The sequence below is a fragment of the Ewingella americana genome (assembly GCF_006438725.1).
Lineage (GTDB): Bacteria > Pseudomonadota > Gammaproteobacteria > Enterobacterales > Enterobacteriaceae > Ewingella > Ewingella americana_A.
Window position 1 is genome coordinate 1 of record NZ_RCZD01000006.1, and the last position, 57,671, is coordinate 57,671.

The following is a 57,671-nucleotide window of genomic DNA, read 5'->3' on the forward strand; positions in this document are numbered from 1 at the left end:
AGCGGGAGTACAGGAATAGCCCGGCTGAATGTCCTGTGCCTCCTGTCAATGATAGCGTCAGTCATGACATGGTTCATTGGATATCTTATTGAACTGACAGGGAAACATCATTCATACCAGGCAAATACAATAAAGACTCGCAGGGTCCTTTCATTCCAGACATTAGCAAGAAACGTGCTGCGCCATGAATCCGATTTAATCACAGCAGCCAACATATTGAACGCCTTCAATATCTGGCAAAAAAACTACGACTCAGTGTCTCATTGGTGAGAAGAGTAATTTGTGGGGATCCCTCATCACGCAGGGGCTGGCGCTCGGTGGTATTGGCGCGGATATCGCCGTCGGCCATTGGGGAACCTTCAGCCTGTCAGGCAGCCAGAGTCAGGCCAACCATGCGCCGGTGACCAGCGGCGAATTCGATACCAATGGCAACAACGTTTTTGCGAATAATTCAACCCAGGGTATTCCCGATACCATGGGTCAGAACAGCACTCAGTCAGCGACCGGCAGCGATACCAAAGCAAAGAACGGCAATCAGTACACGGTCGGCTATTCCTACTACTCCACCCGTTTCAGCCTCTCGGCGCTGCGTTCGTCGCGCACGCCGGGTTATCAGGATTTAACCTCCTACACCAGCGACACCCGCCTCAGCCGTCAGGCCGATCAGGTGACTTTCAGTACGTCGCCGTTTGGGCAGTCGAACGGCACCGTCGGCATCGGCTATTACGATGTCGAAGCCTACGACCAGAGCCACACCCGGCTGGTGAATCTCTCCTACAGCCGCTCGTTGTGGGGCCAGAGCAGCATGTTTTTGTCACTGAATAAAACACTGAGCGAAAACGGCTACAGCGCACAGCTGCAATTTATCATTCCGCTGGACGGCGGCGTCAGCGTCAACGCTGGCGCACAGCGTAACAGCGCCGGTAGTTATCAGGAGCAGATTGGGGCCAGCAAAACCACGCCAACCGACGGCGGGCTGGGCTGGAATCTGGCCTATACCGGCGGCAGCGACCCGTATCAGCAGGCCGATGCCACCTGGAAATCGCGCTATAGCACGATTCAGGGCGGGATATACGGGCAGACCGGCGAGTACACCCACTGGGCCGATCTCAGCGGTTCGGTGGTGTTTATGGCCAATGATTTTTTCCTGTCGGACAAGATCAACGATGCTTTCATCGTGGTCGATACCGGCAACTACGCCGGGGTGCCCGTGATGTATGAAAACCAGAAGCTCGGCAAAACCGATAAGAACGGCCATCTGCTGATCTCAAACGTCAGCTCCTATTACCCGGCCAAAGTGGATATCGATACCCTGCCGCTGCCCGCCGACGTGGTAGCCAACCGGGTGTCCGACAATGTGTCAGTGCGCGAAGGCAGTGGCGTGGTGGTGGAGTTCCCGGTCAGAAAAGTGCTTTCCGCCAGCATCAAACTCCATGATACCCACGGCCAGCCGCTGAAACTCGGCACGCTGGTCACCGAACAGAACAGTCAGCAAACCACCGTGGTGGGCTACGACGGGCTGGTGTACTTCACCAATCTGCAACCACACAACCGGTTGAGTATCCGTCAGGAGGACAATTCGGTGTGCCGGATTGGTTTTGACCTGAATAACAATCATCACAGCATTGAGCAGGTAGGCCCGCTGGTTTGCCAGCCGAACGCGGCGTCAGGAGAGAGAAAATGAAACTGTTAAGAATGGCGTCACGCGGGCTGATGGCGGTGCTGCTGTTTTGGGCCGGATCACAGAGCGCTCAGGCAGCCTGTGCCAGTACCTCCGGGGCGGGAAGTTTTGGGTCGCCCACGTCGTTTACCGTCGCCAGTACCCCTCAACTGGTCACTGCCACCAGCGGTTTTACCTGTAGCGGAAGTCTGCTGGCGTTGGCGGCCACCAATACCATCACCGCGAAACTGGCCTCGACATCTAATGCCTCCGGCACCACGGCGCAGTTGTTTAATGCCACCAACAATCAATATCTGCCTTATATCATCTGCCAGGACAGCGCCTGCGCCACCCCGGTTAACGTCGGCGCCACCACCACCTGGAGCAGCACCTCGCTGCTTGGCCTGCTGGGGTTATTCAATGCCAGCGACGGCAGTATGCCGCTGTATCTGAAAACGGCGACCGGGGCCAACCTGAAGGCTGGGCTCTATACCGATAACATCACGCTTAACTGGACCTACCATATCTGTTTCGTCGGTGCGTTTGGGCTGTGCGTGTACACCGACGGAACGGCGACCACCGTGATTGCCGTCAGCCTGACGGTGACTAATTATTGTTATATCGATAACGCGCCGGATGTCAGCTTTGGCTCGGCAGCCTTCCCGAGCGGCTTTGCCTCTGTGACCTCAAACTCGCTGAGCGTGCGCTGCACTCTGGGTGCAACTTACGGCGTTAACCTGACCAGCAGTAACCCCAGCAGCGGGCAGTTCCGTCAGATGTCCGCCACCATGAACAGCGTGACCAGCTATTTGCAATATCAGATCTTTAAGGGAGATGCCTCGGTGTGGACAGCGACAACGGACACATCGATGACCGGTACCGGCGCGTCGCAATCGATTGGCTATACCGCCACGGTTAACGCCAGCCAGGCCAATCCGCCGGCCGGAAGCTACAGCGATACGGTACTGGTCACCGTGACGTATTAATCAGGAAGGAAACAGACCGGTGCGGCGCAGTCAGGGGAAAACGTCGCACCGGCAGAAATACAGCAGAGTGAATATTCGCTTAAATATTCAGACGATCAATAATTAATAATGGAACAATCAGAAAATCCTATATTAGACAGGCCTGATGAATATCGAATTCATGGAAAGAAACAGAGTATTAATATGATGAACACAATCAATCAGCAGTGAATGAAATCGAACATGTCATAAAAATGGCGTTGATGCGCAGGTAAGCGCATACGATCATAATTAGCAGAATAGAGCGTACCGCCAACCAGATTTAATGCGGAGCCTGCCGCATTGATCATCGCCATACCAAAATTGCCTCTCCTCATGGAATTAACCGCGTCGCGGGCAAAAAACATTGTTTCGACTAAAGAGGCCGTGGTTTCTGAACGCTGGCCCTGCTTTACCATTTGGATGTTATTCACAATGCTGTCAAATGATGCCTGACTTAATCCCAGGCGACCTTTTTGTAGAACATAATTAACGCAATAGACTGCTGGAATATACACCGAATTTTTATTGTCGTTTTGCAACGCAATTTTCCCTAACTCTACACGACGTTCTAAATCAACTCTTCCTATCTCTACGCGATGGTTTAAATACGGGTTGGGCATCGACTCATCCTCTGTCAGCTAACTAATGAATAATATTGAGCCAACGTAGATTAATCGGTCTGAACAAAAACCACCTTTTATATCGTTCTACTTTGTGATGCTGTTTATATTTTTATAAATGAGATCAGTTAAATATTTCCGTCATGAAATATTCACCGCAGAAAATGAAACCGGTGCGACACAATGCGCACCGGTGGACGCGCAGGTTACAGCGCTTTAAGGATCTTCATGGTGTCATCGACGTCAATTTCGTCTTCGGAGAAGATGAAGGTGGTGTTCTGGAAGGTGGTGACCGCCAGCTTTTTCAGCGTGCGCGTCTCCGCTTTCTTCTCTTCTTCTTCCTTCGGACGGATGCGGTTCATCAGCAGGCCCACCGACAGCACGGCGTTCTCTTTATTGACCTGAGATTCCGCAGGCACTTCCTCGCTGTATGCCAGGAAAGACTTGATGCTGGTGATTTTGATGCGCTCACCAGCAATGAAAATGTAGCGGCTCTCTGGTTCGACTTTTACTGCAAACGCCGACAGGCCTTTGTTGTTGGTGGTCGGCTCGAAAGTCACCACGGCATCTTTCTTGATAAGCTCAGGGTTGGCGACTTTAATCACGTGGAAATAACGGTTATCGCCGTTTTCATCTTTGATAAAACCGAAACCTTTATCTTCAAACCAGGTTGTGATTGTCCCGTTCATCGCTATTACCGCCTAATTAATCGTTCAACATGTCAATTTTTGCAGCGCGCAGTTTAATGCAGTTCGCGCCTAAAGTCGTGCGCTTTACCGCAGTTCAGGCCTGACTACCCGCCGTTCTAAAGGTGAGATTGAAGCGATATTGCCCCGTCAGCGGATGTTCGCCCGCTTTGAGCGGCAAAATCCCATGATATCGCAGGCGAGACGGGCCGCCCCACACCACGATGTCACCGTGGGTCAGCGCGACACGTTGGGTTTTATCACTACGCTCCATGCCGCCAAACTGAAATATCGCTGGCAGCCCAAGGGAAACCGAGACAATCGGCGCAGCGAAGTCATGCTCGTCTTTGTCCTGATGCAGCGACATTTTTGCTCCCGGCTGATACCGGTTGATGAGGCACGCGTCCGGCTGAAAATCAGGGAAACCGGCCTGATCGGCGGCGTCCACCGCCAGCGAGCGAAACAACGCAGGCATCGCGGGCCACGGCTGTTGATTCTCAGGCGAGGTGGCCTGATAGCGATAGCCCTGCCGGTCCGTTACCCAGCCGACATCGCCGCAGTTGGTCATGGCGACCGACATGGCATAGCCACCCGGCGTGGCGCGGTACTGAAACGGCACCAGACCGGCAATGCGGTTGATTTCAGCCAGCAGCGCGGTGTCGTCTTTTAGCGCCCCGCCACGCAGCACCACTGCGCCGGGGGCCAGCTCTTCGCGCCAGTGCGGATGAAAATCAGGGTGATCGAAAAGGTCTAAATTCATGTCCACCTCCTGAAGGTGTGATCCTTTAAGTATAACAGCTCAATTAAGGCTGGCAGGAGCATGATCGTTTCAGCTAAGGTTTGGTTAATACGTCCTATCTAAAATTAACGCATACCTTCTCAAGGAGGCACCATGAGCCGCGAAATCAACAAAGACACCCAACTGTGTATGTCACTGTCTGGGCGTCCGGGTAACTTCGGCACCCGTTTTCACAACTATCTGTATCAGGCACTGGATCTGAATTTCGTCTACAAAGCCTTTACCACCAAAGACATTGAAGCGGCCGTCAAAGGCGTGCGGGCGTTGGGTATTCGTGGCTGTGCGGTATCGATGCCATTCAAAGAAGCCTGCATTCCGTTCCTCGATGAACTCGACCCTTCCGCCACCGCCATCCAGTCGGTCAACACCATCGTGAACGACGACGGTGTGTTGCGCGCCTACAACACCGATTACATCGCCGTAGCCAACCTGCTGAACCAATATAAGGTCCCACGCGATGCGGTATTCGCCCTGCGCGGCAGCGGCGGTATGGGTAAAGCGGTGGTAGCGGCGATTCGTGATGCCGGTTTCAAGAAAGGTTATATCATTGCCCGTAACGAGCAAAATGGCCGCGCACTGGCGGCGGAATATGGCTATGAGTGGAAAAGTGAAATCGGTGATTTAGCCGTGGATATGCTGGTGAACGTTACCCCTATCGGCATGGCCGGCGGCCCGGAAGCCGATTCCCTGGCCTTCGAACCGACGGTGATTGATCGCGCCTCTGTCGTTTTTGACGTGGTCGCCCTGCCGGTTGAAACCCCGCTTATCCGCTACGGCCGCGAGCACAACAAACAAGTGATCACCGGTGCCGAAGTGGCAGCGATTCAGGCGGTTGAACAGTTCGTGTTGTATACGGGCCAGCGCCCTTCAGATGAACTGATTGAGAAAGCAGCCGCGCACGCACGCGGTTGATGAGAAGCGTGACACCCATAAAAACGGCCCGGATTTTCATCACGGGCCGTTTTTATTGAATTTCGATAAAGAAATACTCTTATTGTGTCGAGGTGCCGGTCTGCTCCGCCCCCACCAACCCGACTTTCAGATAACCGGCTCGGCGCAGGGTATCCATCACACTCATCAGCGTTTCATAATCGACTGACTTGTCCGCCTGGAAGAAAATAGTGCTCTGCTTGTTGCCCTGCGTGCGCTGATCAAGCTGCGCGGTGAGGTTATCGCGGTTTACAACGCTGTCGCCCAGATAAAGCTGTTTGTCGGCTTTCACCGTCAAAAACACCGGTTTTTCCGGTCGCGGCTGCGGTTTGGCGGTCGAGGCGGGTAAATCTACCCGCACATCAACGGTCGCCAGTGGCGCGGCCACCATGAAGATGATCAGCAGCACCAACATCACGTCGATAAAAGGCGTGACGTTGATGTCATGCATTTCACCGCTTTCGTCGAGATCGTCGTTGAAACGTATGGCCATGGTTTATTACCCTACGCGCAGCTGGCGGTCTGCCTGCGGACGCGGCGTTTCGCCTGCGCTGGCAGCTAAGTCCAGATCGCGGCCCTGCAACAGTAAAATCTGTGCGGCCACATCACCCACCTGGTGGCGGTAAGAGGCGATGGTACGGGCGAAGATATTGTAAATGACGACTGCCGGGATGGCGGCCACCAGGCCCACTGCGGTTGCCAGCAGCGCTTCAGCGATACCCGGCGCGACGACAGCTAAGTTAGTGGTTTGCGTCTGAGCAATACCGATGAAGCTGTTCATGATGCCCCAGACGGTCCCGAACAGACCGACGAACGGGGAGATCGCACCGATGGTAGCGAGAATACCGTTACCGCGGCCCATATGGCGTCCGGCGGCACTGACGCGGCGTTCCAAACGGAAGCCGGTACGATCCTTGATGCCACCGTTATCGGTAGATCCGGCGGACAGCTCGAGTTCATTTTGTGCATCGCGCAGCATCTGGCTGCTGATGCTGTTGACGTCAAAGCTTTCAGCCTGCTCGGCGGCTTCGTCCAGCGTGCGCACGGTTTCCAGCGCGGCGAACTCACGGCGCAGGCGACGTTTTCCCCCCCACACTTCAGCACCTTTACTGAACAGCAAAGTCCAGGTGACAACAGAAGCCAGCAACAGGCCAATCATCACGGTTTTCACCACCACGTCAGCGTGATGGTACATCCCGAGAACAGAGAGATCTTTAGGGATCACCGGCAACGCTGCCGTCTCTTCAACCGGGGCAGCATTGGCGCTGACCGGCGTGATGGCCGCTGGGGTTTCGTTGGGGCTGGATACCGGTTGGGCGGTTTGCGTTACAGCATCAGCTGCCGGTGAGGAAGGGGCTGCGTAGGCGTTACCGACGAGACCTGCCACCAAAACTAATGGCATCATCAATGACGCCATCTTTTTCATCTTATTGCGAGCCGTTTTCACGCGTCGCCTCCGCCTGAATCAATACATTGGATGTGTAAATAGCGCCAAATCATATCAAACAAAAAGCTCGAATTGATAGTGGTTCTCATTATTATTTACATTATCCCGTCTGCGCGACGCCCTGTCATTGACCCGCAACAAGCTTTTTCGGGTTTATCCTCAAATGCGTTCAACCGCACACACATCACATTTTTAGAAAAAAATCATACGCCAGCCAACCCACTGCTACGTTATTTTGGAATTAAAACATCGTTTTAAATATTAAGTAATATCATTTCATAACTGTTATCAGTTTGTGATAACGCTCAAATAACCAGCAAGCCTGATCGGGTATGTTGCTGGGGTGGGCAAAGACCGGACACCGGCAGCCTTCTTACATGTCATTCATTTCCCGTGTTTTATTTTCCTTACTGACTGAATACCCTGGAGACAAACCGATGAAAATGCAGCAAGCACTTTTCAGCCTTTGCCTGAGTTCCGCGACCCTTCTCTTCAGCTACAGCCTGCTGGCGCAAACGATCAAAGCCGCCGATGTTCACCCGCAGGGTTACCCCAACGTGGTGGCTGTGCAGCACATGGGTGAAAAACTGAAACAGCAAACCGACGGCAGGCTGGAGATAAAAACCTTCCCCGGCGGCGTGCTGGGTGATGAAAAACAGGAAATCGAGCAGGCTCAGCTCGGAGCGCTGGACATTATCCGTGTGTCCATGACGCCGGTGGCGTCGATTCTGCCGGAGATCAACGTCTTCACCCTGCCCTACGTCTTTCGTGATGAAGACCATATGCATAAGGTACTCGACGGCAGTATCGGCAAAGAGATCGGCGATAAGATCACTAATGACCCGAAATCCCGTCTGGTGTTTCTCGGCTGGATGGATGGTGGTACACGCAACCTGATCACCAAACAACCGGTGGTCAAACCTGACGACTTGCAAGGGATGAAAATCCGCGTGCAGGGCAGCCCGATCGCGCTGGCGACACTCAAAGCCATGGGAGCCAACCCGGTGGCGATGGGGGTCAGTGAAGTGTTCAGCGGGATGCAAACCGGGGTCATCGACGGCACGGAAAACAATCCGCCGACCTTCGTCGCCCACAACTATCTGCCGGTGGTGAAAAACTACACCTACAGCCGTCACTTCATCATTCCCGAACTGTTCCTCTATTCAAAAGTGAAGTGGGACAAGCTGTCGAAAGACGATCAGCAACGGATGCTGAAATTGGCGAAAGAAGCGCAGGACGAGCAGCGCGAACTGTGGAAAACCTATAACGATAAATCGCTCGCCACCATGAAAGCGGGCGGCGTGAAATTTTATGAGATTGACCGCGAGGTCTATTTCAAAGCCACCCAGCCAGTGCGCGATGAATTCGGTAAAGGTCACGAGGACCTGATGCAACAAATTGCCGACGTTCAATAACCTGATGTGAGGCAGCCTGCAACGCTACCTCACGTTTCACGCACTTTCGGGGGTTTCATGCTGAATGGTTACCAACGTTTGATGGACATGCTGTACCTCTTCGCCATGTGGCTGGCGGGGATCGCCCTGCTGCTGATGGTGGCCGTGATCCCGGTTGGGATCTTCGCCCGCTACATCATGAACAGCGCCCTCTCCTGGCCGGAACCGGTCGCCATCTTGTGCATGGTGACCTTTACTTTTACCGGTGCTGCCGTGGCCTATCGCGCCGGTTCGCACATCATCGTGGCGATGGTCACCGATCGCCTGCCACCGCTGCTGAAAAAAATCTCCGCATTGCTTTCTGACCTGATGATGCTGGCCATCAGCCTGTTTATCTTCTGGTACAGCCTGATACTGTGCCGCGAACTGTGGCAGCAGCCGGTAGCGGAGTTTCCGCTGCTGACCGCCGGGCAGACTTATCTGCCGCTGCCGCTGGGCTCGGCGCTAACCGTGCTGTTTATCCTTGAGCAAATTCTTGCCGGCCCGCAGGCCCACCGCCCGGTGGTCCAGCTGGGTAATTCAGACGCCTGACGGCCCCTTTATGGAGCATAAGTGATGGATGCCTTAATTTTACTGTTAACGCTGGGAGTGATGCTTGCTATCGGCGTGCCGGTGGCGTACGCCGTTGGCCTGAGCGCCGTGGCCGGCGCCTTGTGGATCGATCTGCCGCTGGAAGCGCTGATGATCCAACTGACCAACGGCGTGAACAAATTTTCACTGCTGGCTATTCCGTTCTTTATTCTGGCCGGAGCCATCATGGCCGAAGGGGGGATCGCCCGGCGATTGGTGAGTTTTGCCTATATCTTTGTTGGCTTTATTCGCGGTGGCCTGTCGCTGGTGAACATCGTGGCCTCAACGTTTTTTGGCGCGATCTCCGGCTCGTCAGTGGCGGATACTGCGTCAATCGGTTCAGTGATGATCCCGGAGATGGAGAAGAAAGGTTACCCGCGTGATTTCGCGGCAGCGGTGACGGCCAGCGGCTCGGTGCAGGCTATTCTGACCCCACCCAGCCACAACTCAGTGATCTACTCGCTGGCGACCGGCGGTACGGTGTCTATTGCGGCGCTGTTCATCGCCGGGATCCTGCCAGGCCTGCTGCTCAGCCTGACCTTAATGGTGATGTGCGTGGTGTTCGCTCATCAACGCGGCTATCCGAAGGGCGAACGTGTGCCCTTCAAACAAGCGCTGAAAATCTTCGTCGATACCCTGTGGGGGCTGATGACGGTGGTGATCATCATGGGTGGCATTCTCAGCGGCATCTTCACCGCCACCGAATCCGCCGCTATCGCCTGCCTGTGGTCATTCTTCGTCACCATGTTTATCTACCGGGACTATAAATGGTCGGAGCTGCCTAAATTGATGTACCGCACGGTGAAAACCGTCAGCATCGTGATGATCCTGATCGGCTTCGCAGCCAGCTTTGGCGCGGTAATGACCTACATGCAGTTGCCGATGCGCATCACCGAGTTCTTCACTTCGATCTCCGACAACAAGTACGTGATCCTGATGTTGATCAACATCATGCTGCTGCTGATCGGCACGCTGATGGACATGGCGCCGATCATTTTGATCCTCACCCCGGTACTGCTGCCAGTGACCCTTTCCCTCGGTATTGATCCGGTGCATTTCGGCATGATCATGCTGGTCAACCTGGGCATTGGGCTGATCACCCCACCCGTCGGTTCGGTGCTGTTTGTCGCCAGCGCGGTCAGTAAACAGAGCATTGAAAAAGTGGTGAAAGCCATGCTGCCGTTCTATTGCGTGCTGTTCGCAGTGCTAATGCTGGTGACCTATATTCCGGCGATTTCACTCACTCTGCCCAAACTGTTCGGCGTCTATACCGGATAAATGCCTGAAATTTTCTCATCCAGGTAGCAAAACCTGCCCCGCCCCGAACCATCATGTTAAGTTAAAGAAAAGCCCGTGCCGAAAGGCGCGGGTGCACATTCATTAACGGGGTGAAACGGGCACGATGTCTGCAAAAAAAAATCTTTCTGCAAAAAATATAGAAACCACATTGGTCAGCGCCGGACGTGATAAAAAATTCACCCTCGGTTCGGTGAATGCCGTGATTCAACGTGCGTCTTCACTGGTGTTCAACACCGTCGCGGAGAAAAAACACGCCACCCAAAACCGCGCCAATGGCGAGCTGTTTTATGGCCGTCGCGGCACACTGACCCATTTCTCTTTTCAGGAGGCGATGGTTGAGCTGGAAGGTGGCGCGGGTTGCGCCCTTTACCCATGCGGCGCAGCAGCGGTCAGTAATGCTATTTTGTCGTTTGTCTCCTGCGGTGACCACATTCTGGTGGCGGGTTCAGCCTATGAGCCCACGCAGGATTTCGCCGAAAAAGTGCTGCGCAAACTCGGCGTCAACACCACCTATTTCCCGGCGTCCATTGGCGAAAATCTCGGTTCACTGATGCAGCCCAACACCAAAGTGGTGTTTCTTGAAGCGCCGGGTTCCATCACCATGGAGATGCCGGACATTCCGGCGATGGTACGCGCAGTGCGGGCGGTTTCGCCTGACGTGGTTATCATGATCGACAACACCTGGGCGGCGGGCATTTTGTTTAAAGCGCTGGAGTTTGACATCGATATTTCGATTCAGGCGGGAACCAAGTACATCATCGGCCACTCCGACGCGATGATCGGTACCGCCGTCAGCAACGCACGTTGCTGGGAGCAACTGCGCGAACACTCTTATTTGATGGGCCAGATGGTGGATGCCGACACCGCGTACGTCGCCAGCCGTGGTTTGCGCACGCTGGGCATCCGCCTGCGTCAGCATGAAGAGAGCAGCATCCGCGTTGCGCAGTGGCTGGAAACGCGCCCGGAAGTGGCGGTGGTTAATCACCCGGCGTTACCTGGCAGTAAAGGCCATGCCTTCTGGAAGCGTGATTTTACCGGCAGTTGCGGCCTCTTCTCCTTCGTGCTGAAGCAGCGTCTGACCTCCGCGCAGATGGCAGATTATCTCGACCACTTCGAACATTTCAGCATGGCGTATTCGTGGGGCGGGTTTGAGTCGCTGGTGCTGGCAAACCAACCGGAAGAGATTCAGGCGATCCGCCCGGCAGAAACCGTCGACTTTAGCGGCACACTGGTGCGGTTACATATCGGGCTGGAACATTGCGAGGATCTGATCGCCGATCTTGAATTGGCGTTCGGCAGAATCACTGCGAAGCCGTAATGATTGCGACGTACTGCGCAGTTTTGCGCAGTACGTGTCGATATTTCGTCAGAACAGTGCAAATAATCCGTCAGAATAAAATATAGCCTCGTCGCATAGACGATGAGGTACTTATAACAAAACTGAATACTTCTGCCCTGGTTCACCGGGCCCAGATCATCCCTCAACGTAAGGATCTGGGTTACAATGAGCAAGCGACAGTTTTTCACAGCACCCTGACAGGACAGTTTATGGCAGTTCTTACCGATATTCTTCATGCACTTTGGCAGCATGACTTCAGCGTCCTCGCCGACCCTAAAGTTCTTTGGGTGGTGTATGCCGTGTTGTTTATCACCTTGTTCCTCGAAAACGGTCTGCTTCCCGCGTCTTTCCTGCCGGGCGACAGCCTGCTGTTACTCACCGGCGCATTGATTGCCAAAGGGGTGATGAGTTTTATCCCGACGCTGATCATTCTGGTGATCGCCGCCAGCCTCGGCTGCTGGCTGAGCTACATTCAGGGCCGCTGGTTAGGCCATACCAAGTTGGTGAAAGGCTGGCTGTTACAGCTTCCGGCGCACTACCATCAGCGCGCCCATCAGATGTTTATTCAGCACGGTTTAATGGCGCTGCTGGTTGGCCGTTTTCTGGCCTTTGTGCGTACGTTGCTGCCGACCATGGCCGGTATTTCAGGGCTGAGTAATGCCCGCTTCCAGCTGTTTAACTGGCTGAGCGCCCTGTTGTGGGTCAGCGTAGTGATTTCATTGGGCTTCGCCCTCAGCCATATTCCGATCGTCAAACGCCATGAAGATCAGGTGATGGCCGGGCTGATGATCCTGCCGGTATTCCTGCTCGTGATGGGGCTGGCAGGCACGCTGCTGGTGGTCTGGAAGAAACGGAAATGCCGTTCCACAGCCTGCGCCAGTAAAATAAAAATCAAACCCGCTGAATAGCGGGTTTTTTGTATCTATTACCTGATTAACGTATCCGCCAGCGTCAGTGAGTGGCCCTCACGTGCCCGCGCCATCTCATCACTTGGCGTCACACCGAAGTAGCGCTTGAATTCACGGCTGAACTGCGACGCACTCTCATAGCCTACCCGCAATGCCGCTGAACTGGCTTTCAGCCCGTCGTACATCATCATGCGCGCTTTATGCAACCGGTAAGTTTTCAGGTATTGCAGCGGCGAAGTGCTGGTGACCGCTTTGAAATTATGATGAAACGCCGAAACACTCATGTTCACTTCGCTGGCCAGCAATTCCACGCTGAGATTGTCAGCGTACTGGCTTTCGATGCGGCGCAGCGCTTTGGCGATCTGGCTAAAGTGGGTGTGGCGGTTGACCAGCGCCTGCAACGCGCCGCCGTTGTCGCTGGTAAGCACCAGAAACAGGATCTCACGGATGATCTGCGGCCCGAGCACCTTAGCACGCAACGGTTTTTCCATGACGTCGAGCAAACGCTCCGCGGCGCACAGGATGTCTTCGTCCAGCACGCCCGAACTGATGCCGGAGGACTGATCTTTTTGCCCGGCAAACCCCGCCTCTTCCATGTCCAGCAGCAGATCCTGCAACATCACAGTGTTGATGCTGATCTGGATCCCAGCCAGCGGCTGTTCGGCGCTGGCGAAGGTTTCGCACTCAAACGGCAGCGGCACGGTAAGCATCAGATAGTTTTTCGGGTCATAGGAGAATGAGCGCTTACCCAGATAGCCGATTTTGCTGCCCTGAAACAGGATCACCAGGCCAGGGTTATAAAGCACTGGCGTACGTGGATGGTGGCGCGTGGTGTACATCAATGACACCTGCGGCACGATGGATTGGCTGAGTAATTTATCCCCACTCAACCGCGCAACCTGCGCCGCCAGGTTGACGCAAAGCCCCTCGACACTTTCCATCTTGCACTTCCTCTCATATCAATGATTCAGCATTAATTCTGTCATAAAACCGCCACTTCCTACAGTGCCAAGCAGAAACAGGCAAATTTTAGGCAGGAATGAGCATCATTGCTGCTTAAGAATATTGTTAGGGTGGTAATCATTGTCGAGCGTAGCATAAATCAGCATAAATGCTGTTAGCTGCTAGGCTTGAGGAAGCACGTGAGGTTTTGCGAAACCTTCATCCGATTACATCTGATTAAAATCACCGGTTAAACAGGAGAGACTCATGGCAACGCAACCCATCATCAAGCTTCACGATGGCAACAAGATGCCTCAGTTAGGACTCGGCGTATGGAAGGCCAGCAACGAAGAGGCCAGCAATGCCGTTACCACGGCAATCGATACCGGTTACCGTCACATCGATACCGCCGCCATTTATGAAAATGAGGAAGGCGTAGGCGAAGCACTGAGCACCATCAGTGTTCCACGTGAAGAGTTGTTTATCACCACTAAATTGTGGAATGACGATCAGTTGCATGCGCAGGACGCGCTGGAAACCAGCCTGAAGAAACTACGCCTCGACTATGTTGATCTTTACCTGATCCACTGGCCGAAAGCCGATCAGGGCAATTTTGTAGCCGCCTGGAAGCAACTGCAGAAACTGAAAGAGCAAGGTCTGGCGAAAAGCGTCGGCGTGTGTAATTTCCATATTCCGCATCTGCAAAAACTTAAAGATGAAACCGGAATTTTCCCGGTGGTGAATCAGATTGAGCTGCACCCGCTACTGCAACAGCGTCAGCTGCATGCCTGGAACGCCACACATAACATTGCTACCGAAGCCTGGAGCCCGCTGGCACAGGGCGGCGATGGCGTCTTCGACCAGCCGCTGATCCAAAAGCTGGCGCAGAAGTATGGCAAAACCCCGGCGCAGGTGGTGATCCGCTGGCATCTGGACAGCGGCCTGATCGTTATTCCTAAATCCGTGACGCCAAAACGCATCCGCGAAAACTTCGAGGTGTTTGATTTCAAACTGGAGAAGGAAGAGCTGGCAGAAGTGGCTAAACTGGATGCCGGTAAGCGCTTAGGACCGGATCCTGATACGTTTTGATGCCGTCAGTAAATGCAAAAACCCGCCTTGGCGGGTTTTTTTATGCCGATCGAGGGCTAACCGACGTTACATCGACGGCGTGATGATCATCTGGCCGGTGGTGCCACGGTCGGCCATCTCCAGTGCACCGCTGTAGTAGAGGAACGGGAAATGCTCGTACGAGGGCTGGTTGAAATAGACCAGCAGTTCGACATCGCCATCGACCCACACCGTGTCTTTGAACCCGGCATCTTCCACCAGCGGTGCAGCACCGTTGACGCTTTTCACCAGGAAGGAGACGCCCTGCACATGGAACGGCTGCGGCATGTCAGCATGCACATTCCAGCGCTCCCACGTGCCTTGCTGAGCGGTAACGTCAATACGATTAATGTCCCACAGAGCACCATTAATGCCCGGCTGGCTGTCGCCCAGACGGAATTCCCGGGTACGGCCCACGCTGCCGCTGAGGATTTGGTCGGCCAGCAGACGCATCGGCAGATTGTCGGTCACCAGCGGCAACAGGCCGGTTGGTTTTAGCGTCAGCACCAGGGTAGAAACCAGAATGCTGGACGGTTCGAACAGGCCACGGATGCGGTCCATCACGCTCGCGGCTTCACCGGCGGTGATCGACACTTCGTCGCCCTGCGACATGTCAATCAGCACTTCGCGACGCTCGCCGGGCGCCAGTGATAACCGCTGAACGCTGACCGGCGCAGGTAAGAAACCCAGATCAGAGCCCACCACGTGGAAAGCACGGTTGTCAGTGAGGCTCAGTTGATAACGGCGGGCGTTGGAAGCATTGAGCAGACGCAGGCGCACCCAGCCACGTGACACCTCCACAAACGGCCCCTGTACGCCGTTGACCAACATAGTGTCACCAAAAAAACCGCCGGACGCCGGCGTGTCGTACTGTGGCACGCCGAAGTTGTCGAGGCGCTTATCCTGAATGATCACCGGGAAGTCATCCACACCGTAGTGGTTGGGTAGCGGTAAGTTTTTGCTGATTTCATCTTCGACCAGCCACATGCCTGCCAGCCCATTATAGACATGAGGTCCCATGCGGTTTGGGGTGTTGGCGTGGTACCAGCAGGTCGCGGCAGGCTGACGAATAGGCAGCACTGGCGACCAGTCAACACCGGGAGAAATCATGCGAGCACCGCCACCGGCGAGCGTACCCGGTACCTGCAGGCCGCTGACGGTCATCGAGACCGGTTCAGACAAGCGGTTACTGTAAATCAGTTTGACGTCATCGCCGTTGTAAACCCGAACCGTTGGGCCGAGATACATGCCGTTGAACCCCCATACCGGGGCCTTGTTACCGCCCAAAAACGCCCAGTGAGCAGACTGCATCGTCAGAAATAGCGGCTGACCACGGCGGGATTCAATCAGGGGTGGAACAGGTAATGCCGGTTGCGATCCGCTCGCTTGTGCCCTCAGTGGCAATGCACCCGCGACCAAAGCCAGGCCGGATGCTTGCAGAAACGAGCGACGACTGAGTGACATATTTTCTCCATGAAAACAAAATCAAAGCTGTGTTAATTGCCCATGGCCATCATTGGCGGCAGGCGGAAATAAGGATTATTTTTTGCCTTTCGCTGCGGCTTCGCGCTCAGCAACTTCGGCGTCCAGCTCGGCAATCTTGTCGGCCATAATCTGATGGCAATGATTAGACAGTTCACGCAGCCGCTCTTTGCCGTACTGCGCAGTATCAATCGGCGGCAGCATCTCAATGATCACCAGCCCGTTGGACCAGCGGTTGAGTTTGATTTTGTCATTGGTATTGGACACGCAGATCGGCACGATAGGCACGCCTGCGGAAATCGCCGCATGGAATGCGCCGGTTTTAAACGGCATCAGACCACGGCCACGGCTGCGCGTACCTTCCGGGAACATCCAGATGGAGATATTTCTCTTATTGATGTGATTGACCACCTGAGAGATGGTGCCGTGCGCTTTAGTGCGGTTATCACGGTCAATCAGCAGGTTGCCGGTCAGCCAGTAGAGCTGGCCAAAGAACGGGATCCACGCCAGGCTTTTTTTGCCGACGGTCACCGTTCTTGGCTGAACCATTGAGGACACGGTCACCATGTCATAATTGTTCTGATGGTTGGCAATGTAGATACAGTTGCCGTAGTGCGCCGCTTCAGGCGGAATACGCTTTTCCACGGTAATACCCAGAACCGGTGCCAGACGTCCGAACATATGGCCGAAAGTCGCCACGTGTTTGGGATTTCGCGGACTAAACAGGCAATACACACAGCCCAGAATGGACAGCAGAATTGAATAAATAACGACGATGATCAGACGCAAAATAAATAACATAACATCCTCTTAAGCATACCGCCGGAGCCAGCAGGAAACCTCGCAGCCACCTTCCCTCCGCGCTGGGCTATTCTCAGGCCTCAGCCAGCGCTATACAACGGTTTTGTTTATACATTTGTAAAATTTTTGCGCTCTGTTACAACGTCGAAACAGCCTCGCGTTAACAAAGCATTCAGGGCACAAATGTGCCCTGAATCATCCGGCCAGGCCGGTTACCTGATGGCGTTACTCTTCGCTGTCGCCCCCAGACTTACGCAACGGCGAGTCAACTTCAACACGATCGATACGTTGCAGGCCACGTGGCAACAGCGTTCCTTTGCGGCCACGTTCAGCGCGGAATTTCTGTAGCTCTTCCGGTCGCAGCGTCAGCTTACGTTTGCCGACGTACAAGGTCAGTGACGTCTGTGGTGCCAGCACCAGCAGCCAGACCAGTTTGTCTTCACCGGATGCCGCCTGCGCCGAAGGAATGGAAACAATTTTGTTGCCCTTTCCTTTTGACAGTTGTGGCAAATCGGCGACGGGGAACAGCAACATGCGGCCTGCAGCAGTGATTGACAGCAACATGTCATCGTCACCGTGCAGTTCGATTGGCGGCAGCACTTTAGCGTTATCCGGCAAGGTGATCATCGCTTTACCGGCACGGTTACGCGCCACTAAATCGTTGAAGGTACAGACGAAACCGTAACCGGCATCCGATGCCATCAACAGTTTTTGATCGTCCGCTGCCATCAGCACCTGTTCAATTGTCGCGCCCGGCGGTGGCGTCAGTTTACCCGTCAGTGGCTCGCCCTGCCCGCGCGCTGAAGGCAGCGTCATCGGGTCCAGCGCGTAACTGCGCCCGGTGGAGTCAATAAAGACCACCGGCTGATTGCTCTTGCCTTTGGCAGCAGCGCGGAAGCTGTCACCGGCTTTATAGCTCAGGCCCGTGGCATCAATGTCGTGGCCTTTGGCACTGCGCACCCAGCCCATTTCAGACAGCACAATGGTCACCGGCTCAGACGGCACAAAGTCGTGCTCGCTCATGGCTTTGGCTTCTTCGCGCTCGGTGATGGGTGAACGGCGATCGTCGCCATAGGCTTCAACGTCGGCCTGAATTTCTTTGCGGATCAAGGTACTGAGTTTGCGTTCAGACCCCAGCAGTGCCTGAAGCTGATCACGCTCTTTGGCCAATTCAGCCTGCTCGCCGCGGATTTTGACCTCTTCGAGTTTGGCCAAATGGCGCAATTTCAACTCGAGGATGGCTTCGGCCTGCGTTTCACTCAGTGCAAAGCGCGCCATCAAAACCGGTTTCGGTTCATCTTCAGTACGAATGATATGAATGACTTCGTCAATACTCAGGAAGGCAATCAGTAAACCTTCGAGGATATGCAGTCGTTTCATTACCTTATCGAGACGGAAGTTAAGGCGGCGGCGCACGGTATCGCGACGGTAGGCCAGCCATTCAGTCAGGATTTCCACCAGCCCTTTCACCGACGGGCGGTTATCCAGGCCGATCATGTTCATGTTGATGCGATAACTGCGTTCCAGATCGGTGGTCACAAACAGGTGGTTCATTACCTGATCGAGATCGACACGATTGGAGCGCGGCACCACCACCAGACGGGTAGGATTTTCGTGATCGGATTCATCACGCAAGTCTTCCACCATCGGCAGCTTTTTATTGCGCATCTGGCTGGCGATTTGCTCCAGCACTTTGGCGCCGGACACCTGATGCGGCAAGGCGGTGATCACCGCGCTGCCGTCTTCTTTGTGCCACACGGCGCGCATACGCACCGAGCCTTTACCAGACTCGTAAATTTTACGGATTTCGTTACGTGGGGTAATGATTTCGGCTTCGGTCGGGAAGTCAGGTCCCTGCACGAATTCCAGTAAATCTTCCAGCGTACTGCCCGGTTTTTCCAGCAAGGCAATGGCGGCGTTGGCCACTTCGCGGATGTTGTGCGGCGGAATGTCCGTCGCCATCCCCACGGCAATCCCGGTGGTGCCGTTCAGCAAAATATTGGGCAGGCGCGCAGGCAGGGTTTTGGGCTCCTGCATGGTGCCGTCAAAGTTAGGCACATAGTTAACCGTGCCCTGGCCCAGTTCGCGCAGCAACACGTCAGCGTATTTCGACAGACGCGATTCGGTATAGCGCATAGCGGCGAAGGATTTCGGGTCATCCGGCGCCCCCCAGTTTCCCTGACCGTCCACCAGCGGGTAACGGTAAGAGAACGGTTGCGCCATCAGCACCATGGCTTCATAACAGGCGCTGTCACCGTGCGGATGGTATTTACCCAGCACATCACCGACGGTACGGGCAGATTTTTTGAATTTGGCGTTGTTACTCAGGCCCAGCTCGGACATCGCATAAATAATGCGGCGTTGCACCGGTTTAAGGCCGTCACCGATAAACGGCAGCGCGCGGTCCATGATCACATACATGGAATAGTTGAGATAGGCGTTCTCAGTAAACGTGTGCAGCGCTAAACGCTCTGTACCGTCATGAGTTATTTCGCTCATTGGTTAATCCTCAGACCCGTGGCGTTATCGTTTTTGGAAAATCAGGAACTTCACACTCGCAGGGGTAGCGAGGCTATGATGCCCGCGATAGTACATCATCTGCCTTATTCCTGTCACAGTTGCTGTGCACCTGCCCGCTCCCGCCGTCATGAACTGTTAAAAAATGGCTCAAAAATGTTCCTGCTGCGTCATTGAACGGCGCTTTATTGCATCTGAGTCAATAGTCTTGTGCGCAATATCACATTTTTCCGCAAAGCGGTTTTGAGTAAACTGTTAGACAACAGTTTATCAACGAGGCCCTTCAGCATGAGCAATATCCTGATTATTAACGCCGGTAAAACCTTCGCCCACTCAAAAGGCGCACTGAACAACAGTCTGACTGAGGTCGGCTCAAGCTTCCTGCGCGACGCCGGTCACGACGTGCGTGTGACAGTGCTTGAAGAGGGTTATGACATTCAGACCGAAATCGAAAGTTATCTCTGGGCAGACGCCATTATTTATCAGCAACCAGGCTGGTGGATGGGGATGCCGTGGACACTGAAAAAATATATCGACGAAGTCTTCACCGAAGGTCACGGCAAGCTGTATGCCAGTGATGGCCGTACCCGTGCTGACGCTGCACATAAATATGGTTCAGGCGGCCTGTTGCAGGGCAAGAGCTATATGCTGTCCGTCACCTGGAATGCCCCGCTGGAAGCTTTTGAAGATAAGGAGCAATTCTTCCACGGCGTTGGCGTTGACGGCGTATACCTGCCGCAACACAAAGCCAACCAGTTTATTGGCCTGGATACCCTGCCTACTTTCATGTGTAACGACGTGATGAAGCAGCCAGATATCGAAGGTGATTTTGCCCGTTACCGCGCGCACCTTGAATATGTATTTGGTCAGGCTTAAGTTTACTCTTCGCATCAACATTTTCTGACAGGCACCAAGAGGATTTTATGATCACTGTTATTGCCGAAATCAAAGTAAAACCGGGCCGCCGCGACGCGGTACTGGAGAAAATCATCGCGCTGTTGCCAAGCGTTCTCGCAGAGAAAGGCTGTCACCGCTATGAGCCCTACGTTGATTTCAACGGTCAGATCCCATGGCGCAAAACCGTGCCAGACTCCATCTTCATGCTGGAAGATTGGGAAAGCCTGGCGCACCTTGAAGCGCATCAGCAGGCCGCGCATATGGACAAGCACCGCGAAAACATCAAAGCCGACGTGCTCGATGTGGTGATTCATATTATTGAGAAAGCATGATTTTTGGGATGTGAGACTGAGATACACGGGGCGACCGTCGCGTGAAGCCTCCCTCCGGGAGCTTCTTCGCAACGTTTCCCCTAAAATCTGACATTTTATAAAACAGAAACAAAAACGCCGGAGCGGTAAAGCGTCCGGCGTTTTTTATGGCAGAAACCAACCGGTTTACACGTCCAGTTCGGCGGTATCGCCTTTTTCCTGTAACCAGTTACGGCGGTCTTCAGAACGTTTCTTCGCCAGCAGCATGTCCATCATGCGCAGGGTCTGATCGATGTTCTCTTCATCGATGGTCAACTGCACCAGACGACGGGTATTCGGATCCAGCGTCGTTTCGCGCAGCTGTAATGGGTTCATCTCACCCAGACCTTTGAAGCGCTGGACGTTAGGTTTGCCCTTCTTGCGTTTCAGTTGATCCAGCACGCCCTCTTTTTCCTGCTCATCCAGGGCATAAAATACTTCTTTGCCCAGATCGATACGGTATAACGGCGGCATGGCGACATAAACGTGTCCACCGCGCACCAAGGATCGGAAGTGACGGACAAACAGCGCGCACAGCAGCGTGGCGATGTGTAAGCCGTCAGAGTCCGCATCCGCAAGGATACAAACCTTACCGTAACGCAGCTGGGTCAAATCTTCGCTGTCAGGATCGATACCGATCGCCACAGAAATGTCGTGCACTTCCTGCGAGGCCAACACTTCATCCGAAGAGACTTCCCAGGTATTGAGGATCTTACCCTTGAGCGGCATGATCGCCTGATATTCACGATCGCGCGCCTGTTTGGCGGATCCGCCTGCCGAGTCCCCTTCCACCAGGAAGAGTTCGGTCATGTTCAGATCTTGCGAGGTGCAGTCGGCCAATTTACCCGGCAGCGCAGGGCCGCTGGTCAGCTTTTTACGCACCACTTTCTTCGCGGCGCGCAGACGACGCTGCGCGCTGGAAATGCACAGTTCGGCCAGCTGTTCCGCAGCCTGCACGTTCTGATTCAGCCACAGGCTGAAAGCATCTTTCACCACGCCGGACACAAAGGCCGCGCACTGGCGTGAAGAGAGACGCTCTTTGGTCTGACCGGCGAATTGCGGATCCTGCATTTTCACCGACAGCACATAGGCACAACGTTCCCAGATATCTTCCGCCGAGAGCTTCACACCGCGCGGTAAAATATTGCGGAATTCACAGAACTCACGCATGGCATCGAGCAGCCCCTGACGCAGGCCGTTGACGTGCGTACCGCCCTGCATGGTCGGGATCAGGTTGACGTAGCTTTCGGTCAGCAATTCACCGCCTTCTGGCAGCCACAGTAAAGCCCAGTCTACCGCTTCGGTATCACTGGCGAATGTGCCGACAAAGGCCTTTTCCGGCAAGGTGATCAGACCGTTGACCGCTTCCATCAGGTAGTCAGTCAGGCCATCTTCATAGCACCAACGCTGCTCGGTGTTGTTTACCTTGTCTTTGAAAACGATTTCAACGCCGGGGCACAATACCGCTTTGGCTTTCAGCAAATGGCTGAGGCGGCTGACCGAGAAACGCGGGCTGTCAAAGAAGCTGACGTCTGGCCAGAAGTGAACACTGGTACCGGTATTGCGTTTACCGCAGGTGCCGGTAACGTGCAAATCCTCAACCTTGTCACCGTTCTCAAACGCCATTTCATACACTTCGCCACCGCGTTTCACCGCCACTTCAACCCGGGTTGACAGGGCGTTGACCACGGAAATCCCCACGCCGTGCAGGCCGCCGGAGAACTGGTAACTTTTGTTGGAGAATTTACCGCCCGCATGCAGGCGACAAAAAATCAGTTCTATTGCCGGGACACCCTCTTCCAGGTGAATATCCACCGGCATACCGCGACCGTCATCGGTGACTTCCAGTGACTGGTCGGCGTGCAGGATCACTTCAATACGTTTCGCGTGACCGGCTAAGGCCTCATCGACGCTGTTATCAATGACTTCCTGACCAAGGTGGTTTGGTCGTGTGGTGTCGGTGTACATACCGGGGCGACGACGCACCGGCTCAAGACCGCTAAGGACCTCTATGGAATCCGCGTTATAAGTTGATTGGCTCATCGTTGAATATTCGTGGCTCATAGGTTGGGAAACATTCGTTGGGCGGGCGCTGCGGGGTCTGCGGGTCGGAAAGTCCTCCGGGAGAAACTCACCCTGACGATTCAGTCCGATGCCAGACCCAGGAAATCAATAATCGGCGAAAAATAGCGTTCGAAGCCGACAAAAGTATGATTTCCCTCAGGTTCAATCGTCTGTCGGCAAGTGGTGTAATACGCCACGGCCTGACGGTAATCGAGGATTTCATCGCCCGTTTGCTGAAGTAACCACAGTAAATCCGGTGACTCCAGCGGTTCGACCTGCATCACTTTCAGATCGTAAACGTGGCGTGACTCTAACACATATTGCTGCCCGGTGTAGGGGTTCTCGTTCTGCCCGAGGTAGTCGATCAGCAGCTCAAAAGGCCGCACGGCAGGGTTGACCACTACCGCTGGCACCATAAAGCACTGAGACAACCAGGTGGCGTAATAACCGCCCAGCGAGGAGCCGACAATGCCCAGTTTCTGCCCGGATTTTTGCATCACCAGCGATTCGAGCTGCTCCGCCGCATCGGACGGAAAAGGCGGCAATTGCGGCACCACCATGTCAATGTGCGGATGCTTTTCCGCCAGCCACTGTTTCAGCAGCGTGGCCTTGGCCGACTGTGGCGAACTATTGAAACCGTGAAGATAGAGTAAGGAGCTCATTCGTAACCGTCCGCATCCGTGTCCGGGCTGAACTCATCCGTGTCCAGACGGAATACCTGCGTTTCTACCCGCCCATCAGGACAGAGGTCAAGATAGCGCCAGCCGGGGGCGGCCGTATCGATGGTGAAATTGGTGCAGTGCGGTTTGAACTGTACACAGGTCGATGGCGTGGCATACAGACGCTTGCCGTACCAGTCGAGATCCAGCTCCTGATGAATATGGCCGCAGAGCAAGGTGTTGACCTTCGGATAGCGCGCCAGCACGTTGGCCAGCATGTGCGCATTACGCAAACTGTGCTGATCCAGCCAGGTACAACCTGAAGGCAATGGATGGTGATGTAACATAATCAGGGTGTAACGGTCAGGGTAAGCATCCAGACAGCGTTCCATCCATTCGAGCTGATATTCACTGACATGACCATGCGGTACGCCGAACACCTGCGTATCGAGCAGCAGCACCTGCCAGAGATCGCCGAGCAGCACTTGCTTGGACGGATGAATACCGGCGGCTTGCAGCGCATCGACCATGGCGGGCTGGAAATCATGATTACCAGGCAGCCAGACACAAGGCGCAGGCAGTTCATTAATGCCATGGGCAAAGTGATGATAGGCCTCCAGGGATTGATCCTGAGCCAAATCGCCAGTCGCTGCGATGATATCGACCTCGCGGTTCTGTGCTTTTATAGCGTCCAGCACAGCGCGATAGCTGCGGAAGGTGTTCACCCCCAACAACGTTTCGTTCTCACCGGCAAAGAGATGAGTATCTGTAATTTGCAGAATTCTGACTTTGGCGCCATTCACCAAAGGCAGTTTAAACAGGCTTTCCAAGTAGTGTCCTTTGTTATGAAGTCTGTCTAACAAACCGGAACGGCCATCGCTCCATGCGCAAGGCAATAACGCAACCAGTCCGCAAGGAACTGGTTGATTTGATGCTTTTCATCACGCTGATGCAACTTTTTATTAGGATAATCATAGCGTGCTTTGAAGCGAAAGATCTGCTGACTTGCACACACTTCGGCAACCATCGCATCGTGATAAAGACGCACGGTCAATGAAGGCAGGCTCCAGTAGCTGACCGCCGGAGCGGTCTGTTTTATCTCAACCAGGGTGGTATAACGCGTAGACTCAATCACGGTCAGACGGTAGGTTGCGCTACTCACCTGATAAGTTGCCATTTCGCCGACTTCATCATTACGCGGCATTAAACGGCGCAGTTGTGCGAAATTGGTTTCGCACAGTCTCATCATTTCAGGGAAATCAGGGGTATAGCGCTTAATCATCAGTGGGACCACTCTTTTCTCAGGGATTCATGGTGCAGAGCCAGCCACTGCAAAGCAATCACTGACGCTGCATTATCAATTACGCCGTCCTCCACCCAGCGGTAAGCCTGTTCACGGCTCACCACATGCACGCGGATGTCCTCATTTTCAGCCGCCAGGCCGTGAATTCCCTGTGCCGTTGTTGCGTCGACTTCACCTACCATAATTGACAGGCGCTCACTGGTGCCGCCAGGGCTGGCAAGATAGCTCAGCGCGGGTTTACAGCGCCCAACAACGATATTAGCTTCTTCCAGTGCTTCGCGCCGGGCAACGTCTTCTACCGTTTCGCCCTCTTCAATAATACCGGCGACCATTTCCAGAAGCCATGGGGTATCACTGGAATCAATAGATGGAATGCGAATTTGTTCGATCAGCACCACTTCATCGCGCTGTGGGTCATACGGCAATAACACCGCGGCGTGCCCGCGTTCAAAAACTTCCCGCAACACTTCTCCGCTCATTTCGCCGCTGAACAAGCGATGACGAAAACGATAGGCGATAATTGAAAAAAAACCTTTATATCGCGTCTCACGTGCAATAATTTCTACATCATTCTGGCCGAAAGTAACCGGTGAACCTTTTAATGAACTCATCTCGCTTCTCCCTTATTTCCTCACACCGACAGATTATCGTCATTTGAGGTCAATTTGATGAAAATGCGCTAATAATAATCAAGCACGTTTGTGGTAGATTGAAACTAATTTGGGCGGTAAGGCACGTAAAGCCACTCAGTCCTTCCGCCAGTCTCTGATAGAATCCGCGTCTATTGGTATTTTGACAGCGTCACCATAACAACATTGCTGCACAACAAGGAATGCAAATGAAGAAACTGCTCCCCCTTCTAATCGGACTAAGCCTGGGCGGCTTTAGTGCGATGAGCCAGGCTGAAAACCTGATGCAGGTCTACCAGCAAGCCAGGGAAAGTAACCCGGATCTGCGCAAATCTGCCGCCGACCGTGATGCTGCATTCGAAAAAATCAACGAATCGCGCAGCCCTTTATTACCGCAACTCGGCTTGGGTGCGGATTACGATTATACCAACGGCTACCGCGATGCGAATGGTGTTAACAGCAACGTGACCAGCGCGTCCCTGCAATTGACCCAGACCATTTTTGATATGTCGAAATGGCGCGCACTGACCTTGCAGGAAAAAACAGCCGGTATTCAGGACGTCACTTTCCAGACGGCTCAGCAATCCTTGATCCTGAATTCAGCGACAGCCTATTTCAACGTGTTAAGCGCGATTGACTCCCTGTCTTACACTGAAGCTCAGAAGCAGGCGATCTACCGTCAGTTAGACCAGACGACTCAGCGTTTTAACGTGGGTCTGGTGGCCATTACCGACGTACAAAACGCCCGTTCGCAATACGACACGGTATTGGCTAACGAAGTGACTGCCCGTAATAACCTCGACAACGCACTGGAATCTTTGCGCCAGGTCACCGGGGTTTACTACCCGCAACTCTCTTCGCTGAACATCGACAGCTTCAACACCCAGCGCCCACAGCCGGTCGCCAGCCTGTTGAAAGAAGCCGAAAGCCGCAACCTGAGCTTGCTTTCTGCGCGCTTGTCACAAGATTTAGCCCGTGAGCAGATCCGTTACTACCAGACCGGCCACATGCCAACGGTAGACCTGACGGCATCCACTGGCGTGAGCAACACCAAGTATAACGGCTCGAACACTGGCGAATCATCCAGTACACGTGACTCCGATGCAGGCCAGAATAAAATCGGCATCAGCTTCTCTCTGCCACTGTACAGCGGCGGCTCGGTGACCTCTCAGGTCAAGCAGGCGCAGTACAGCTTTGTCGGCGCCAGCGAGCAGTTGGAAAGCGCGCACCGTTCCGTCGTTCAGACCGTGCGTTCTTCCTTTAACAACATTTCTGCGTCTATCAGCAGCATCAACGCTTATAAACAAGCCGTGGTTTCTGCGCAAAGTTCATTAGACGCAATGGAAGCCGGCTATCAGGTGGGTACCCGTACCATCGTTGACGTATTGGATGCGACCACCACGCTGTATAATGCCAAGCAACAGCTGTCAGCCGCTCGTTATAACTACCTGATTAACCAGTTAAATATTAAATCTGCGTTGGGTACACTGAACGAAAGTGATCTGATGGCGCTTAACGGCACGTTAGGCAAAGCGATTCCAACTACGCCTGACGCCGTCGCCCCAGAAAATCCACAGCAGGATGCTTCTGCAGACGGTTATGGTAATAATCAGAATGCAGCTCCGGCCAAAAAGAGCGTGCAGGCTGAGAAAGTGAGTTCTCCGGTAGTGAAACGCACTTCGGCGACCACCAGCACCCCAGCAGGCAGCACCAAGAAAAGCGACAATCCTTTCCAGAATTAATCTGGTTTGAGACGAACTTCCTCCGCTTTCGACCTAAGCAGCCTAAGGGCTGCTTTTTTTTGCCCACGTCACAGCCTTTCGTAAAGTCTCGTAACAATTACCCCTGACTGCTTTAACATTAACCGTCTTTACCCTATTCTTACGCACTACTGGGAAAGGGCAAAAAAGCCCTACACATGGGATATATACGATGAAACGGACACAAAACATCAACCTGGCTACCTTCCGGAAATCCTGGCGTAGCTACCGCATCACCCCCGTCGCTCTTGCCATTAGCGCCGTGTTTATGCTTTCTGCCTGTGAAAAAACCGATGAAACCGTCTCGCTGTACCAAAATGCGGACGATTGTTCAAAGGCCAACCCATCTAACAGCGCGCAATGTGCAGCAGCATATGACGCCGCCAAAAAAGAAGCGGAAAAAACCGCGCCGAAATACGCCAGCCGTGAAGAGTGTGTGGCTGAATTCGGTGAAGGTCAGTGTACTCAGACTCCAGCCCAGGCTGGCATGGCCGCTCAGCCTCAGCAAAGCGGCAGTTTCTGGATGCCACTGATGGCCGGTTACATGATGGGCCGCATGATGGGTGGCGGCGCGGGCTTTGCCCAGCAACCGCTGTTCACCTCAAAAAATGCCGCCAGCCCGGCTAATGGCAAATTCGTGGATGCCACCGGTAAAAGCTACGGACCCGCGACCGCAGGCGGACGTACCATGAATGTGCCGAAAACGGCGATGGCACCAAAGCCGCCTGTCACCAACACCATCACCCGTGGTGGCTTTGGTGAAAGCGTAGCAAAACAATCGTCTATGCAACGCAGCGCAACCGCAGCGCCGCGCAGCGCTGGACGCAGTATGGGTGGCTAAGAGACACACATGAAACGTTTAGCGATTGCAGAGCGTCCGAACTGGCGCGAAAAAGCCACCGAGTTCGGCTTCAATTTTCACACCATGTATGGCGAGCCGTACTGGTGTGAAGATGCCTACTATCAGTTCACGCTGGCGCAGATTGAAGAGATTGAAGACGCCACCGCTGACATCCATCAGATGTGTTTAAAAGTGGTGGAAAAGGTCATCGGTGACGATGCGCTGATGGCGAAATTCCAGATCCCGAAACACGTTTGGGATTTTGTCCGCAGCTCATGGAGAACTCAGCAGCCCTCGCTCTATTCCCGTCTGGATCTGGCCTACGACGGCGTTAACCCGCCAAAACTGCTGGAAAACAACGCCGACACGCCGACCTCATTGTATGAAGCGGCCTTTTTCCAATGGTTGTGGCTGGAAGATCAAATCGCCGCCGGTAAACTGCCGCAGGATGCCGATCAGTTCAACAGCATGCAGGAAAAGTTGATCGAGCGTTTCAGCGAGCTGAAAAACCAGCACGGCTTCTCATTGCTGCACTTCGCCTGCTGTGAAGACACCGAAGAGGATCGCGGCACGGTGCAATATTTGCAAGATTGCGCACAGGAAGCCGAGCTGGCCAGCGAATTTCTGTTTATTGAAGAGATCGGTCTTGGCGAGCGCGGTCAGTTTACCGATCCGCAGGATCAGGTGATCAGTAACCTGTTCAAGCTCTACCCGTGGGAATTCATGTTCCGCGAGATCTTCTCCACCAAGCTGGAAGATGCGGGCGTACGCTGGCTGGAACCGGCCTGGAAAGCGATTTTGTCGAATAAGGCGCTGCTGCCACTGCTGTGGCAAATGTTCCCGGACCACCCGAATCTGCTGCCGGCCTATTTCGCCGAAGACGCCCACCCGGAAATGGATCACTACGTGATCAAACCGCTGTTCTCCCGCGAGGGTGCCAATATCCGCATCATCGAAAAAGGGCAGGAAGTGGTGAGCGTGGATGGCCCTTACGGCGAAGAAGGCATGATCGTCCAGCAGTTCCATCATCTGCCAAAATTCGGCGACAGCTATACGCTGATCGGCAGCTGGCTGGTCAACGATCAACCCTGCGGTATCGGCCTGCGCGAAGATAAAGCGCTGATCACGCAGGATCTGTCCCGTTTCTACCCGCACGTGATCGTCGGTTAATCTTTCGGATCGACCAATAAAAACGGAGAGCGAATCACTTCGCTCTCCGTTTTTTATTGCCTGAAAACTTAACCTATTTGTACCGATAACATGCTCAGCGAACTCATCACAATTCCGTCCGTCGGCGTGGTGATCGCCTCTTCGCCATCCCACGCGCCCAGCACGTACAACAGCGGCAGATAGTGCTCGACTGACGGATTAGAGAGCGCTGCGCCGTCGTGCTGCATGAAATTGACCAGTGGATGGTCTTTGGCAGGCCCTTTCCAGTCAAGATTATCCAATACGTACTGGTTAAACGAGGCCGCCCACGGATAAGGCTCTGAATTACCTTCCCATTTCACCATCCGCAGGTTGTGCACCACGTTGCCGCTGGCAACTATCATCACGCCTTCATCACGTAAGGCTGCCAGTTTCCGGCCAATCTGATAGTGATATTCTGCCGGCTGCGTGCCGTCAATGCTGAGCTGCACGACAGGAATATCCGCCTCCGGGTACATTTTGATAAGCACGCCCCAGGTCCCATGGTCAAAACCCCACTCGCTGGTATCAGCGGTGACGTTGATGGGTTTGAGCAATTCCTGCAGCTGTTTTGCCAGCGCCGGTGAACCCGGTGCCGGATAACGTTTGTCGAACAGCGCCTGTGGGAAACCACCAAAATCATGGATGGTACGCGGGTTTTCCATCGCCGTTACCGCCGTGCGGCGGGTAAACCAGTGAGCAGACACGGCCACAATGGCTTTCGGCCGTGGCAAGGTTTCGCCCAGCGCCTGCCATGCACGAGTATAAGTGTTGTCTTCAAGCACGTTCATCGGGCTGCCGTGACCTAAAAACAGAGCGGGCATACGAGGGGAAGTCATAACGTTTTCCTTACCGCAAAGTGAAAAGAGTGGCAGAGCTCCCGGCGGGAGACCCTGCGCGATGAAAATACGTTACTCTTTTTCGAAGCCATACACAGCCGGATAACGATGATGAAGTTATTCAATAAATTTGAATACAGCAGACGTAAAAAAGGCCGCACGAGGCGGCCTTTCAACAGGAAGGAAAAACTCAGCTGGCTTGTTGCGTCTGCGCCTGACGGTAGGCCACCAGATCTTCGATGGTCAGCACCGGCATATCGTGTTTTTTGGCAAACACAATCGCTTCCGGCGCATGCGCCATGCTGCCGTCATCATTGGTCAGTTCACACAACACGCCAAAAGGTTTAAGGCCTGCCAGCGTCACCAGATCGATGGATGCTTCAGTATGACCGCCACGGGTCAGCACGCCGCCTGCCTGCGCGCGCAGCGGGAAGATATGCCCCGGGCGGTGAAGGTCAGAAGGTTTTGCGCCGTCTTTAATCGCAGTGCGAATGGTGGTGATACGGTCAGCTGCAGACACGCCAGTGGTCACCCCTTCAGCCGCTTCGATAGTCACGGTGAAAGGGGTCTGGAACTGGCTGGAGTTGTGCTCAACCATCATCGGCAGTTCGAGCCTTTTACGGCTGTCTTCGTTCATGGTGAGGCAAACAATGCCGCTGCCGTGGCGAATCGTCAGTGCCATTTGTGCAACCGTCATGGTTTCGGCGGCAAAGATTAAGTCGCCTTCGTTTTCACGATCTTCGTCATCCAGTACCATCACACCGCGGCCATTGCGTAATGCATCAAGTGCATGCTCAACGCGTTGAAGCGGTGTACCAAATTCGGAAAGTAGGGTCTGATTCATGGTAAAAATAACCTCATAAACTGTATATAAAATACATGGATTACCAGAATCAGGGCGTCTTGAGGAGTATCACTGTGGCGCAATAGTGCCGTGCAACAGTGTGAAAAAATAACGCAGCAGGCAAAGAAATATTGCCCGGCTTGAATCGTTACTCTCTCCCATCCGGACTTTAACCGTCGGCCCCGGAATTACACCGGATCTGCTGACCTCTAACCCCGAAGGGTTGAGCGCTCGCGGGCTTCCACTTAAGATGAAAATGAGTTCCATCAGTACTGCCTGTGGTTTACCGCCGGTGGGGACTTTCACCCCGCCCTGAGAATAAGCAGGTCAACTATAACGCCATTAAAAGGTCGGGGCAATGTGTCGAATGACCGATTAATGCCATCGGGAAGGTTTATAGAAATCACGTCTGCGATTACACTAGGGATAAGCGCCTACTTCGAAACAAGGTAACCCACATGATTGACCCGAAGAAAATTGAACAAATTGCCCGCCAGGTTCACGAATCTATGCCAAAAGGCATTCGCGAATTTGGTGAGGATGCTGAGAAGAAAATCCGTCAGGTTTTGCAGGCGCAGTTCAGCCGCATGGATCTGGTCAATCGTGAAGAGTTTGATGTTCAGACCCAGGTGTTGCTGCGTACCCGCGAGAAGCTGGTGGCGATGGAACAGCGCCTGACGGACCTGGAAGCCAAACTGACCGCGGCGCAAAAACCGCAGGATCCCGCTTAACACCTTCCGGTGGTTTTCGAACGTAAAAGGCCTGTTTCCACAGGCCTTTTTTAATGGCGATACGGCAGCTATTGCGCCTGTACGACCGATCGTGGCTTGGGCAACAAACGCCAAAGCGCAGCGAGCATCAGCAAGGCATACAACGACTTCCAGCCGACCATTGCCAGTAGCAGGCAGCACAGCAGGCTGCCCACCAGCGCCATCACTCTCGAACGCCCTTTCAGCAACCGCCAGCCGGCCAACATACACAGCAGATAGATCAGAATGAAGATGCCGTTGGCATAGACAATCAGCGCATCAAGCGGCAGATTCAGCCAGTAAATCAATAGCGTAAACAATATGCAACTGCCCACGACTGCGTTCAATGCGGCGACTGGCACGCGTTGCGCCGAGAGCTGTGCCAGACGGCTTTTCGGCTTCAACTGCGCCTGCGACCATACCAGCCTGGCAAAACTTTGCGTGTAGATATTCACGCTGGCAAAACAGGCCAGATAACCGATGATGCAGGCCACCCACAGCGCATGCTGACCAAACAGCTGCACCACGATGCCGGGCAGCGACGCCGCCGCCTCGCGCCCTTCTCCCCAGGCGTGAAATTTCAGCACCGCCACGGTACAACCCCAATAGACGGCGCCCGCCACCAGCATGCCAATCAAAAGGGCACGCGGGAAATCACGCTCAGGGTGACGAAATTCGGTCGCCAGATGCGCGAAGGCCTCCAGCCCGACAAAACACCAAAACATCACCGCCAGCGCATCAAACATCGAAGACGGTGACACATCCGCCACTTTCGGCAACGGGATCTGGCTGAGCGTGATCCCGCCCTTCCACCAGATGGCCACCACCAGCCCGACCACCAGAAAGGCAATCAACGTCTGAATGTTAGCGCTCGAACCCGCGCTGCGGGTGCCAAGAAACCAGATAGCAAACAGCGTCCCCAGTTGGACCAGCAGCAGATTGGTGCTGCTCCAGCCAAAGGCCGCCTGCCAGAATCCGGCTGCGATATGTAAGGCTGCGGGTAGCCCCACCGGGATCACCGAAAGAAACAACCAGCCGGTGACCCGCGCCATGTGCGGCCCGAACGCCGTACCGACAAAATGCGCCGCGCCGCCCGCACTGGGGAAATGCCGCCCTAACGCCGCAAAGCCGATGGCTATTGGGAAGACCAGCAGGATTAACACCGGCCAGGCCCACAGGCTGTCGTATTGCGCCAGTTGGGCGGCCAGTGCGGGCACCGCAAAAACGCCCGTCCCCAGCAATGAAGTAGAGAGCAGCCCGATGCCCTGTGCCAGCCCCAACTCCTGTTTTAATCCACTCACAAATGCCTCTTCTGCCGGAATAAGGTCTATAAAATAAAGGCCCGGCACAATGCCAGGCCTTCGCTGTTTCAGTGTCAGTCACCGCCGCAGTGATTAATCCTGCGCTTTGATCTGGTTGATAAGCTTGGTGGTGGATAAGCCATCTTCGAAGTTGAGCACCCGCACTTCGCCGCCGTTTGCCCAGACTTCCTCGCTACCGGCGATTTGCTCAGGTTTGTAATCGCCGCCTTTGACCAGCAGATCAGGAAGGATCCCGGCGATCAGTCGTTGCGGCGTATCTTCTTCAAATGCGACGACCCAATCCACTGCGCCCAATGCACCCAGCACAATCATGCGGTTTTGCAACTGATTGACCGGGCGAGTTTCGCCCTTCAGACGTTTGGTGGACGCATCGCTGTTGACCGCGACGATCAACCGGTCACCCAGTTTACGTGCGTTCGCCAGATAGGAGACATGCCCGGCATGCAGAATGTCGAAAATACCGTTGGTCATCACCACTTTTTCGCCGCGCTGACGGGCCATCGCCACCGCCGCTTTGAGTTCGGTCTCGGTCATAATGCCAAACCCGACGTCAGAACGCCCGCCGATCGCATTTTCCAGTTCAACCGGAGAAACCGTCGAGGTGCCGAGTTTACCCACAACGACACCGGCAGCGGCATTAGCGAGGAAGCAGGACTCTTCGAGGGAGTTCCCCGCCGCCAGAGCGGCCGCCAATACGCCGATCACCGTGTCACCGGCACCGGTGACGTCATACACTTCCTGCGCCTGCGTAGGCAGATGCAGCGGCTCTTTGCCCGGTTGCAGCAACGTCATACCGTGTTCGGAACGGGTCACCAGCAGCGCGGAGAGTTCGAAATCCGCCACCAGCTTCATGCCGCGTTCGACCAGTTCGCCTTCGTTTTTACAATGTCCGACCACCGCTTCAAATTCTGACAGATTAGGCGTCAGCAGCGTGGCACCGCGATAGCGTTCAAAATCAGAACCTTTTGGATCGATAAGCACCGGGACACCGGCTTTTTTCGCCAGCTGAATCATCGGCTGAACGTCCGTCAGCGCGCCTTTGGCGTAGTCAGACAGCACCAGCGCGCCGCTTTGCGGCAGGGCCTGTTCAATTTTTTGCAGCATGGGCTGGAGATCAACACCTTCAAAACCTTCTTCGAAGTCGAGGCGGATCAACTGCTGGTTGCGTGACAGCACGCGCAGTTTGGTGATGGTCGGGTGAGTGGGTATCGCCACGAAATCACACTGAACCTTTACTTCATCCAGACGCTGAGCCAGCGCACGGGCCGCATCATCAACACCGGTCAGGCCGATCAGGCGCGATCCGGCACCGAGGGACGCGATGTTCATCGCCACGTTGGCCGCGCCACCGGGGCGCTCCTCAATGGTGTTGACTTTCACCACCGGCACCGGCGCTTCCGGCGAAATACGGTTAGTCGGGCCATACCAGTAGCGGTCTAACATTACGTCACCCACTACCAGCACACCGGCACGGTGAAAATCAGGCAGAGTCACTTTCATCCCATACTCCAAAACAGGTAAAACCTGACATAAAAATAGTGCGGGGATAATATCACAAGCCATTATCCTCCCCGAAAAAACCGTCACAACGGAGATTTATCCTATCAGCCGAGCCAGGCATTCCAGCTGGCGGTGATTTGGTTGCGTTCCGTAATAAAAGCGTCGGCAGCCACTTTGCCGCTGTGTTCTTGTAACGCCAGATGGTGTATTTCATCGCGAAGCGTGACATACGCATGTTTCAGCCGCAGCGCTTCCTCTTCCGGCATGATGTCGTACTGCGCCATCAGTTCGAAAATACGCACATTGTCCGACCAGCGCGTCAGGCCGGGCTCATCGTGGGCAAAGCGCAGAACCAGATATTGTGCAATGAATTCAATGTCGGTGATGCCGCCTGGATCGGCTTTCAGATCAAAGGAATCACGCTTTTTACTGCCCAGATGGGCATACATTTTTTCGCGCATTTCGCGCACTTCTTTGCGCAGCGCATCGGCGTCACGCTGGCGGCATAAAATCTCACGCCTTGTGGCGTTGAACTGTCGGGTCAGTTGCGGGTCGCCGTAGACCACGCGGGCACGCACCAGCGCCTGATGCTCCCAGGTCCAGGCTTCGTTTTGCTGATAATCGGCAAAGGCCTCGATGGTGCTGACCAGCATCCCCGCCGCCCCGGAAGGACGCAGACGGGCGTCCACTTCGTACAAAATACCGGACGAGGTGCGGGTGCTGAACAGGTGCATGATCCGCTGGGCGAGGCGCAGATAGAACTGGCGGCCGTCGATGCTGCGTTCGCCGTCAGTCATCACTTCTGGCGCGCAGTCGAGCAGGAAGACCAGATCCAGATCTGAGCTGTAGCCCAGCTCCCATCCGCCCAGTTTGCCGTAACCGACCACCGCAAAACCGCGCCCTTCGCGATGTTGCAGATGAGTGGGCTGACCATAACGGGTGATCATCTGGTCCCACGCCTGCTGGATCACCGCTTCGAGGATCGCTTCGGCCAGATAAGTCAGATGGTCGCTGACCTTCATCACCGGCAGTGCGCCTGAAATGTCACCGGCGGCAATGCGCAGATGCTGTGCCTGCTTAAACTGGCGCAGTGCCTCCAGTTGCTGCTCTTCGTCATCGGCAGGAACCCGCAGTAAAAACTGACGAAGTTCATCGCGGTAGGCGTCAGGCACGGTCGGCTGATAAAGAGTGCGGGAGTCGAGCAGTTCGTCAAGCAACAGCGGGTGGCGCGCCAGCTGGTTTGCCACCATCGGCGAGGCGGCGCACAGCCGGACCAGCTGTTTCAGTGCGCCCGGATACTCCACCAGCAGTTCGATATAAGTAGTACGGGTCACAATATTGAGCAGCAATAAGGTCAGGCGCTGCAGGGTAATATCGGCATTTTTGTAAGCGCACACTTGCGCTAGCAAGCTTGGCATCAGTAAGTCGAGCTGTTCGCGGCCGCGTGGCCCAATGGTGCGTTTGTCCACGTCGCGGCGGAATTCAGCAATCTGACGCAATAAACCACTCTGCGCAACAGGTGCCATTTGCGGCACCAAATCCGCGATGTCAGTCACTTCCAGCGCGTCAATCCACAAGCTGCTAAATTGTGCATGCTGCGCATCTTCTCCCGCGTCCGGCGTGTCATCACCAATCAGATCGTCAAATACGGCGCGGACTGCCTGCATATGGCTATGCAAACCGTCGAGCAGCGAGGGCCAGTTGGCAAACTGCATTCCCCAGGCCAGCCGCGCCTGATTAAGTTCATCGGCGGGCAGCGTCTGGGTCTGTTCGTCGGCAATGGCCTGCAACAGATTTTCCAGACGGCGCAGGAACAGGTAGCTGGCGCGCAGTTGCTGCACCTGCACTGTCGGCAGTAATCCCAGCTCGTCCACCGCCTGTAAGGTCGGCAGCAATGAGCGCTGCTGCAACGACGGCTCACGGCCACCGCGGATCAGTTGAAAGACCTGAGCGATAAATTCGATTTCACGAATGCCGCCCGCACCCAGCTTAATATTGTCTTTCAGGCCACGACGGCGAACTTCGCGGGCAATCATGCCTTTCATGTTACGCAGCGACTGAATGACGCTGAAGTCGATATAGCGACGGAAGACAAAAGGCATCAGCATTTTGCGCAATTCCTGGCTGCTGCTGTCCTCCGCGCCACCCATCAGCCGCGCCTTGACCATGGCGTAACGCTCCCAGTCACGCCCCTGCTCCTGGTAATAATCCTCCAGCGCCGGGAAGCTCATCACCAGCGGGCCGCTGTCGCCGAATGGCCGCAGGCGCATGTCCACGCGATAGACAAAGCCGTCGATAGTCGGCTGATCCAGTGCTTTGATCAGCCGCTGGCCGAGACGGGTAAAGAACTGCGCGTTATCCAGCTGGCGGCGTCCGCCCTGCGTCTGGCCGTTTTCAGGATAAGCGAAAATCAGATCGATATCGGACGAGAAATTGAGCTCACCGCCCCCCAATTTGCCCATGCCCAGGATCAGCAGTTTTTGCGGCACACCCTCGGCGTTGACAGGCGTACCGAACTCCCGGCAGCAGGCGTCGTATAACCATTCACGGGCGCTGACGATCAGCGTTTCAGCCAGTTCGCTCAGTTGACGCAATGTCTCTTCGCACTCACTGGTCATTAACGCCTGCGACCAGGCAATGCGCGTCAGAATACGCTTGCGAAACAGGCGCAACGCCTTCATCAGTCCGGCCTCATCGCTGACTGCCGCCAGCGCCTCGCTCAGCCAGTCGCCGTAGTGCTGCCACTCCGTGGCCTGCGGCGGATATTGCACAATCTCATGCCACCACGCGGGGAAAGCCAGTAAGTTTTCACTGATAAAATCACTGGTGGCAACCACGGCCAGCGCCTTTTCATCAATGTCCGGCAACGCTTGCGGATGTTCCTGACAGCGTAAAATAAAGCTGTCGGCCTGACTTTGCAGTGTGGGAGTGTGTGGCAACATGAGATCGGGTTCCTTTCGCAAAAAAGCCTGAGTCAGACTCAGGCTACTTGTTCAATTAAACTTCAACCATAAACCAAAAGCGGGACAGACAACTTATCTGGCAATTTTACCGTTGAGCCAGAAAGCATCCATCATGACGGCGTGCTGACGGGCCGAATCTTCCCAGGCATGTTGCTGCTGAACGATAGCCTGTTGCAGCTCCAGCCAACCATTGATGTACGGCGAGCTATCCTCTTCTGGGTAAGCGCCTGCTAACATGTGGAAGGAGATAATGTGGCGTTTCAAACGGGCCAACTGGTCGCGGAAAGCGTCTTCATCCAGTGGCTGGCCGAATACGTCTTTGAGTTCAGCGGCGGTACGGCCCAGCATGATGTCAGCAAAACGCTTGAAGGAACCGTCGAGTTTCTTCTGGGCCTTCTCATCAATGAAGGGTTTCCACGCCTGTGTCGCTAACCAAGATGTGAGCGCCAACTTACATTGCAGATAGGCCGCGCTGTAGCAAACGGCTTCAGCATCTGCGCCCTTTTTCTCCAGCAGCGGCACTAAATCGGTCAGCAACGCACGCAGTTCAGTAGAGGCTTTACGCGGAATAAGCCCGCCGAAGATGACCAGAATCTGGCGTACGGTTTCAACGGCCTGCAGTACGGTCAAACGCACGGTTTTATCGCCGCGTACCCACAGTTCTTCATGGTACTGCCAGTGATCCATCGCCAGCGCCAGCGTATCCGCCATAGCCTGCTCAACAGTCGCCTTCGGCGCAGCCTTAAATACCGGCAAAGGACGCGGCTCACGGGCCGGATTGCCTTTAGCCAGATGGTAACCGCGTGCGGCTTTACTCAGGCCACCCTGACGTAACCCGCCGTTTTGCCCAATCAGTGCCGCCAGCGCCAGTAAATCAGCGGTGTTGCCTTTTTTCAGCTCCAGCTCAATTTCAGACAGCGGCTCAGAAAGCTCACCGGCCACCACTTCACCCTGATCAAGGCCCAGTTCTATCTCACTTTGCTGGTAAGTGATCACCCACTTCTCACGCGTGAAGGTGGTGCTAAACAGCGGCAGTAAGGCTTTTTGCAATGCGGCGACTTTGCAACCTTCCGGCCAGATATCTTTTGGAAAAGCGCTCAGTTTCAACGTTGGTTTTTTCAGCTCAACATTGTACTCAGGGCGCTGGTGCAGGCCACCCACCACGCTGCCGGCGGTTTTGATGGTCATTTCATATTGATCGTCGAAACCGCGAATACGCAGACCCATATCATGGTTGCGCATCCAGTTGTCGGCAGTTTCGTAATAGATGTTGGTCAGTTTTTGCGGTGCCGCATGTTGGCTGTCAAATTGCGCCAGTTGCTCGGGCAATTCGGCGATAGCAGCGGCAGTGGCGATAAATTTTAATTCTATTTCTACGGTCATAGTGATTTCACACCGGGTTCTGGATGTCAAAAGGCTGTATAAAGCCGACAAAAGGCGTTAGTGATAGAAAGGAATTCTATCACAGGGTCTGGATGCAAGCCGCATATCAAGGGATAGTAAGATAGTTCCCATTCCTGTTTATGCATTGCGTCGTCAAACTGTTGCCCTTAGTATCAACCGCTCATGACGTCGGTTCACACATCGCGTTCCATAAATTCACTCAGAAACGATGAAAAAATGCAGAAATTACGCCTAATTGGTCTCGCTTTGCTTAGTTTAAGCATCACTTGGGGCGCTCACGCTGATGAAAAGCGCTACATTTCCGACGATCTGATCACCTATATCCACAGCGGTCCGGGTAATCAATATCGTATCGTAGGGACGTTGAATGCCGGTGAACAGGTCACCCTGCGCAGCGTCAATGACAGCACTAAATATGGTGAGATTGTTGATTCAAAAGGCAAAACTGCCTGGATCCCCCTCGACCAGTTGAGCAACGTTCCCAGCATCCGTACCCGTGTTCCCGATCTGGAACAGCAGGTGAAAACGCTGACAGACAAATTGACCAATATCGACTCAAGCTGGAACCAACGTACTGCTGAAATGCAGCAAAAAGTGGCCTCAAGCGACGGTATTATCAATGGTCTGAAGAAAGAAAATCAGGATTTGAAAAACCAGCTGATTGTCGCGCAGAAGAAAGTCAGCGCGGTCAACGTACAACTGGACGACAAGCAACGTACCATTATTTTACAATGGTTTATGTACGGTGGTGGCGTCGCGGGTGTCGGTCTGCTGCTCGGTCTTATCCTGCCGCACCTGGTCCCGCGTCGTAAGAAAAATGACCGCTGGATGAGCTAAGCCCTACCGCTATCGCTTCAGGCACTACGCATTTTAAAAGGCACTCCGGTGCCTTTTTGCGTTGCTGTTAGCCGCAGATTGCGCCCCCGCATTTTGCTATGATGAACGGATTGACGGCCTTTTCGTGCCGCTTTCAGGCAATATTGCTTTGATTTTCTTCTTATCCGGGAGCCATACCATGAAGATCTACCTGGTCGGCGGCGCAGTCCGAGACAGTTTATTAAATCTGCCGGTGACCGAACATGACTGGGTCGTCGTGGGTGCAACCCCTGAATACATGCTGGCGCAGGGCTATCAGCAGGTCGGCAAAGATTTCCCGGTGTTTCTGCATCCGGTCAGCCGCGATGAATACGCGCTGGCACGAACCGAGCGTAAATCCGGCGCCGGTTACAACGGTTTTACCTGCTATGCCGCGCCGGACGTCACCCTCGAACAGGATCTGATGCGCCGCGACCTGACCCTCAACGCCATTGCCAAAAGTGCCGAAGGGGAACTGTTTGACCCTTACCACGGCCAGCGGGATATCGAGCAACGAGTACTGCGCCATGTCTCTGACGCCTTTGGCGAAGATCCGCTGCGCGTTTTGCGCGTCGCCCGCTTCGCCGCACGCTTTGCCCATCTCGGTTTTCACGTCGCCCCGGAAACGCAAAAGTTAATGCAGCAGATGGCCGAAAGTGGTGAGTTGTCAGCGTTGACGCCAGAACGTGTCTGGAAAGAAACCGAGAAAGCGTTGCAGACGCAGGACCCGCAGGTTTTCTTTCAGGTGCTGCGTGACTGCGGTGCGCTAAACGTGCTGTTCCCGGAACTTGATGCGCTGTTTGGCGTCCCCGCGCCGGAGAAATGGCACCCGGAAATCGACACAGGAATTCATACGTTAATGACGCTGAAAGTCGCTGCGGAACTGACGCCTGACGTGGATATCCGCTTCTCTGCGCTGTGTCATGACCTTGGCAAAGGGCTGACCAAACCTGAATACTGGCCCCATCATCACGGCCACGGCCCGGCGGGCGTGAAACTGGTGGAGAATATGTGTCAGCGGCTAAAAGTCCCAACCCACATTCGCGAACTGGCCAAGCTGGTTGCTGAATTCCATGATCTGATCCATACAGTCAATAAACTTCGCCCGGAAACGATTCTGAAACTGTTCGACACCATCGACGTCTGGCGTAAGCCGCAGCGTCTTGAGCAGATGATTTTGACCAGCGAAGCAGACGCCCGTGGCCGCACCGGTTTTGAGCACAACCCGTATCCGCAAGGCGATTATCTGCGTGAAGCCTACGCCGTGGCGCAGACTATCTCGATCAAAGAAGTGGTGGAGTCTGGCTTGCAGGGAACGGCTATCCGCGATGAACTGAAAAAACGCCGTATCCAGGCAATTAGCGAATGGAAGAAAACGCAGGATATTGAACAGTAAGACAGTACGTTATGTACTGATCTCAGTGCGCTCCCCTAAATCATTCGAGCCGCATCAAGGCGGCAACTGAATAAATCCCCGGGAGCTTACGGAAGTAAGTGACCGGGGTGAATGAAGGCAGCCAACGCAGAGGCAGCTCGAAGGATGACGGGGATTACGCAATAAATACGACGTACACTGCTATTGCGACGACAAAACGATAGATGGCAAATGGCACAAACGAGATGCGCTTAATCACGCTCAGAAACGCTTTGATAGCAAAGAGTGCCACGATAAACGCCGTCACAAAACCGGTGGCGAACATCGGTAAATCGGCCAGAGAGAGGAAGCTGTAGCTTTTATAGAGGTCAAGTACAGTCGCCCCTAGCATCATCGGCACCGCCAGCAGGAAAGAGAACTCTGAGGCGGCAAAACGACTGACACCCAGTAGCATTCCCCCACCGATAGTCGCACCCGAGCGGGAAAACCCCGGCCACAGCGCCAGACACTGACACACGCCAATCATCAGGGCCTGAAAATAGGTCATGTCATCCAGACCTTCAGCGCGGGGCTTTTTCGGTTTCAGCCATTCGGCGGCAATCAGCCATATCCCCCCGACAACCAGTGCGTACATGACATTTTTCGGCTCAAACAGCATCTTAATTTGCGAATGAAACAGCAATCCCAGCACGGTTGCAGGCAACATTCCGAGCAGAATATGGATAAGGTTCAGCCGGCGGGTGCCGGTCCCTTCGTGCGCCGGTGGCTTACCAAAATGCAGCCCGATCATGCCAAACAACCTGCGCCAGAACATCACCACCACGGCCATGATCGAACCCAGCTGAATAATCACTTCAAAGGATTTGGCGGTATCACCGGTAAAACCCAGCAAATTACCCACAATGATCATGTGACCCGTGGAAGATACCGGTAGAAACTCGGTCAGCCCTTCGACCACACCTAAAATGACAGCAACCAGTAAAGAATGGCTTTCAATTACCATTAAATGTCCCAACCCTTAAGAAATATAAACAGTCTGTTTTATGACAAAACAGGACAAAAGCCAGACAATAAAAAGCGGCATCATCAAGGTGCCGCCCAGACAACGTCATCCAATGCAAACTCTGTCTTTATAACGCATTCTTATGACAAACATTCGCGTCATCAGTTTCTGAAATTTACACTTTACGTTGTATTTTTCAGAAGGCGCATTAACTGCGCACGCCACGCTCAATCATCACACCGACGTTGGCAGCTTGTGCCACTGCGCCGGGCTTACTCAATTTGATGCGCACCCATGGCGAGTTAAAACGCGCCAACAGCAGGGCAGCCACTTCTTCAGCCACGCGTTCAACCAGCGCGAAATTCTGCGATGACACATGCTTGATCACCGCTTCGCTGACATCGGCGTAACTCAAACAGTCATTCACATCGTCACTGGCGGCAGCCTGGCGGTTATCCCAGGCCATTTCGATATCGAATACCAGTCTCTGCTTGATGGTTTGTTCCCACTCATAAGCGCCAATGGTAGTGATTACATTCAGTTGCTCAATAAATACGATATCCATCACGCGTTTCTCTGTTTTTGGGTCAGCCGGATACCACTTCCGGCGGAAAATGCGTATTATCCATAGATGTTACGATTAACACGATCCTTATTAGACGGAACTGCGTTATGAGTGCTACCGCGCTTGGCATGATTATTTTCGCCTACCTTTGCGGCTCGATTTCCAGTGCAATTCTGGTCTGCCGGGTAGCAGGGTTACCCGATCCCCGAAGGCAAGGTTCCGGCAATCCCGGTGCAACCAATGTTTTACGGATTGGCGGTCGTGCTGCGGCCGCAACGGTACTGATTTTCGATGTCCTGAAAGGCATGTTGCCTGTCTGGCTGGCGTATCGCCTGAATATTCCACCGATGTATCTTGGCCTGACTGCTATCGCGGCCTGCGTCGGACACATCTATCCGGTGTTCTTCCGCTTTAAAGGCGGGAAAGGGGTCGCCACAGCGTTTGGTGCCATCGCGCCTATCGGCTGGGACCTGACCGGTCTGATGACCGGCACGTGGCTGCTGACCGTTCTTCTGAGCGGCTATTCATCGCTGGGCGCCATCGTCAGTGCGCTGATTGCGCCATTCTATGTCTGGTGGTTCAAACCACAGTTCACCTTCCCCGTCGCGATGCTCTCCTGCCTGATTCTGTTGCGTCATCATGACAATATTCAGCGCTTATGGCGCCGACAGGAAACCAAGATCTGGGATAAGTGGAAAGAGAAGCGCGCCGCCAAAAAGGCCGCGCTGGAAGCCGCCAAAAAAGCCGAAAGCGAAAAATAGCGCCAGAAAAGAGAAATAAAAAAACGACCTCATCGGGTCGTTTTTTTTGGCTCAACTCACTCCGTCTAAGCCGGTCTGAACGGGAGCGAGGCAAGGCGCAATAAGGTGAAGAAGCGCAGCATACATCAGTATGTGAGCATTTTGAGCCGCCGCAGCAACGCAGTCGCAGCCCCGTCTCAGACCGGCGGAAGCTCGGCCAACGGCCAGCGAGGCCGTACTGAGATACTCAAATCTGTATTCTGACTGCTGCCCAACCGTACCATCCCCGCATAAGCAATCATTGCGCCGTTATCGGTACAAAATTCAGGCCGCGCATAAAAGACAGCACCACCGCGTTTTTGCATCATCTGCGCCAATTTAGCCCGCAGCGTGCGGTTCGCACTGACACCGCCGGCCATCACCAGACGCTTGAAGCCGGTGTGATCGAGTGCGCGTTTGCATTTAATCGCCAGCGTATCCACCACGGCATCTTCAAAAGCGCGGGCAATATCAGCATGGGTTTGCGGGTCGCTGTCATTGGCGCGAACGGTATTGGCGGCGAACGTTTTCAGGCCGGAGAAGCTGAAATCAAGGCCGGGGCGGTCAGTCATCGGACGCGGGAACGTAAAGCGCCCTGGCGTGCCCTGCTGCGCCATTTTTGACAGCATCGGGCCACCGGGGTAGTCCAGGCCCAGCAATTTTGCGGTCTTGTCGAAGGCTTCGCCTGCGGCGTCATCAACGGATTCCCCCAGCAGTTCATACTGACCGATGCCGGTCACACTGATTAACTGCGTGTGGCCACCGGAGACCAGCAGCGCAACGAAAGGAAAATCAGGCGGATTGTCTTCCAGCATGGGTGCCAGCAGATGGCCTTCCATATGATGAACTGGCACCGCAGGAACGCCCCAAGCGAAGGCTAACGAGCGTCCGATGGTAGCCCCCACCAGCAGCGCTCCCACTAAACCAGGGCCTGCGGTATAGGCCACGCCGTCGATATCCTGCGCGGTTAACCCGGCTTCCTTCAGCGCCGCCTGGATCAACGGAATGGTTTTGCGCACATGGTCGCGCGATGCCAGCTCAGGCACGACACCGCCGTAATCAGCATGCAGTTTTACCTGACTATACAGTTGGTTGGCTAACAAACCGGCTTCGCTGTCGTAGATCGCAATTCCGGTTTCATCGCAGGACGTTTCTATACCCAGTACTCGCATCACCTTTCCCATCTTGTTTTCACGCTAACTTGCGGCGCGCAGTTTACCATACAACGCCCGCACGGCGCTGCTTCTGCTAAGTAAATCCTGCACCTTCGCCAATTAATGTCGAGCAATTTAAGTTGATTGGTATATAATCGCCGGCCGACGCAAAAGCGAGCGCACTTTTGGAATAAATGGGTTGGAAGGCGCAGCTTCAATTTGCCGTTATGCTTTACAACGAAGCGCAAGTTGGAGTAAAATTCCGCACCATTTTGAAATGTGCTGGTACAAACCAGCAAACAAACCGATTTTATCGAGGTGAGAGGCACATGCCTGTAATTAAAGTACGTGAAAACGAGCCGTTCGACGTAGCTCTGCGTCGCTTCAAGCGTTCCTGCGAAAAAGCGGGTGTTCTGGCAGAAGTTCGTCGTCGTGAGTTCTATGAAAAACCGACTACCGAACGTAAACGCGCCAAAGCATCTGCAGTAAAACGCCACGCCAAGAAACTGGCTCGCGAAAACGCACGCCGCACTCGTCTGTATTAATCTTCGGGGGTAACCCCACCGTGTGTTTTTGCTTTCGCAGAAACACACAAATCGATGAGTAGTTGCATACGCATGCCGTGCTTTCCGAAAGGAATGCGCGGCTTGTTCTCGTTTATAGGCTAGTGAGTAAGGGGCTTATGGCTGGGAGAATTCCGCGCGTATTTATCAATGACTTGCTGGCTCGTGTCGACATCGTGGATCTTATCGATGCTCGCGTAAAGCTGAAGAAACAAGGCAAGAATTACCACGCGTGTTGCCCTTTCCACCATGAGAAAACACCCTCATTTACCGTAAACAGCGATAAGCAATTTTATCATTGTTTCGGCTGTGGAGCGCACGGCAATGCCGTCGACTTCCTGATGAACTACGACAGACTTGAGTTTGTTGAAAGTATCGAGGAACTCGCGACAATGCAGGGTCTGGAAGTGCCGTACGAAGCAGGCACAGGTCCAAGCCAAATGGAGCGCCATCAGCGTCAAAGCCTCTACCAGTTGATGGAGCCGCTTGCCGCCTTCTATCAACAGTCACTTAAACAACCCGCCGGTGCTCCTGCCAGAGAATACCTTTCTCAGCGTGGCTTAAGTGAAGACGTTATTACCCATTTTGCCATAGGTTTCGCCCCGCCGGGCTGGGACAACGCGCTTAAGCGTTTTGGCAAAAATGCCGATGACAAAGCCTCATTAATTGACGCCGGTATGTTGGTCACCAATGACAACGGACGCAGCTATGATCGTTTCCGCGAACGGGTGATGTTCCCGATCCGCGACAAACGCGGCCGCGTGATTGCCTTTGGTGGCAGGGTTTTAGGCGAGGGTACGCCGAAATACCTGAACTCGCCGGAAACCGAGATTTTCCATAAAGGCCGCCAGTTGTATGGCCTGTATGAAGCTCAACTGAAACACCCGACACCTCTGCGATTATTGGTTGTCGAAGGGTATATGGACGTCGTCGCACTGGCGCAATTTGGCATCGATTATGCCGTTGCATCTCTGGGCACGTCGACCACTGCCGACCACATTCAGTTGATGTTCCGCGCCACTGATAACGTGGTGTGTTGCTATGACGGCGACAGAGCCGGGCGCGAAGCCGCCTGGCGCGCACTGGAAACGGCCCTGCCGTATCTCAACGATGGCCGTCAGCTACGCTTTATGTTTTTACCCGATGGCGAAGATCCTGACACGCTGGTACGCAAAGAAGGTAGAGCCGCGTTTGAACAACGGATGGAGCAGGCGCAGCCACTCTCAACCTTCCTGTTTGAATCGCTGATGCCGCAGGTTGATTTAAGCAGCCCCGACGGGCGCACTAAATTGAGCATGCTGGCCCTGCCTTTGATTCGTCAGGTACCAGGAGAAACGCTACGGATGTACTTGCGGCAGCAGTTAGGCAATAAGCTCGGCATTCTTGATGACAACCAGCTTGAAAAACTGATGCCAAAGCTTGCCGACAGCGGGAATACCTACCAGGCGCCCCAGCTAAAACGCACAACCATGCGTATACTTATAGGGTTACTGGTACAAAACCCACAACTGGCTACACTTATACCCTCACTGCAAGGATTGGAACAAGCGAAGCAGCCAGGGCTGGATCTGTTTACTGAGTTGGTAAACACTTGCTTAGCCCAGCCGGGGCTAACCACGGGCCAGTTGCTTGAATTGTACCGCGACAATAAGTTCTACCAGCAGCTTGAAACTCTGGCGACATGGAACCATATGATCGTTGAGGATATGGTCGAAGAAGAGTTTCGCGCCACGCTGGCCAGCCTGTATGACTCGATTTTAGAGCAACGGCTCGAAATATTAATTGCTAAAGCCCGCACGCATGGACTCAGCCCGGAAGAACGTACCGAGGTCAGTTCACTGAATCAGGTTTTAGCTAAAAAGAATTAAGCCTGAACACATGGGCAACTGAACAAACGGCTTAAGTGCCGATAAAAAGTGGGACACCGTCCCGCGCTATGCCGCTCTTGTGGGCCGCGGCAACAAGTAAACGCCCCTATACCCTAACGGGTAAACGTTATTGTTGGCGGTTTCGCTGACCAACACCAACCCAAATACTCTGAAGTGTGGATACCGTCTTATGGAGCAAAACCCGCAGTCACAGCTTAAGCTACTTGTCACCCGTGGTAAGGAGCAAGGCTATCTGACCTTTGCTGAGGTCAATGACCATCTGCCGGAAGATATCGTCGATTCCGACCAGATCGAAGACATCATCCAGATGATTAATGACATGGGCATCCAGGTTCTTGAAGAAGCGCCTGACGCCGATGACTTAATGCTGGCCGAAAACCGCCCTGATACCGACGAAGATGCAGCCGAAGCTGCCGCGCAGGTACTGTCCAGCGTTGAATCTGAAATCGGACGTACCACTGACCCGGTTCGCATGTACATGCGTGAAATGGGTACCGTTGAACTTCTGACCCGTGAAGGCGAAATCGACATCGCCAAACGTATTGAAGATGGTATCAACCAGGTCCAGTGTTCCGTTGCCGAATACCCGGAAGCTATTACCTATCTGCTCGAGCAGTATGACCGCGTTGAAGCGGGCGAAGCACGTCTGTCTGATCTGATCACCGGTTTCGTTGATCCGAATGCAGAAGAAGAGGTCGCGCCAACAGCAACGCATGTGGGTTCTGAACTGACCACAGAAGAGCAGAGCGATAACGATGACGACGAAGATGAAGACGACGACGCTGAAGACGACAACAGCATCGACCCGGAACTGGCACGTCAGAAATTCACCGATCTGCGTGAACAGCATGAAGCGACCCGTGCCGTCATCAAGAAAAACGGCCGTAGCCATAAGAGCGCCGCAGAAGAAATTCTGAAACTGTCTGACGTATTTAAACAGTTCCGTTTAGTACCAAAACAGTTCGACTTCCTGGTTAACAGCATGCGTTCCATGATGGATCGCGTCCGTACTCAGGAACGTTTGATCATGAAGCTGTGCGTTGAACAGTGCAAAATGCCGAAGAAAAACTTCGTCACTTTGTTCTCCAGTAACGAGACCAGTCAAACCTGGTTCGACGCGGCTCTGGCAATGGGTAAACCATGGTCCGAGAAGCTGAAAGAAGTCACTGAAGACGTACAACGCGGCCTGATGAAACTGCGTCAGATCGAAGAAGAGACCGGCCTGACCATCGAGCAGGTCAAAGACATTAACCGTCGCATGTCGATCGGTGAAGCCAAGGCTCGTCGCGCCAAGAAAGAGATGGTTGAAGCAAACTTACGTCTGGTTATTTCTATCGCGAAGAAATACACCAACCGTGGCCTGCAGTTCCTCGACCTGATCCAGGAAGGTAACATCGGCCTGATGAAAGCCGTTGATAAGTTTGAATACCGCCGTGGTTATAAGTTCTCAACTTATGCCACCTGGTGGATCCGTCAGGCTATCACCCGCTCCATCGCCGACCAGGCGCGTACCATCCGTATTCCGGTGCATATGATTGAGACCATCAACAAACTCAACCGTATTTCGCGCCAGATGCTGCAAGAGATGGGCCGCGAGCCAACGCCGGAAGAGCTGGCTGAACGCATGCTGATGCCGGAAGACAAAATCCGCAAAGTGCTGAAAATTGCTAAAGAGCCTATCTCCATGGAAACGCCAATCGGCGACGATGAAGATTCGCATCTGGGTGATTTCATCGAGGATACTACCCTCGAGCTGCCGCTGGATTCTGCCACGTCAGAAAGCCTGCGTTCTGCAACGCACGACGTTCTGGCCGGTCTGACGGCACGTGAAGCGAAAGTACTGCGTATGCGTTTCGGTATCGACATGAATACCGACCACACGCTGGAAGAAGTGGGCAAACAGTTCGACGTTACCCGCGAACGTATCCGTCAGATCGAAGCGAAGGCACTGCGCAAACTGCGCCACCCAAGCCGCTCTGAAGTACTGCGCAGCTTCCTCGACGACTAATCGTAATTAATTAATCGTCATCAAAAAGCCCCGCGATGGTGAAAACCTTCGCGGGGCTTTTTTTTTGGCATACATTCGCTGATTAATACGCGCTGAGCGCGTCATACATCTCACGATAAGACGCGACCAACTCATCCAGCGTGGCGCGGTTCAGTCCGCTTGGGTTTGGTAATACCCAGACCTCCGTACGGCCAATTTTCAATGCCTGACGGCCCCAGCTCACTTTACTGATGCCGAACGCCTTACTGAACGCCTGCTTACCCAGCACCGCCAGTGCACGTGGCTGGTAACGCTCGATCTTGGCTGTCAGCAGCGCCCCGCCCTCACGTAACTCATCGCGCACCAGTTCCGTGGCTTCCACCGTTGGCCGTTCGACCAGCATCGTGATGCCACACGCGGTGTCGAGCAGATGCTGCTCCTCTTCCGGCTTAAGCAAACGGTCGGTAAAGCCGGCCTGGTGGATCACCTTCCAGAAACGGTTGTTGGCATTAGCAAAATGGTAGCCATGATGGGCAGTAGAAAGACCCGGATTGATCCCGCAAAACAGCACGGTAAGATCGTCAGCAATAATATCGGTGATCATGATGTAACCCTGTGACGTATTTACCGCAGTTATCGCAAAAAAAGGCAGCAATGACAACAGACTAGAATCGCACACAAAACGCGCATACAAACCGATCACCTGTAGACCTGTAACCGGAACTTACCGTATAATCCCGCCCCACGGCCCCTTAGCTCAGTTGGTTAGAGCACGCGACTCATAATCGCTTGGTCACTGGTTCAAGTCCAGTAGGGGCCACCAAATTTTAGCTTTAAATTCAGTAGATTAAGCCACTTTTTGCAGGGTGGCTTTTTTCCATCTCATTGATTGTGTCGCAAAATTGTCGCACTATTTTTCATCGCGACATCAAGAACATTAAAGCAGGGGTATATGGACGCAGGAACAATGGAGTCGTCAATTGGAATTCTGGTGACAATCTTTATAGCTTCTATGGGGTTCGCTGTGACCAAAGCATCTTTTTATCAAGATGTCGTATCTTCAAACTATTTCAAATTCCTCCTATTAATTTCTCTTCTCACATACTTAATCTATATTTTTGTTGAGAGTTTCAGCAACTCCTTGCAAACCAAGCTGAAAGAAACCCCTAAAGCAGTGGCTGTAATCAAAGACTCATGGGAATCGTATTCAACTGATATTCTTTGGTGGGCATTATTGCTTAGCATATTTTGGGGTCTTTGGTTTGTACTAGAATCACTTTCTAGAGCAATGATTAAGCACAACACAAAAGATAAAACCTAACGATCGTGATTTTTTCCTTCTCTATAGAAAAACACTTCTTATACAACTAGTTATAACACTCCAACGCCACAATTGGCGACAGAATGGCGACGTATCTTTAATAACTTCAACAACTTCCCTGCATTTCAACCTATTGCCCCAGTCTCAATCGTTCAGTAGGATGTATCTGTCTGTGACAGAAATGCAAAAGGAGGTTACTTTGACCCAATTTTTGCACACCACTTTAGATTTTTAGTTCGGCCTAAAATAAATTTGGTAGTTGGCTTAGTAGCCGTAAAAAGTGGTAATAGACAGATGCAAGAACAAGGGAAATGAACAGGGCGCTAGTTCAGTGGCAATCTAATAGCCTTACTGACGAACAGGGCAGCCGACTGGTGCACCGCTAACCCTAAGTAAAGAGAGCCATCTACCACTTCATTCTGTGGCTCATACCAAACTCTTGTATCACCTCAAAATTATCGTGCGAGCTTGTTCAGAATATGTAGTAATTTCTGACGGGGTTAAAACCCTACCAGACCAATTATAACAAGGGGTTACGTGAAATATGACCACTTTTTATACTAATAATCACATTATGTCCATTCACAATTTTTGAGGTAGACATGGCCACTAAATTTCAGGTTGAATTAGCATTAAAAGCAGTCTTATTGGAACTCCATGTACGCGGAGTAGATTTGCATTCTCTCCAGGATGCCTCCATTCTGCGTATGCATAATGAAAAAATTTTTGTAAAAGAAGATTCGTCTAAAGAAAGGTATCGCGCGGAAGAAGTCCTTTTTGGACTTGTACACAAAATAGCAGGAGCTCCCCCGCAATCCAATGAAAAACCATTACCTATAGAAGAATTTTAATCCTATTACCGCTTGATCACCTTACGGCGCTATGAAAAATCAAAAGATGCACTTGATCGCTGACTCAAGGCCAGTATGGACCAACAAATTTTTGCCTAATATTCAATATTATTAAGCCACTTTTAACTAAGTGGCTTTTTTTTATAACGGTCAGTTTCACGTAAGGATTTCCTAGCTAAGCTTATATATTCATGCAATATTGGTTTGAGAGATTTATTTAAGGTGAATTCTGCAAATAAGACTCACCAGCATGAATAGGGAAACCTACTTGAATATCGTAGATTGCGATTTGTTGACGCTGCCGACGTATGATGCTATTCCCTTCCTCTCAGCTGCATTCTTGCTAGATATATAAGCTTGTAGAAATTCGACAATCCTTTTAGGGGATACACGAAGTGACTGCTGACTAAGCTCTAAGTTGAAAACTTTGACCATTGTAGATGGGGACTGTGTTTTTCGTTCGTTTATACAATATCCTGACTTTGCTAACGCTGCTTTTACAGAATTGAAAGCAATTTCTAGCTGGCTCAGATCATCACTTGAAAGCAAAATATCATCCATGTAAATGCTTACCGAAATCTGACCTGACTTACTAATAATATTTATTAACTTCCCACAAAATGATTGATGAAAACATAAAGTTGCTAATATAGGAGATTGCGGATACCCATAAGGGATAACGTGTTTAAGACCATTAGAAGGAGGGCTTCTAACTGTCGATAACTTAGCAATCTCCCTTGCTTTAGCATAAGGAATAAGCTTTCCTAGCTCTCTAGTAACCCGACTTTGACTGGTAGAACCGAAAAAATCACTTATATCGATCAGAGAAAAATATTGTTTCTTGATATGCCGATTTGCAGCTGCAACATGCCCTCCCTTCCTTAAATGATACATATAAAGAGGATAGTTCCATTTATGTTTGATGTAAAAGTGTATCTTTCCCCCGATTTCCCGGGTCTTTTCACTTGGTACATAAACCCAACGTCCTTCTTTAATTTCAAACTTATGTATCCATTTGTCCATTGATATAAGTGCCGAAATTAATGTAGTTAGGGACTATGTTAAAGAGGCTCAGCACCTTTTCAACGAAAGTCCACGACTCGTTGATAAAGGCTAAGATTACAGTAGTAATCTCGAGCACTTTAACTAAGCCGATTTTATGTGTTTTAGTCATAAATCGTTCTCTCTATACAATCCTGACGTTTCTTAGCGCAAGCGCATAGCCCAAACTAAAAACGCGACGACCCGTAGAGGCCATCAGAAACCTACGACAACCCTGCGCGGCGTGCGGCAGCGTTGAGCAGCTCACAGCATCGTAAGGCGACCATCGGCATGTCGAATAACGACGAGTACAGAGAGGCCGGAAAACCCAGCTAACGTCAGGAACAAACAGATTACATGCAGAATTCGTAGCGCGAAACACTTTTTGTTTTACTAGTGATCTAATTTTTTGAAATAGTTGCTCTATTAATGCCTTTTTCAGTTTAATAATAATCAATACAAACCGCGCCACGTCTGGTCTCTATGCAATTTACTGGCTCACAGCATTGACCTTTTCAACGCCCCATCAATCAGGCAAAAAACACATAAAAACCTTTTATTTCAGTGAAATGAGTTTTTCCTACGATCCTTTCGAGAGCCATAAAACTGAAATTCACTGAAATCCGTTTCAATCTTTTCAGTTTGGGGTTGCATGCAAAAGCCCAGGCACAGCGCGGCCTGGCGCTATGGTTTGTAGAAAACTGAAACTGAAAAAAACAACTGACGCAAAAGCCGCAGGCGGGTGCGGTGTAGTGCAATTTCCGTCACGTCTTGCTTTGTTCCGTGAGGCTGTCGCTGCGCATGCCGAATCAGGTTGGCTTGATCGTTTTGAAAGAGTTCATGGCGTTAGCTCGAATGCTGCACGGGGCTGTGTGCGATTGAGGTGGGTTATCTGCGGGCAATAAAAAGCCCGCACACGGCGGGCATAGAAATTATTTCAGACTTATGAGGCGGGTATAACTTAGCTCTCCTCTCTCGGTTAGTGACTTAATCATGAACTTCCCATCACTATTATAGGAGCCTACTACTTCCGCTAAACTACACATTTCATCGAACAGCCGCACTAACTCTAAATCAGATTCAATATTGAATTTTGCCATGGTCAATGGCTTAGGAACGCTATCATCTCCAATAAGGGTTAACCATGAGAGCAAAGCGTTTTTTTGCTTATCATTATCTAGACGTTCGGCCAGACATAATGTTGTACTAGCATGTTCAATATTCATTATCTAAACCTCAGGAGAGTATAGCCTCTATTCTAACATGTCCGTACATTCCGCGTTGGTACGCAATATACTGAAAAATATACACATTTAAAAATCATCCAATAATCGGATCGTATTTCGTCTTAAGCTCAGTGGCTTTTGCGCCGGTAGAGGTAATAGTCGCTGCATTCTGCGGCGTTCCGGTGTTGCTATGCGTATGGGCTGCGGTTAGCTCAGCCAGTTGCTTCACCACGTCCAGGGTTTCAAGCATCAACTGACAAACGTTAATACTCTGGCTCCCAATCCAAACCACAGGTGCAATCACTTCCTGGCGCACGGCCGCTACACTGCTGCGTAATTGGCCGACCTTCTCAACCAACTGACCTACAACGTTAACCGTATTATCCCCGCCCACGTCCGTAGTGGCATTGCCCTGGATGCTCGCCACATAGTTGGCCTGGGTGGCCAGGCAAAAATCCCCCTGGGCAACCTGCTGCACTGCACCGGCCAAAAGCTTATACGTGCCCAGAACAATGGTTTTATCCGTGGCCTGAATGGTGGTTTCACGGGTTACCAGCGTGCGGGTTTCCTCATCGGCCTGGATAACCCGGCGCATGGAAGACTCACTGATCGTCTGGTCGGTCTGGCGCTCCCAATCCCCTGCCACCGTCACCCGCTGGGATACCCCATCGCGTTGCTGCTGTAACTGCTCTCCGGGTTTGACGGCGGGTAAGCTGTTGCCCTGCGCCATGGTTTGGCGAACAAAGGGTTTATCTGGCCTCCCCTCATTAAAGCCCACCTCTACCAGCGTGCCAACAGGAGGAAACTGGAACATCCCGGACTCACTGCCCGCCATCGGCAACGGCAACGGCACGGCCGGATAAATCGGGGTATCCTTCGCCGGTTTGCCGTCTGCGTCTAACAGCTGCAAATCAACCGCGTACCGTGGGCGATAGGGATCAGCAATGTTCCCGTTGCTCACGTCCTCGCTGGGTGCCTCTACCCTGGCGAACTTTGGCAGATGCAGACCGCTGGCCAACTCAGGAAAAGCCCCCTCAACCTGGCGCTGAATAGGCGTTTTCTGCAATGCCTGGCCGGTGACCTTATTACGCGGCGTCCAGGTGATGGCCATATCATCGTTATGTAGCCGAACGGTGGTTAACCGCTGGTTGTTCACGTCTACACCAGGGCGCAGGGTTTGGATAACCGGCACGGTCATGGTGTTGCCCGCCGCCGTTCCCTGGCTAAATTCGCTGGGGATCTCCACCGACTTACCCGCAAAAAGTGCATCCGCCGCACTTCCCACGAACACGCCGCCATCAGGCAGCTGATACCAAATATAATCATTGATTGAGAAAGCACGGCCAAGACTGGCCAGAAGTTGATAGCCGGTGCCGCTGTGAGTGAAATGGGGGATCGGCTTGTCGGCATAGCTCGACGCAGGAACGGTAAACTCCAGCCCGCTTTCTTCGCTCAGCCATTTGGCCACGTCGCGCAGAGTTGGATGCTGGAAAGAACACGGCCAGGCGCGTTCGAATACGCCGACCAGCTCCCGGACAAAAAGCCGCTGGTAGCCCGATTCAGAAGGCTGCGAACGCTCCACATACCCGGTGAACCAGCGCAGCACCAAATCGGGATAACCAATATCAAGACGCACCAGTTTGCCGGTAAAATCTTCATCCGTTTGCGCAGTGATAAATCCCCGACCGCACGCGCTTAATTCCAGTGCCAGATTGACGTCCACCAGGTGCGCGGCCGTATTAGACAGATATAATCTTTTGACCGGTTTCATGCTGGCCCCAGCGCATCATTAACGGGTTTGAGCACCTTGCTTTCAAACCAACTGAGTTTTTCGTCATCGTCAGCCGCCGCACCGCCATTAGAGCCAGCCTTTCCGCCCTGCTTAGTGGCCGCCGTTTTACCCCCGGCGCGGGCTTCACGCTTTTCGGCCACGCTGCCCTTTTCGCGCAACGTGAAGGTGACCAGCCAGGCCATTTTTCCGTCCTGCGGTGGTGCGTCAATATTCCCGCTGAATGTCCCTTCCCGGAAGTTAACCGCCTGGGCGGCCAGGTTGGCCACGCGGTAGGTTTGCAATTTGCCGCTGGCGTCCTTGGTTTCTGCCAGTTCAAATAATCGCTTAAGCACCTTCACATCACGAAACGGCACCATGCCGGAAATGCGCAATTCCTTGGCTTTCGTTCCTTGCTCAGCGGTGGCCGTGCTCGAGGATTGCCCGGACTGGTCTTTTTCCTGAAACTGCATTGTTGCCGTAACTTTAAGGTCCATCAGCGGAATGGCTTCGCCGTTAAGCGCCAGCGTGGTGATCATCATTTATCATGCCCTCCAATAGCGATAAATCCGGGCCAGAAAACAGCGTGGCCAGCGTAAAGATGGCATCCTGCTGCGGGATATTTTTGCGCATTTCACTGGCGATAAACGCCGGGGACCCTTTGGCGGTAAATACCCAGGCGGTAGTGCTTTTTCCCTGCAAATCCGCCAACGCCTGGGTGACACCGGCCAGGGCTTCATGGCGGGCAGTGGCGAAATCAGACATTGCCGACACAAGGCCGCTAATGCTGGCCCCGGTGGCCGCCTCAGCTTTGGCCTGGGCAATGCGCTGGGCATTCATGGCCAGGCGGTTGGTGGCGGTGGACAGTGGAACCGCTGGCGGCAAACCGCTCACCGCTTTGCCGGGGATCTGCATTTTTGTGATGGCAAGCTGGGCCACTTCCTGCGCCCGGCGTGCAACTTGAGAAAATACCGGCAGCGGCAAAACCGACGAAAATGCCGCCAGGTTCTTCATAAAATCCGCCTGAGACGTGGCACAGACCATAAAAACAATCACGTTGATTTCATCGTCATCAGTACCTAGCTTGCTGGCCAGATGCTCAGCGGCATTTTTCGGGCTTAAATAACTGCCTTCACCCGCTTCCTGACCAAGGCCATACACCCACGGATGCACCGGCAGCACCGAGCACGTCAGCGCCGCCATATTTTGGGGGATACTTAACATCGCTTTATGCCACATCGGCCGGTTCTCCGGGCCATATAACATCCGGCGCACTGGACACGTCGACGCGGCTCAGTTGTAAGCGGTGGTTTTGCCACGCGGTCAATAAGAGCAATTCGTCTTCTGTCGCCTGTTCGCTGTCTTTGGCAAAGGTCAGAATGCTGATGTGTTCCGACGCTACGGCTATGCGGTCTTTTTTATCCTGCGCTGCCTGGTTAATCAGTGTGGTTTTCTCGACGCTTTTGTCTTTCACCCACTTTTTACCGTTCCATTCGTCAAATTCTGACGCGGGCGCAATGCGGGTTTTGTCGTCAGGGATAGGGCCTAACGCATCGACTCGACTCGCACCGCGGTTGCTAATGTCATACACCGTGGCCCCGCGATAATCCTCAACAATTTGCCAGCCGGTATTGATATAAACGGCGGCCTGATTGATTTTCAGCACCGGAGGTTTGTCCGTTGTGCAGTTGGCGGGTAAACCGGTGTGCGGCACGACCCAGGCGTCACAGGGGCCAATAAGTTCCTTGGTCGTTGGAACAAAGTTGAATACTTTCACAATCTGATTTTCTGCGGATACTTTGAACATTATGCGAGCCTCACAATATAGTTTAGTGCGATGTTTTTAACGGTATTTTCTGGGTTACCTGCGGCATGAATCGCCAGGCCGTGGGTGTGCGCCCCAAGCGGGACTTGGTGGCTATGCCCACCGATGTAAACGTTATGACCGTGTGCGCCAATACCAACCCAATGTTGATGCTGACCTTCGCCGGTGATTAGGGCCTCATTGGCATACCCATGATTAACATCCAGCAATCGACGGGAAGAACCGCCCCCGTTAAGAGAAATATTCGATTCACGCGCTTTCATGCTGTGCTCGTGATAACCACCCTCTGTAGTGAGTTTGCTGCCGTAATCAAAACCATCCGTGCCCTTTGCACCGTAATCAAAACCGGTGGTATAGGGTGACCCCAGATCAGTGCCGTATACCTCGCCCCCGTGGGTGTGCGACTTAATAGCATCTTGTTCGTATGACCCCACGGCACGCCCTGACGCGGGTTTCCCTTTAATTGTCCATCCGCGCATATCGGGGATCACGCCACTCGGATAAGCAATGGCAAGTTTTGGATAAACGGTTGTATCGAATGTCTGGCCGACCATTAAAGCGTAACCGGTTGTCGCGGGCAGGGTGTCAG

Annotated in this window: 54 protein-coding genes, 1 tRNA gene, 1 pseudogene and 1 riboswitch (1 of these 57 running past the window's edge); of the genes and pseudogenes, 25 read left to right on the top strand and 31 right to left on the bottom strand. The window is 53.3% G+C overall.

The genetic code is table 11. The annotated features are described in order from the left end of the window. The 3 genes and pseudogenes from EAH77_RS25380 to EAH77_RS12360 form a co-directional block, all read left to right on the top strand. Positions 1-270: pseudogene (locus EAH77_RS25380) on the top strand (IS4 family transposase); the annotation flags it as partial. A 10-nt stretch (positions 271-280) separates the two neighbouring features. Beyond that, positions 281-1,684, top strand: a complete 1,404-nt coding sequence (locus EAH77_RS12355) for a fimbria/pilus outer membrane usher protein (protein WP_241673453.1) — start codon at positions 281-283, stop codon at positions 1,682-1,684. Continuing rightward, positions 1,681-2,646: a Csu type fimbrial protein gene (locus tag EAH77_RS12360; protein ID WP_140473096.1), complete on the top strand. Its 966-nt coding sequence runs from the start codon at positions 1,681-1,683 to the stop codon at positions 2,644-2,646. The genes EAH77_RS12355 and EAH77_RS12360 overlap by 4 nt, the downstream gene beginning before the upstream one ends. A 200-nt stretch (positions 2,647-2,846) precedes the next feature. Here the strand turns inward: EAH77_RS12360 and EAH77_RS12365 are convergent, their stop codons facing one another. The 3 genes from EAH77_RS12365 to alkB form a co-directional block, all read right to left on the bottom strand. Then, the gene (locus tag EAH77_RS12365; RefSeq protein WP_140473098.1) at positions 2,847-3,287 is read right to left on the bottom strand and encodes a hypothetical protein; all 441 of its coding nucleotides are present in this window, start codon (positions 3,285-3,287) and stop codon (positions 2,847-2,849) included. 206 nt (positions 3,288-3,493) lie between these two features. Beyond that, positions 3,494-3,982, bottom strand: a complete 489-nt coding sequence (locus EAH77_RS12370) for a cold-shock protein (protein WP_140473100.1) — start codon at positions 3,980-3,982, stop codon at positions 3,494-3,496. Positions 3,983-4,070: 88 nt separating this feature from the next. Further along, the gene (gene alkB / locus EAH77_RS12375; protein WP_140473102.1) at positions 4,071-4,733 is read right to left on the bottom strand and encodes a DNA oxidative demethylase AlkB; all 663 of its coding nucleotides are present in this window, start codon (positions 4,731-4,733) and stop codon (positions 4,071-4,073) included. 132 nt (positions 4,734-4,865) lie between these two features. Between alkB and EAH77_RS12380 the strand changes: the two genes are divergently transcribed. Next, entirely contained in the window at positions 4,866-5,684 is an 819-nt protein-coding gene (locus EAH77_RS12380; RefSeq protein ID WP_140473104.1) for a shikimate 5-dehydrogenase, read from the top strand. A gap of 79 nt (positions 5,685-5,763) precedes the next feature. On the opposite strand, the gene exbD is transcribed toward EAH77_RS12380, so the two are convergent. After that, a complete protein-coding gene (gene exbD / locus EAH77_RS12385; protein WP_140473105.1) occupies positions 5,764-6,195 on the bottom strand; it encodes a TonB system transport protein ExbD in 432 nt (143 codons plus the stop codon). A gap of 6 nt (positions 6,196-6,201) precedes the next feature. Beyond that, positions 6,202-7,128 (bottom strand): tol-pal system-associated acyl-CoA thioesterase, encoded by a 927-nt coding sequence (exbB, locus tag EAH77_RS12390; RefSeq protein ID WP_140473355.1) that lies wholly within the window; start codon positions 7,126-7,128, stop codon positions 6,202-6,204. Positions 7,129-7,586: 458 nt separating this feature from the next. Here exbB and EAH77_RS12395 point away from each other — a divergent pair, with 458 nt between their 5' ends. The 5 genes from EAH77_RS12395 to EAH77_RS12415 all read left to right on the top strand — a co-directional run bounded on the left by EAH77_RS12395 (position 7,587) and on the right by EAH77_RS12415 (position 12,719). Beyond that, positions 7,587-8,564, top strand: a complete 978-nt coding sequence (locus EAH77_RS12395; RefSeq protein ID WP_140473107.1) for a TRAP transporter substrate-binding protein — start codon at positions 7,587-7,589, stop codon at positions 8,562-8,564. A 57-nt stretch (positions 8,565-8,621) separates the two neighbouring features. Next, positions 8,622-9,134: a TRAP transporter small permease gene (locus EAH77_RS12400; RefSeq protein ID WP_140473109.1), complete on the top strand. Its 513-nt coding sequence runs from the start codon at positions 8,622-8,624 to the stop codon at positions 9,132-9,134. A gap of 24 nt (positions 9,135-9,158) precedes the next feature. Next, positions 9,159-10,451 carry a TRAP transporter large permease gene (locus EAH77_RS12405; protein ID WP_140473111.1) on the top strand — a complete coding sequence of 431 codons (1,293 nt, stop codon included), beginning with the start codon at positions 9,159-9,161 and terminating at the stop codon, positions 10,449-10,451. A gap of 124 nt (positions 10,452-10,575) precedes the next feature. Then, entirely contained in the window at positions 10,576-11,790 is a 1,215-nt protein-coding gene (gene metC / locus EAH77_RS12410; RefSeq protein ID WP_140473113.1) for a cystathionine beta-lyase, read from the top strand. Positions 11,791-12,020: 230 nt separating this feature from the next. Next, the gene (locus tag EAH77_RS12415) at positions 12,021-12,719 is read left to right on the top strand and encodes a DedA family protein (protein WP_140473115.1); all 699 of its coding nucleotides are present in this window, start codon (positions 12,021-12,023) and stop codon (positions 12,717-12,719) included. A 17-nt stretch (positions 12,720-12,736) separates the two neighbouring features. Here EAH77_RS12415 and EAH77_RS12420 read toward each other — a convergent pair whose 3' ends face one another. Beyond that, positions 12,737-13,660, bottom strand: coding sequence for an AraC family transcriptional regulator (locus tag EAH77_RS12420; protein ID WP_140473117.1), 924 nt, complete (start codon positions 13,658-13,660; stop codon positions 12,737-12,739). A 268-nt stretch (positions 13,661-13,928) separates the two neighbouring features. On the opposite strand from EAH77_RS12420, the gene dkgA reads away from it, so the two are divergent. Next, positions 13,929-14,750 carry a 2,5-didehydrogluconate reductase DkgA gene (gene dkgA / locus EAH77_RS12425; protein WP_140473119.1) on the top strand — a complete coding sequence of 274 codons (822 nt, stop codon included), beginning with the start codon at positions 13,929-13,931 and terminating at the stop codon, positions 14,748-14,750. 66 nt (positions 14,751-14,816) lie between these two features. Here dkgA and ftsP read toward each other — a convergent pair whose 3' ends face one another. From ftsP to parC, 3 genes are all read right to left on the bottom strand, one after another. Then, positions 14,817-16,232, bottom strand: a complete 1,416-nt coding sequence (ftsP, locus tag EAH77_RS12430; protein WP_140473121.1) for a cell division protein FtsP — start codon at positions 16,230-16,232, stop codon at positions 14,817-14,819. Between the two features lie 75 nt (positions 16,233-16,307). After that, positions 16,308-17,051 (bottom strand): 1-acylglycerol-3-phosphate O-acyltransferase, encoded by a 744-nt coding sequence (locus EAH77_RS12435; RefSeq protein WP_140473123.1) that lies wholly within the window; start codon positions 17,049-17,051, stop codon positions 16,308-16,310. A 225-nt stretch (positions 17,052-17,276) separates the two neighbouring features. Beyond that, positions 17,277-19,550: a DNA topoisomerase IV subunit A gene (parC, locus tag EAH77_RS12440; RefSeq protein WP_140473125.1), complete on the bottom strand. Its 2,274-nt coding sequence runs from the start codon at positions 19,548-19,550 to the stop codon at positions 17,277-17,279. Positions 19,551-19,856: 306 nt separating this feature from the next. Here parC and EAH77_RS12445 point away from each other — a divergent pair, with 306 nt between their 5' ends. Together EAH77_RS12445 and EAH77_RS12450 are read left to right on the top strand one after the other, a co-directional pair. Next, the gene (locus EAH77_RS12445) at positions 19,857-20,444 is read left to right on the top strand and encodes an NAD(P)H-dependent oxidoreductase (RefSeq protein ID WP_140473127.1); all 588 of its coding nucleotides are present in this window, start codon (positions 19,857-19,859) and stop codon (positions 20,442-20,444) included. 47 nt (positions 20,445-20,491) lie between these two features. After that, the gene (locus EAH77_RS12450; RefSeq protein ID WP_140473128.1) at positions 20,492-20,797 is read left to right on the top strand and encodes a putative quinol monooxygenase; all 306 of its coding nucleotides are present in this window, start codon (positions 20,492-20,494) and stop codon (positions 20,795-20,797) included. A gap of 165 nt (positions 20,798-20,962) precedes the next feature. Here EAH77_RS12450 and parE read toward each other — a convergent pair whose 3' ends face one another. The 5 genes from parE to nudF form a co-directional block, all read right to left on the bottom strand. Beyond that, positions 20,963-22,858, bottom strand: coding sequence for a DNA topoisomerase IV subunit B (parE, locus tag EAH77_RS12455; protein ID WP_140473130.1), 1,896 nt, complete (start codon positions 22,856-22,858; stop codon positions 20,963-20,965). Between the two features lie 101 nt (positions 22,859-22,959). Beyond that, positions 22,960-23,541, bottom strand: coding sequence for an esterase YqiA (gene yqiA, locus EAH77_RS12460; RefSeq protein WP_140473132.1), 582 nt, complete (start codon positions 23,539-23,541; stop codon positions 22,960-22,962). Then, the gene (gene cpdA / locus EAH77_RS12465; RefSeq protein WP_140473134.1) at positions 23,538-24,368 is read right to left on the bottom strand and encodes a 3',5'-cyclic-AMP phosphodiesterase; all 831 of its coding nucleotides are present in this window, start codon (positions 24,366-24,368) and stop codon (positions 23,538-23,540) included. The genes yqiA and cpdA overlap by 4 nt, the downstream gene beginning before the upstream one ends. Positions 24,369-24,394: 26 nt before the next feature. After that, the gene (locus EAH77_RS12470; protein ID WP_161985800.1) at positions 24,395-24,817 is read right to left on the bottom strand and encodes a DUF1249 family protein; all 423 of its coding nucleotides are present in this window, start codon (positions 24,815-24,817) and stop codon (positions 24,395-24,397) included. A 2-nt stretch (positions 24,818-24,819) separates the two neighbouring features. Then, entirely contained in the window at positions 24,820-25,452 is a 633-nt protein-coding gene (gene nudF, locus EAH77_RS12475; RefSeq protein ID WP_140473138.1) for an ADP-ribose diphosphatase, read from the bottom strand. 227 nt (positions 25,453-25,679) lie between these two features. On the opposite strand from nudF, the gene tolC reads away from it, so the two are divergent. The 3 genes from tolC to EAH77_RS12490 all read left to right on the top strand — a co-directional run bounded on the left by tolC (position 25,680) and on the right by EAH77_RS12490 (position 29,241). Next, on the top strand, positions 25,680-27,212 hold the full coding sequence (tolC, locus tag EAH77_RS12480) for an outer membrane channel protein TolC (RefSeq protein ID WP_140473140.1): 1,533 nt from the start codon (positions 25,680-25,682) through the stop codon (positions 27,210-27,212). 190 nt (positions 27,213-27,402) lie between these two features. Further along, positions 27,403-28,071, top strand: a complete 669-nt coding sequence (locus EAH77_RS12485) for a DUF1190 family protein (protein WP_140473142.1) — start codon at positions 27,403-27,405, stop codon at positions 28,069-28,071. A 9-nt stretch (positions 28,072-28,080) separates the two neighbouring features. Then, positions 28,081-29,241 (top strand): glutathionylspermidine synthase family protein, encoded by a 1,161-nt coding sequence (locus EAH77_RS12490; RefSeq protein ID WP_140473144.1) that lies wholly within the window; start codon positions 28,081-28,083, stop codon positions 29,239-29,241. A 68-nt stretch (positions 29,242-29,309) separates the two neighbouring features. Here the strand turns inward: EAH77_RS12490 and ygiD are convergent, their stop codons facing one another. Both ygiD and ribB read right to left on the bottom strand, forming a co-directional pair. Beyond that, entirely contained in the window at positions 29,310-30,098 is a 789-nt protein-coding gene (ygiD, locus tag EAH77_RS12495; RefSeq protein ID WP_140473146.1) for a 4,5-DOPA dioxygenase extradiol, read from the bottom strand. A 190-nt stretch (positions 30,099-30,288) separates the two neighbouring features. Beyond that, positions 30,289-30,942 (bottom strand): 3,4-dihydroxy-2-butanone-4-phosphate synthase, encoded by a 654-nt coding sequence (gene ribB / locus EAH77_RS12500; RefSeq protein WP_140473148.1) that lies wholly within the window; start codon positions 30,940-30,942, stop codon positions 30,289-30,291. A 146-nt stretch (positions 30,943-31,088) separates the two neighbouring features. Continuing rightward, positions 31,089-31,266: riboswitch (FMN riboswitch) on the bottom strand. A gap of 134 nt (positions 31,267-31,400) precedes the next feature. On the opposite strand from ribB, the gene ubiK reads away from it, so the two are divergent. Continuing rightward, the gene (gene ubiK, locus EAH77_RS12505) at positions 31,401-31,673 is read left to right on the top strand and encodes a ubiquinone biosynthesis accessory factor UbiK (RefSeq protein ID WP_140473150.1); all 273 of its coding nucleotides are present in this window, start codon (positions 31,401-31,403) and stop codon (positions 31,671-31,673) included. 68 nt (positions 31,674-31,741) lie between these two features. On the opposite strand, the gene yjeH is transcribed toward ubiK, so the two are convergent. The 4 genes from yjeH to EAH77_RS12525 form a co-directional block, all read right to left on the bottom strand. Continuing rightward, positions 31,742-32,992 (bottom strand): L-methionine/branched-chain amino acid transporter, encoded by a 1,251-nt coding sequence (gene yjeH, locus EAH77_RS12510; protein ID WP_140473151.1) that lies wholly within the window; start codon positions 32,990-32,992, stop codon positions 31,742-31,744. 93 nt (positions 32,993-33,085) lie between these two features. Further along, positions 33,086-34,513, bottom strand: a complete 1,428-nt coding sequence (hldE, locus tag EAH77_RS12515) for a bifunctional D-glycero-beta-D-manno-heptose-7-phosphate kinase/D-glycero-beta-D-manno-heptose 1-phosphate adenylyltransferase HldE (protein ID WP_140473152.1) — start codon at positions 34,511-34,513, stop codon at positions 33,086-33,088. Between the two features lie 104 nt (positions 34,514-34,617). After that, positions 34,618-37,455: a bifunctional [glutamate--ammonia ligase]-adenylyl-L-tyrosine phosphorylase/[glutamate--ammonia-ligase] adenylyltransferase gene (gene glnE / locus EAH77_RS12520; RefSeq protein WP_140473153.1), complete on the bottom strand. Its 2,838-nt coding sequence runs from the start codon at positions 37,453-37,455 to the stop codon at positions 34,618-34,620. 93 nt (positions 37,456-37,548) lie between these two features. Then, entirely contained in the window at positions 37,549-38,859 is a 1,311-nt protein-coding gene (locus tag EAH77_RS12525) for an inorganic triphosphatase (RefSeq protein WP_140473154.1), read from the bottom strand. A gap of 237 nt (positions 38,860-39,096) precedes the next feature. Here EAH77_RS12525 and EAH77_RS12530 point away from each other — a divergent pair, with 237 nt between their 5' ends. Beyond that, complete coding sequence (locus tag EAH77_RS12530; protein WP_140473155.1) at positions 39,097-39,717, top strand: TIGR04211 family SH3 domain-containing protein; 621 nt, start codon at positions 39,097-39,099, stop codon at positions 39,715-39,717. A gap of 178 nt (positions 39,718-39,895) precedes the next feature. Continuing rightward, positions 39,896-41,131 carry a multifunctional CCA addition/repair protein gene (locus EAH77_RS12535; protein WP_140473156.1) on the top strand — a complete coding sequence of 412 codons (1,236 nt, stop codon included), beginning with the start codon at positions 39,896-39,898 and terminating at the stop codon, positions 41,129-41,131. 154 nt (positions 41,132-41,285) lie between these two features. Here EAH77_RS12535 and bacA read toward each other — a convergent pair whose 3' ends face one another. Next, on the bottom strand, positions 41,286-42,113 hold the full coding sequence (bacA, locus tag EAH77_RS12540) for an undecaprenyl-diphosphate phosphatase (RefSeq protein WP_140473157.1): 828 nt from the start codon (positions 42,111-42,113) through the stop codon (positions 41,286-41,288). A gap of 208 nt (positions 42,114-42,321) precedes the next feature. Next, positions 42,322-42,678, bottom strand: a complete 357-nt coding sequence (gene folB, locus EAH77_RS12545) for a bifunctional dihydroneopterin aldolase/7,8-dihydroneopterin epimerase (protein ID WP_140473158.1) — start codon at positions 42,676-42,678, stop codon at positions 42,322-42,324. A 107-nt stretch (positions 42,679-42,785) separates the two neighbouring features. Here folB and plsY point away from each other — a divergent pair, with 107 nt between their 5' ends. Beyond that, a complete protein-coding gene (gene plsY / locus EAH77_RS12550) occupies positions 42,786-43,439 on the top strand; it encodes a glycerol-3-phosphate 1-O-acyltransferase PlsY (RefSeq protein WP_140473159.1) in 654 nt (217 codons plus the stop codon). A gap of 176 nt (positions 43,440-43,615) precedes the next feature. On the opposite strand, the gene tsaD is transcribed toward plsY, so the two are convergent. Further along, entirely contained in the window at positions 43,616-44,629 is a 1,014-nt protein-coding gene (gene tsaD / locus EAH77_RS12555; RefSeq protein ID WP_140473356.1) for a tRNA (adenosine(37)-N6)-threonylcarbamoyltransferase complex transferase subunit TsaD, read from the bottom strand. A 311-nt stretch (positions 44,630-44,940) separates the two neighbouring features. On the opposite strand from tsaD, the gene rpsU reads away from it, so the two are divergent. From rpsU to rpoD, 3 genes are all read left to right on the top strand, one after another. Beyond that, on the top strand, positions 44,941-45,156 hold the full coding sequence (gene rpsU / locus EAH77_RS12560) for a 30S ribosomal protein S21 (RefSeq protein WP_001144069.1): 216 nt from the start codon (positions 44,941-44,943) through the stop codon (positions 45,154-45,156). A 137-nt stretch (positions 45,157-45,293) separates the two neighbouring features. Beyond that, positions 45,294-47,042, top strand: coding sequence for a DNA primase (gene dnaG / locus EAH77_RS12565; protein WP_140473160.1), 1,749 nt, complete (start codon positions 45,294-45,296; stop codon positions 47,040-47,042). Between the two features lie 190 nt (positions 47,043-47,232). After that, positions 47,233-49,071: an RNA polymerase sigma factor RpoD gene (gene rpoD, locus EAH77_RS12570; RefSeq protein ID WP_140473161.1), complete on the top strand. Its 1,839-nt coding sequence runs from the start codon at positions 47,233-47,235 to the stop codon at positions 49,069-49,071. Between the two features lie 82 nt (positions 49,072-49,153). Here rpoD and mug read toward each other — a convergent pair whose 3' ends face one another. Further along, entirely contained in the window at positions 49,154-49,654 is a 501-nt protein-coding gene (gene mug / locus EAH77_RS12575) for a G/U mismatch-specific DNA glycosylase (protein WP_140473162.1), read from the bottom strand. Positions 49,655-49,796: 142 nt separating this feature from the next. Between mug and EAH77_RS12580 the strand changes: the two genes are divergently transcribed. The 3 genes from EAH77_RS12580 to EAH77_RS12590 all read left to right on the top strand — a co-directional run bounded on the left by EAH77_RS12580 (position 49,797) and on the right by EAH77_RS12590 (position 51,222). Then, positions 49,797-49,873 (top strand) — tRNA-Ile (locus EAH77_RS12580). A gap of 129 nt (positions 49,874-50,002) precedes the next feature. Next, positions 50,003-50,371, top strand: coding sequence for a hypothetical protein (locus EAH77_RS12585; protein WP_140473163.1), 369 nt, complete (start codon positions 50,003-50,005; stop codon positions 50,369-50,371). Between the two features lie 602 nt (positions 50,372-50,973). Further along, positions 50,974-51,222 carry a hypothetical protein gene (locus tag EAH77_RS12590; RefSeq protein WP_140473164.1) on the top strand — a complete coding sequence of 83 codons (249 nt, stop codon included), beginning with the start codon at positions 50,974-50,976 and terminating at the stop codon, positions 51,220-51,222. A gap of 264 nt (positions 51,223-51,486) precedes the next feature. Here EAH77_RS12590 and EAH77_RS12595 read toward each other — a convergent pair whose 3' ends face one another. From EAH77_RS12595 to EAH77_RS12630, 7 genes are all read right to left on the bottom strand, one after another. Next, positions 51,487-52,245 carry a reverse transcriptase domain-containing protein gene (locus tag EAH77_RS12595; RefSeq protein ID WP_140473165.1) on the bottom strand — a complete coding sequence of 253 codons (759 nt, stop codon included), beginning with the start codon at positions 52,243-52,245 and terminating at the stop codon, positions 51,487-51,489. A gap of 950 nt (positions 52,246-53,195) precedes the next feature. Next, positions 53,196-53,489 (bottom strand): hypothetical protein, encoded by a 294-nt coding sequence (locus EAH77_RS12605; RefSeq protein WP_140473166.1) that lies wholly within the window; start codon positions 53,487-53,489, stop codon positions 53,196-53,198. A 94-nt stretch (positions 53,490-53,583) separates the two neighbouring features. Continuing rightward, positions 53,584-55,260: a hypothetical protein gene (locus EAH77_RS12610; RefSeq protein ID WP_140473167.1), complete on the bottom strand. Its 1,677-nt coding sequence runs from the start codon at positions 55,258-55,260 to the stop codon at positions 53,584-53,586. Beyond that, on the bottom strand, positions 55,257-55,799 hold the full coding sequence (locus EAH77_RS12615; RefSeq protein ID WP_140473168.1) for a hypothetical protein: 543 nt from the start codon (positions 55,797-55,799) through the stop codon (positions 55,257-55,259). Before EAH77_RS12615 ends, EAH77_RS12610 begins: the two co-directional genes overlap by 4 nt. Beyond that, entirely contained in the window at positions 55,774-56,481 is a 708-nt protein-coding gene (locus EAH77_RS12620) for a hypothetical protein (RefSeq protein ID WP_241673454.1), read from the bottom strand. Before EAH77_RS12620 ends, EAH77_RS12615 begins: the two co-directional genes overlap by 26 nt. A gap of 4 nt (positions 56,482-56,485) precedes the next feature. Beyond that, the gene (locus EAH77_RS12625) at positions 56,486-57,064 is read right to left on the bottom strand and encodes a tail fiber assembly protein (RefSeq protein WP_140473170.1); all 579 of its coding nucleotides are present in this window, start codon (positions 57,062-57,064) and stop codon (positions 56,486-56,488) included. After that, positions 57,064-57,671: the 3' end of a phage tail protein gene (locus tag EAH77_RS12630; RefSeq protein ID WP_140473171.1), read on the bottom strand. Its footprint extends 1,036 nt past the window's final position; 608 of the gene's 1,644 nt are visible here — the last part of the coding sequence; its start codon lies beyond the right edge, outside the window — the gene reads right to left on this strand; its stop codon occupies positions 57,064-57,066. Before EAH77_RS12630 ends, EAH77_RS12625 begins: the two co-directional genes overlap by 1 nt.

Coding starts and splice junctions, on each gene's coding strand:
- tsaD (WP_140473356.1), bottom strand. CDS start 44,629: ATGCGAGTACTGGGTATAGAAACGTCCTGCGATGAAACCGGAATTGCG.
- EAH77_RS12365 (WP_140473098.1), bottom strand. CDS start 3,287: ATGCCCAACCCGTATTTAAACCATCGCGTAGAGATAGGAAGAGTTGAT.
- EAH77_RS12530 (WP_140473155.1), top strand. CDS start 39,097: ATGCAGAAATTACGCCTAATTGGTCTCGCTTTGCTTAGTTTAAGCATC.
- EAH77_RS12610 (WP_140473167.1), bottom strand. CDS start 55,260: ATGAAACCGGTCAAAAGATTATATCTGTCTAATACGGCCGCGCACCTG.
- EAH77_RS12585 (WP_140473163.1), top strand. CDS start 50,003: ATGGACGCAGGAACAATGGAGTCGTCAATTGGAATTCTGGTGACAATC.
- EAH77_RS12615 (WP_140473168.1), bottom strand. CDS start 55,799: ATGATGATCACCACGCTGGCGCTTAACGGCGAAGCCATTCCGCTGATG.
- EAH77_RS12590 (WP_140473164.1), top strand. CDS start 50,974: ATGGCCACTAAATTTCAGGTTGAATTAGCATTAAAAGCAGTCTTATTG.
- tolC (WP_140473140.1), top strand. CDS start 25,680: ATGAAGAAACTGCTCCCCCTTCTAATCGGACTAAGCCTGGGCGGCTTT.
- EAH77_RS12490 (WP_140473144.1), top strand. CDS start 28,081: ATGAAACGTTTAGCGATTGCAGAGCGTCCGAACTGGCGCGAAAAAGCC.
- ribB (WP_140473148.1), bottom strand. CDS start 30,942: ATGAATCAGACCCTACTTTCCGAATTTGGTACACCGCTTCAACGCGTT.
- EAH77_RS12405 (WP_140473111.1), top strand. CDS start 9,159: ATGGATGCCTTAATTTTACTGTTAACGCTGGGAGTGATGCTTGCTATC.
- nudF (WP_140473138.1), bottom strand. CDS start 25,452: ATGAGTTCATTAAAAGGTTCACCGGTTACTTTCGGCCAGAATGATGTA.
- EAH77_RS12535 (WP_140473156.1), top strand. CDS start 39,896: ATGAAGATCTACCTGGTCGGCGGCGCAGTCCGAGACAGTTTATTAAAT.
- EAH77_RS12360 (WP_140473096.1), top strand. CDS start 1,681: ATGAAACTGTTAAGAATGGCGTCACGCGGGCTGATGGCGGTGCTGCTG.
- folB (WP_140473158.1), bottom strand. CDS start 42,678: ATGGATATCGTATTTATTGAGCAACTGAATGTAATCACTACCATTGGC.
- EAH77_RS12450 (WP_140473128.1), top strand. CDS start 20,492: ATGATCACTGTTATTGCCGAAATCAAAGTAAAACCGGGCCGCCGCGAC.
- EAH77_RS12620 (WP_241673454.1), bottom strand. CDS start 56,481: ATGTTAAGTATCCCCCAAAATATGGCGGCGCTGACGTGCTCGGTGCTG.
- EAH77_RS12400 (WP_140473109.1), top strand. CDS start 8,622: ATGCTGAATGGTTACCAACGTTTGATGGACATGCTGTACCTCTTCGCC.
- EAH77_RS12415 (WP_140473115.1), top strand. CDS start 12,021: ATGGCAGTTCTTACCGATATTCTTCATGCACTTTGGCAGCATGACTTC.
- plsY (WP_140473159.1), top strand. CDS start 42,786: ATGAGTGCTACCGCGCTTGGCATGATTATTTTCGCCTACCTTTGCGGC.
- rpsU (WP_001144069.1), top strand. CDS start 44,941: ATGCCTGTAATTAAAGTACGTGAAAACGAGCCGTTCGACGTAGCTCTG.
- EAH77_RS12420 (WP_140473117.1), bottom strand. CDS start 13,660: ATGGAAAGTGTCGAGGGGCTTTGCGTCAACCTGGCGGCGCAGGTTGCG.
- EAH77_RS12435 (WP_140473123.1), bottom strand. CDS start 17,051: ATGTTATTTATTTTGCGTCTGATCATCGTCGTTATTTATTCAATTCTG.
- bacA (WP_140473157.1), bottom strand. CDS start 42,113: ATGGTAATTGAAAGCCATTCTTTACTGGTTGCTGTCATTTTAGGTGTG.
- ubiK (WP_140473150.1), top strand. CDS start 31,401: ATGATTGACCCGAAGAAAATTGAACAAATTGCCCGCCAGGTTCACGAA.
- EAH77_RS12380 (WP_140473104.1), top strand. CDS start 4,866: ATGAGCCGCGAAATCAACAAAGACACCCAACTGTGTATGTCACTGTCT.
- exbD (WP_140473105.1), bottom strand. CDS start 6,195: ATGGCCATACGTTTCAACGACGATCTCGACGAAAGCGGTGAAATGCAT.
- dkgA (WP_140473119.1), top strand. CDS start 13,929: ATGGCAACGCAACCCATCATCAAGCTTCACGATGGCAACAAGATGCCT.
- parE (WP_140473130.1), bottom strand. CDS start 22,858: ATGAGCCAATCAACTTATAACGCGGATTCCATAGAGGTCCTTAGCGGT.
- mug (WP_140473162.1), bottom strand. CDS start 49,654: ATGATCACCGATATTATTGCTGACGATCTTACCGTGCTGTTTTGCGGG.
- EAH77_RS12445 (WP_140473127.1), top strand. CDS start 19,857: ATGAGCAATATCCTGATTATTAACGCCGGTAAAACCTTCGCCCACTCA.
- alkB (WP_140473102.1), bottom strand. CDS start 4,733: ATGAATTTAGACCTTTTCGATCACCCTGATTTTCATCCGCACTGGCGC.
- parC (WP_140473125.1), bottom strand. CDS start 19,550: ATGAGCGAAATAACTCATGACGGTACAGAGCGTTTAGCGCTGCACACG.
- metC (WP_140473113.1), top strand. CDS start 10,576: ATGTCTGCAAAAAAAAATCTTTCTGCAAAAAATATAGAAACCACATTG.
- hldE (WP_140473152.1), bottom strand. CDS start 34,513: ATGAAAGTGACTCTGCCTGATTTTCACCGTGCCGGTGTGCTGGTAGTG.
- rpoD (WP_140473161.1), top strand. CDS start 47,233: ATGGAGCAAAACCCGCAGTCACAGCTTAAGCTACTTGTCACCCGTGGT.
- exbB (WP_140473355.1), bottom strand. CDS start 7,128: ATGAAAAAGATGGCGTCATTGATGATGCCATTAGTTTTGGTGGCAGGT.
- EAH77_RS12605 (WP_140473166.1), bottom strand. CDS start 53,489: ATGAATATTGAACATGCTAGTACAACATTATGTCTGGCCGAACGTCTA.
- EAH77_RS12525 (WP_140473154.1), bottom strand. CDS start 38,859: ATGACCGTAGAAATAGAATTAAAATTTATCGCCACTGCCGCTGCTATC.
- yqiA (WP_140473132.1), bottom strand. CDS start 23,541: ATGAGCTCCTTACTCTATCTTCACGGTTTCAATAGTTCGCCACAGTCG.
- EAH77_RS12625 (WP_140473170.1), bottom strand. CDS start 57,064: ATGTTCAAAGTATCCGCAGAAAATCAGATTGTGAAAGTATTCAACTTT.
- dnaG (WP_140473160.1), top strand. CDS start 45,294: ATGGCTGGGAGAATTCCGCGCGTATTTATCAATGACTTGCTGGCTCGT.
- EAH77_RS12595 (WP_140473165.1), bottom strand. CDS start 52,245: ATGGACAAATGGATACATAAGTTTGAAATTAAAGAAGGACGTTGGGTT.
- EAH77_RS12485 (WP_140473142.1), top strand. CDS start 27,403: ATGAAACGGACACAAAACATCAACCTGGCTACCTTCCGGAAATCCTGG.
- glnE (WP_140473153.1), bottom strand. CDS start 37,455: ATGTTGCCACACACTCCCACACTGCAAAGTCAGGCCGACAGCTTTATT.
- ftsP (WP_140473121.1), bottom strand. CDS start 16,232: ATGTCACTCAGTCGTCGCTCGTTTCTGCAAGCATCCGGCCTGGCTTTG.
- EAH77_RS12395 (WP_140473107.1), top strand. CDS start 7,587: ATGAAAATGCAGCAAGCACTTTTCAGCCTTTGCCTGAGTTCCGCGACC.
- ygiD (WP_140473146.1), bottom strand. CDS start 30,098: ATGACTTCCCCTCGTATGCCCGCTCTGTTTTTAGGTCACGGCAGCCCG.